This window comes from Nocardia sp. NPDC050408 (assembly GCF_044458905.1).
Lineage (GTDB): Bacteria > Actinomycetota > Actinomycetes > Mycobacteriales > Mycobacteriaceae > Nocardia.
Genome location: NZ_JBITIL010000003.1, coordinates 113,722 through 169,756 on the forward strand (window position 1 = coordinate 113,722; position 56,035 = coordinate 169,756).

Genomic DNA, 56,035 nt, shown 5'->3' on the forward strand with positions numbered 1-56,035 from the left:
GCCGACGCCGAGGGCAGTGTGCTGGCAATCCGAAAGGTGGAGTAGCGGTGTCGTTCGCCGCCGAACTCATCGCCGGTCGGCCCCTTAAATCCCAGACCAACCCGAGCTAGCCTCAGGTTATGTGCCGAAATATCACTGCCCTGCGTGGGCTCGAGCCCGCCGCCACGCCGGAAGAAGTGCATGCTGCCGCATTGCAGTACGTCCGTAAGGTCGGCGGATTGTCGAGCATCTCCGCAGCTACGCGCCCTGCGGTCGACGCCGCAGTCGAGGAGATCGCCGCCGCGACCATGCGGTTGCTCGAACAATTGCCTGAGCGGAAGGTGCCGCCGAAGAACGTGCCGCTGCTGCGGCGGCCCGAGGTGCAGGCGCGCATTCATGCGCATTCGCACGACTGACGCTGCTGTGAGCAGATCTGCTGAGGGCAGCGTGGCGAGATTTTTCCGGTAGGCGCGCGGCACGGTGGAGTCATGGCTCACGATGACAAGACACCGTTGTTCAGTTGGCGCGCCAGGGAGCAGTTGCTCAGCAGGCGGATTCTGGTGCTGGACGGTCCGCTCGACGACGATAACGGCACGCTGCTGATGACACAGCTGCTCACCTTGGCGGCCGAGGATGCCGATGCGGGGATCTCATTGTGGATCCACTCCCCGGGCGGTTCGGTTCCGGCAATGCTGGCCATTCGCGATGTGATGCGGTTGGTGCCGTGCGAAGTCTCCACCTTGGCGCTCGGATTGGCTTGCAGTGCAGGGCAATTCCTGTTGTCCGCGGGTACACCTGGGCGGCGGTTCGCCCTTCCGCACGCCAGGGTGTTGATGCATCAGGGCTCGGCCGGAATCGGCGGTAGTGCGGTCGACGTCGAGGTGCAGGCCGATGACCTGCGCTACACCGTGGAGACGGTGCTCGGCATTATCGCGGGCGACACCGGCCAGCCGTACGACCGAATTTATGAGGATTCGCTGCACGACCGCTGGTTCAGCGCGGTGCAGGCCAAGGAGTACGGCTTCATCGACCACATTGTCGGCTCGTTCGGGCAGATCGTGCCGCAGCGCCAGCGGATCGGAATTTCGGCATGACTTACACCATTCCCAATGTGATCGCCCAGCATCCGCGCGGCGGCGAGCGGATCACCGATATCTACTCGCACCTGCTCGCCGAGCGGATTGTCTACCTCGGCACTCCGATCGATTCCGGTGTGGCAAACGCACTCATCGCGCAACTCTTGCACCTGGAGTCGGAGAGTCCGGAGCAGGAGATCAGCCTGTACATCAATTGCGAGGGCGGCGATCTGTCCGCAATGCTCGCGGTCTACGACACCATGCAATTCATCAAGGCTCCGGTGGCGACCACCTGCGTGGGCCAAGCCATCGCTGTCGGTGCGGTACTGCTGGCCGGAGGCGAACCCGGTCGCCGCTCCCTGCTGCCGCACGCCCGGGTGGTCCTGCACCAGCCAGCCGCCCGCGGTCAGGGCGCGATTCCCGATCTGATCCTCCAGGCCGACGAACTGGTGCGGATGCGCGCCGAAATCGAGTCGATTCTGTCGCGGCACACCGGGCAACCCGCCGAGCGGCTACGTCACGACACCGACCGCGACCGCGTCTTCACCGCACACGCGGCCGTCGACTACGGCCTGGTCGACAACGTGCTGGGTGCCCGCGCCATCTGATCAGCGTCTGCCGCGCGCGGGCTTGCGCCGCGCGCAGGTCGAATGGTGGTTGGACTTCGAGCCGCCATCCGACTCACCTCGGCGGCCGCGGGGCCAGCGTCCGGTTGGCCGCTGCTTGGGCGGCGAGTTCGGCCCACGGCCCGTGGCGAGTGGCCGGTGCGGCGGAGTGTGGCGACGGGCAACCCTGACTCAGGCGGCGAGTGCCATGAGCGTGGGCCGGGCCTTGGTGCGCGGCATAGACTGGCGGGCGAAGGTGAGCCGACGATGAGCCCGTAATTCGTCGGCCACCTGCTCGGTCAGACCGAACAGGGTGGTGCCGAGCGCACCGGCCAGCGCCGCGATCATCTCGCTCGACGGTTCCTTGCGGCCGCGCTCCACCTCGGATAGGTACTGCGGCGAAATACCCGCGCGACCGGCGGTCTCGACCAAGGTCTCGCGCTGCTCCTGCCGCAACGTGCGCAGCCGTTCCCCGAGCACCTCGCGCCACAGTGGTTCCTCGGTGTGCCGAGGTCGGTCTTCGCGTCCACCTTGGATCGAGTGCAGCTCGGTCATAGGCAGAGCCTACGACCGCGGCCGCCGATCCGGCCGGGGATTACGCTGTGGGCGGACAAACCGGCGAAGGCCCCATGTTCAACGGACACAGGGCCTTTCGCATCGCATCGGGTCGGGATCAGGGCAGCGGAATCCACTGGCCGAAGAACCAGAAGCCGTGGCTCTGTGGCTGCTGATCATGCCGCTGCTGGTCCTGGCGCTGGTCCGACCGCTGATCGTGGCCCTGCTGTTGCTGCTCGATACCTGGACGCTGACCCTGTCCCGGATCGGCGCTCGCCACACCCGCACCAACGCCCAGCAGCCCGACCAGCACACCGCCCGCGATCGCACCCTTCGCCAGCTTCGACTTGATCTTCATCCACGTTCCTCCTGTTGTCGGGTCTCCGTCCGAGACCGTCGACCCGTCCGATCCGGACCGACAAGACAATCTTGGAATCGCGATATTTGCGCACCCTAGCCCGTGGCTGTGAGTTAGCTGGGACCGATCCGCGCGCACCGCGCGAGCTGTTCGCAGACGCGATAGGTAGTCATGATGTTGCGGCGATGCATCGCCGCGGTGGTGCCCGACCAGCGATGATCTCCCTCGACGACACCGATGACATCCCGGGGCGGACTTCTGCCCCGCGGAGGAAGGAGATAGCAATGACCATTCGCAAGGTGACCGTTCTCGGAACCGGGGTGCTGGGATCGCAGATCGCATTCCAGACCGCATTCCACGGATTCGATGTCACCGCCTACGACATCAGCGAGGAGGCCATCGCCGGTGCCCGCGACCGCTTCGCCAAGCTTGCGGCGACCTATCGCATCGAAGTGCCCGGCGGTGATAGCAAGGCCGAGAAGACGGAGGCGGGCATCGTCTCGACGACGGATCTCGCTGCGGCCGTGCAGGATGCCGACCTTGTGATCGAGGCGGTGCCGGAGGTGCTGACCATCAAGGAGCAGACCTACCGGCAACTGGGCGAACTCGCGCCGGCGAAGACGATCTTCGCCACCAATTCGTCCACCCTGCTGCCCAGCGATATGAAGGACTACACCGGACGTCCCGACAAATTCCTCGCGCTGCACTTCGCGAATCTGGTGTGGCGGTACAACACCGCCGAGGTAATGGGCACAGCCGAGACCGATCCGCAGGTCTTTCGGGCGGTCGTCGAGTTCGCCACCGCGATCGGTATGGAACCGATCGAACTGCACAAGGAAAAGGCGGGCTACGTCCTCAATTCGCTGCTGGTACCGCTGCTCAATGCGGCCATGGCCCTCGGTGCGGGCGGATTCGCCGAACCGGAGGCGGTCGACAAGACCTGGCGGATCGGTACGGGCGCACCGGTCGGGCCATTCCAGATGCTCGACATCATCGGCCTGACCACCCCCTACAACATCCTGGTCAACAGCGAGGACGGACAGGAGCTCGCGGCCTGGCTCAAGACCAACTACATCGATAAGGGCAAGCTCGGCATCGCCACCGGAGAGGGTTTCTACAAGTACTCCGCATAGCTCGTTTACGGCACGACCACCGGATGCATTTCGAGGCCGATGCCGAGGCGGGTGAGCATTTCGCGGAATTCGCTCGCCGGGTAGTGCTCGTTCTCGGTCACCAGGCCGAGAACAGCGCCGCTCCCGGGTGTGGACAGCGGGCGGATCCGGTCGACCACGTCCTCGATCGGATCGAATAGCCGCAGCTCAGGGTGGGCCCGCTCGAAATAGTCACGCAGCCAAGGGAGATGGGTGCTCGACAGTGTCGCCGCGTTGATGCCGGGATGCGCGGCGAGTAGGTCGTCCAAGAATGCGCCGACTTGCCGCGCCGTGTGTTCGCGGTTGAACAGGAACTCGCCGCTCTCCACCAGTTCGACCAGCGGCGAGGCATTCACGGCATGGACACGGTCGGCGGCGGAACCCGCTTGCACACTGAGGAATTCGCGCATTTCCGGACTCTGTACCAGCGAGCGCACACCTAGCACCGCCACCTCATCGGCAACCGCGAGCGCCTCCCGAACCGGCGGCCGCACACCGAAAATCGGCACTGGACTGCGCAGCTCGTCCAGGATGGTCACCGAGGGCGCATTGGAGGCCAACAGAATTGCGCTCGGCTCGTATCCGGCAAGAAATTCCACCGCCCGCGAAACCACCGACAGCAGCTGCGCCCGCTCCTTCGCCCCATACGGAAAACTGGCTCGATCGGCCAGATAGACAATGTCGCGATCGGGCAGCCTGCGATGCAACAACTCCACCGCCGAATAACTCCCGAGCCCCGCATCGAACACCGCGATCGGCCGCCGCAACACGATCACGCCCGCCCACTCAGATCGCTGCCGCAGAGCCAGTGACTATCCCGCATAGGCCAAGACCCTATTCGGGACAACCCATTGGCGCTGCGGCAGCCGTTTCGCAGATGGGCGAGGGCGTCGGGGTGCGGCTGCCCGTCGCACTGACCGATTTCGCTACTCCGGGGCGGGCTCGGGCTCGGGGGATTCGTCAGGTGGTGCGGTGACGACGTCGATCTGTTCGCCGAGGTAGCGGGCTATCACGGCGATCACGGCCGCTACCGGCACCGCGAGGAAGGCGCCGATGATGCCGTAGAGGGAGCCGCCCGCGGTGATCGAGACCAGGACCACCACGGCATGCAATTTCATGCTGCGGCCCTGCAGAACCGGTTGCAGCACATTGCCTTCCAATTGCTGGACGGCGATGATTATGCCGAGCACGATCAGCGCTGTGGTCACGCTATTGCCGACCAGTGCCACTAGCACCGCCAGCGCCCCGGCGACGAATGCGCCGACCATCGGCACGAAACCGCCCATGAAGGTGATTACCGCGAGCACGAATGCCAGGGGGACGTGCATGATCACCAGCCCGGCGCCGATGAATACCGCGTCGATCAGACTCACCAGCGCCTGGACGCGGATGAATCCGCCGAGGGTGGACCAGATCCGGTTCAGCACCTCCTCGAGGTGCCTGCCGCCGCGGCTACCGAGTACGGCGTGCAGCCACGGCAGCAGCCGTGGACCGTCTTTGATGAAGAAGAACGCCAGTACCAGCACCAGGAACAGCGTCACCAGCGTGGAGGTCGCGGTGGTCACGCCGGTGAAGACGCCGGAGGCGATCTGTTCCGAACTGGACTTCAGCCGCTGCGTGATCGCCTCCACCGCGGCTTGCAACTGCTCGTCGCGGATGCGCAGCGGCGGACCGTGCAGCCAGTCACGCACCTTATTGACGCCCTCAGTGGATTTATCGGCCAGTTCCGGGGCTTGGTCCACGACCGACGGGACGATCAGCGCGATGACACCGGCGAGGACTCCGATGAATCCGAGCAGGGTGACCGATGCCGCGGCGCCAGGCCGAAAGCCGTGCGCTGTTAGCCAGCGGGTCGGCGGCCACAGTATTGTCGCTACGATCAGCGCCAGCGCGAGCGGCAGCAGTACCACCCAGAGGGCGGCGACGACGGTCCCGAGCACCCACGCGCCCGCCGCGATCGCGACAATGCACAGCGACCATTTCGCCAGCCAGATGAGTCCGGCGCCGATCGCGTCGCCGCGATCGCGGGTCGGTGGGCGGGTCTTCTCGGTGCCGTCCTGCTCACTCACGCCGTCAGTCTGGCACGGGAGACGGCACAGAGCGGGGATTGCGCGAAAAGGCGATTTCATCAGTGCTGGCGCGCAATGGGTTTCGGGTCCGCAGCGGGCGGCGGCACCGTCGCCTACCGGACGGCGCGATGACCGGCACGCTGCGCACAAATCAGCGGTTCAGTACCTTTTCGGCCTTTTCCGAGGCGTCCGAGAGCTCCTGCGCGAACCAGGTCCGGTAGAAGGTGAACGCCAGCGCGGCGAATACGCCGAGGATCGCGACCCCGAACGGGAACGGGTAACTCGCCATCGGTAGCGCGAGGAAACGTACGCACAGCAGCACCCCTGCGAACATCGCGATACCGAAGGCGACGACCTGCACTCGACCGCGGTCCCAACCCCGGTCCGGATCACGCAGGACGGATTCGACGGTCAGGCAAAGCGCCGCGCCCGCTACGAGGTCGACGCCATAGTGAGCACCGAGGCCGAGCGTCGCGACGAGGGTGCAGACCAGCCAGAACGCACCACCCCAGCGTAACCAGAGCGGCCCGCGCCGAGAATGGATGAACAGCGACAGCGCCCACGCCGTATGCAGTGACGGCATGCAGTTACGCGGTGTGATGCCGTCGAATTGCATCGAATCGACCGAGGACGGCAGTGCCGGAACGATATTCGGCCAGACATCGGCGAGCTCGAAACCCTGCCCCTGCGGGCCGAATGCGAGCACCGGCCCAACCACGGGGAAGACCACATAGAACAGCGGGCCGACCACGCCGAGCGTCAGGAATGTGCGCACCAGATAGTGCCGCGGCCACACACCCGCGGTCACGCCCCGCAGCTGCCACGCGGCGACCACGATGGCCGCGACCGGCAGTTCGAAATACACCCAGCGCACCACACCCAGCGGCACCGGTCCCGCCGCGTCGAGCGCCTGTCCGATGAGCCACGACGGATTGCCGAGCGCGTGATCGGCAAGTTCGGCATAGGGATCGAGCACAGTCGGGCAGGCCCATGCGGTGATGTCCAGCCAGATCTCGCCGACCTTGGTCGCCAGGATCAGCAGTGCACCGAGAGCGATTGTGCGCAGCGCGGTTTCGCGCCGAGCACCGGTCCAGCGCACGGCCGCGATCACCGCAAGCGCGGTGAGCACAATGGTCGGACCGTTGCCGACCGTGAACAGCCGCCCCTCGATTGCCCGAATGATCACGAAGACCACATCGATGCCGACCGCCGCGGCCAGCGCACGCACCCGCACATTCCAGGAGACGCCGATCAGCGCCAACAGAAACCCGGCCCACGGCGTCGTCGCCGACTTGGGTCGTCCGACATAGTCCCAAGAAAGACTGGTCAACGGGCCGAGCGCATTGATATGCACGGCCATCAACTGCCCCGCGACCAGCACCACAACCGCGCCGACGAAACTGCCCCAGATCAACCGAGATCGCCACGGACGCGCCGTCCCCACTTCCCCCGCAGGTGCGACCGATCTCTCCTGCGCGTCCTGAATCAGCATCCCGACATCGTAAACAGGATGTGAACATCACCGTGCGCCCCGATTAACGCACCCTGGGAACTCGCCGCGCGCGCTTGCGGCGGACGGGGTCAGCGCCGAGCTTGCTTCGGACCAGGTGAGTACCGCGCTCTACTGCGGGCGGACGACCATGACCGGGCAGTGCGCGGTCTGCACCAGCTCATCGGTGGTGGAGCCGAGCAACAGTCCGCGGAATCCACCGCGCCCTCGGCTGCCGACGACGAGCAGCTGCGCCGAACGCGACCATTCGCGCAGTGCCTGCCGCGGCCCCGACAGGTACACCTTGCGGATGACCTGCACGTCCGGGTACTTCTCCTGCCAGCCGGTGAGCTGTTCGGTCAGGATCGCCTGTCCGGCGGTCTCGGCGTCGTGATGGCAGACGGCGTAGGGGAGTCCGGTGAAGCGGCCGAAATCCAGGTCGCTCCAAGCGTGGACGGCGACGAGTCGGGTTCTGCGTTCGCTGGCTTCGGCGAAAGCGGCCCCGACGGCACCCGCGTTGACCGGTCCGCCGTCGGCGCCGAGCACGACCGGGCCGACGCGTCGGGTCCGCTGTTCGGCGCCGGTGTCACGCACGACCACGATCGCACCGCGGCCATGGCTTACGACCGCGAGCAGCGTCGATCCGAGATAGCTCAGGGTGCCACCGGAACCCGCCGTGCCGATCGCGACCAGATGCGCCGCCTCGGAGAGCTCGATCAACAGATGTGCCGGATTGGCTTCGGAAAGTTCGGTTTCCACGATCAGATCCGGATCGACCTGATGGGCCATTCGGCAAGCCCTACGCAGCATCTCCGCGCCTTCGCGTCGGATCGCATCGATAACCGGCGGCATGATCACGTCGTAGATCCCGTAGACCGACCCCGCTGCCGCGAGGTCTAGACCGTGCACAATGCGCAGACGTCGACCCCGCTGGGAGGCGGTTTCGGCGGCCCATCGGACGGCGAGATCGGCCGCTTCGGAGCTGTCGGTTCCGACCACTACTTCGGCCGACGCCAGCCGATGTGGATCGTGGTGCTGGGTGGTCATGGTCGGTTTCCCTTCGGGTTTCCGATAGATCGGCTACTCGTAGGTTAGGAATCCGAGGCCCTCGCGCACGCCTGGCGTTGGTCACAAACCACAGGGTCCAAAGACCGCTCATGCGAAGGGTTGAGCCCGGCAAGCCAGCTCAGGGCAGCGGCGCCGACCAGTGCAACACCGTGCCTGCGTCCTCGCCGTTGGTAATGCTGAAGCTGCCGCCCGCCTGCTCTGCGCGGGCCGCCAGATTCGCCAATCCGCTCATGCGCTCGAAGTCGTCGGGTATGCCGACACCGTCGTCGATGATCTCGATGGTGACATCGTCGCGCACCCGCAGCTGGACCGATACCGTCGTCGCCGACGCGTGCCGCACCGCATTGCTCACCGCCTCGCGCAGCACCGCCTCGACGTCCTCGGACAGCGGCGGCTCCAACACCGAGACCGGTCCGGCCAGCCGAACCGTGGTGCGCAACCCGCTTTCTCCGATCATTTCGGCGATGATGCTGTGCAACCGCTTGCGCAGCGTCGGGGCATCCGCGGCGGTGCTGCTGTGCAGATCGAAGATCGAATGCCGGATTTCCTGCACGATCGACTGGATGTCCTGAATGGTCTCGGTGAGCCGAGATTTGACCTCGGGTACCCGGGCCCGCTGGGCGGTGCTCTGCAGCGAGAGACCGACCGCGAAGAGGCGCTGGATCACGTGGTCGTGCAGATCGCGCGCGATCCGGTCGCGGTCGGAGAGCACATCGAGTTCGCGGTTGCGGCGCTGGCTCTGGGCCAGTTGAAGTGCCAGTGCGGCTTGGGCGGAGAAGGCAGCCATCATTGCCTGCCCGGCGGTGTCGAGCGGCCCGGACCCCGGTGGGCGCAGGATCGTGAGCACACCGATGACCGTCTGTTCGGCCCGCAGCGGCAGTACCAGCGCCGGACCGAATTCGGTCGGCTTGCCGAACCGCAGGCTGTATTTCAGCCGGTCGACCGCGAGGACCCGGTTGTCCCGAAATGCGATGCCCGAGTCCGACTCGTTTATCGGAATGCGTTGTCCGGTCAGCTTGTGCGCATCGACACCGGCCGCGGCGACGACGACCAGGTCGGTCACCTCGTCGGGTGGAATATCCGGATCTTCGGGGAGTGCGAGGAAGCTGCACGCCGATTGGGTCAGTTGCAGCGCCCGGTCGGCGACCAGCTCCAGCACCTCATTCGGTTCACCGCCGGCGAGCAGTTCGGTAGCGACATCGCGATTGGCCTCCAGCCATTGCTGGCGGGTCCGGGATTGTTCGTAGAGGCGGGCGTTGGCGATGGCGATACCCGCGGCGGCGGCCAGCGCCTGCACCACGACTTCGTCGTCCTCGGTGAATTCCTGACCACCGGCCTTCTCGGTCAGGTACAGGTTGCCGAAGATCTCGTCGCGCACCTTCACCGGTACGCCGAGGAAGGAATGCATCGGCGGGTGGTGAGCGGGAAAGCCGACCGATGATGGATGCTTCGAAAGATCCAGCAGCCGAATGGGTTTCGGTTGTTCGAAGAGCAGGCCGAGGACACCGTGACCGCGCGGCAGATCGCCGATCATGACCCGAGTCCGGTCGTCGATACCCTCGTAGACGAATTCGGCGAGCTCGTTGCTGGTCTCGTCGGTTTCGCGGACGCCGAGCGCGCCGTATTCGGAGTCGACCAGCTCGATGGCGGTGTGCACGATCGAGCGCAGCGTGTTGTCCAGGTCCAATCCGGCGGTTACCACCAGCATCGCCTCGATCAGACGGTCCATCTGATCGCGGACACCGACAATCTGGGCGATGCGTTCTTGGACCTCGCCGAGCAGTTCACGCAGCCGCAGCTGAGACAAAGTTTCCGTCACCGGCGGCTGGCCGGACACGGTCGATTTGTCTTCCATAATGCGTATTCTGCTCCGGTGGTGTATCCCATGTCACACCGGGCGAAACAGCAGGTCGCGGCAGAGCATCATGCGGCCACCGACGTCGGTCCGGGCACCTGTGTGTCGACCGAACCGCTCGAGATCTCGAGCTGCCGGACAGATCGTCGACGGGGGCCGGCCGGGGCGAGTCCGGCGCGGGCGGCCAGCTTGTAGAGCGCCGGCATGCCCGCGCCGATATCGTCGCCCGCCTGCCCGCCGCGCACCGTCCGGCCGCGGCTCCAGCACGCTGGTGGTATTCGATTCAAGGCTGCATCGTCAGGATGTCGGTGAGCGGGCGGCGCGGTGCCGGTGGGGTTTCGGGTTCGTCGTCGGGTGCGGTGCCGACTCGGATCATTACCTGCGGGATGCCGGGGTGGGCGAGCATGCCGGCGATAATCTTTCGGGCCGAGGGCATTTCGGTGATGTGGGTCATCGAGCAACTTGCCAGTCCGGCGGTCGTGCATTCCAGCAGGAGAGCGGAAAGTGCTTCGCCGGTGTGCAGCCACGCGGTGACCGACTCGCCGGGTGAGCTGAGCACCAACAGTCGCGCCTGGTCCTCGAGATCGCCGCGGCGGGCCGAATGCGGCGCCGCCGGGAAGGCGCGTCCCACACTGACGCGGGCGAATTCGGCATCGGAGACCAAGGATTCGCGCGGGACACCTTCCAGGTCGCCGGAATGTCCAGCCCACCAATGCAATTCGGTTTGGTATTCCGTGTCGTAGCGGCGGACCGCGGTGGCGTGGTCGGAGGCACCTGCCAGTTTCGCGCGGGCACTCTCGTCCAGGACATCGAGTGCGAGGTCGTGCGGTGTCACCAGCATTCTTCCGGTGTGCAGGAGCTGTGACAGGCCGGTCGGCGCGAGCAGCGGCAGTCGGTCGGTACGTCGCCGATCGATGGCGCCGGCACGGGCCAGCACGCCGTCCGGCGGATCGGGCCAGGGCCGGAACTCGATAACCGCGAGGTAGTCGGAGCGCCCGGCATCGGGCAGCCGCGTGGTATCGGTGTGCCACCGCTTGGCGGCAAAGGCGGTACGCACGTGATGCAGCATCGCGCCACAGCTGATCACCAGCTGTCGACCAAGTGGATCTGCTGAGGTCAGCAGGCGGTCGTCGTCGCGATACAGCTGCAGTCGGACCCCGTCGAAGACCCAACGCCACGGCTGGGTGTTGTGCAGCGACGGTGCTCGGCTGGCCAAGCGCATCGCCGCCAGCACTGTCTGGTGGTCCGGCACCGAACGTACGGGAGAAGCGCTGGTATGGGTCATACCATCGAGTGTCTTCGCGTCCTGTGCCGCTCGATATGGGCCTTACGCCCGTTCTCGAAGGTCCATGGTCACCGCTGTATCGCCGCCACGATGCCGACCTCGGACTGATCACACCCCGGACGGATGTGCGGCTACTGCGCGCGCAGCACCATGATGCCCGGGGTCGTGCGCACGTATTCGGCGAAGGGGGAGTCGACCACCTTGTTGTTTGCGGCGAGTGAGGATGCGTTGCGGAAGACCGGGCCGCTCGGTGTCATGACGAAGATTCCGACGTGGGTGACATCGAGTCCCGGCTGGTCGGCGTAGGCGCCGATGTAGTCACCGGTGCGGAGCCCACCGATGACGCCCTCGTCTACTGCGGCACTGGGGATGTAGGTGATATCGCGATCGACCACCGGCACGCCTGGAAGATACATTCCGCCATCGGCTTTCGCGTTGAGGTGTTTGGTGACGGTCACCGCGGTCGGGCTCAGCGTGCCGGTGATATCGGTGGCCGCGATGCGCGCGATATGCGACCAATCGCTGAAGAAGTGCTTACGCTGCTGGAACTCGACGCGGCTGTCGGTGTAGCGGGTCGCGATCAGATTCGCGACGAACTGGTCGCGATCGTTGGACCTGCTGAGCGCCTGGACGTAGTCGAGATAGGTGAAGCAGTCCACCCGCCGCAGGTCGATGACCAACTGTTCGGGCTGGTCCGCCGAGCCGATGAGCATATCCGCGCCATACGGCGTCCCGAGCAGGCGAGCCGACAAGCGTTCGATCAGCTCACCCTTGCTCGAGCCCGGCGAGGCAGTCCGCACTGCCAGCAACTCGTCAATCTTTCCGGCAGTGAAGTCATCGGTGACCGGTGCGCCGAACGCGGCGGGCAAAGTCGGCATGGCGATGCCGAGGAGCGCTGAGATGAGGAGCAATATGCGGGCGATGCTGCGCAAAAAGGCCTCCAGCAGGGTGAGCGGTCATTGCTGCCACGGTAGTCCGAGCCCGGCGCTCTTCGGTTGCCGAACTCGAAAACGGCACTGCGGCTGCATGATCCATCGGGATCCTGTCATGAGCCCTACATTCCGAGTCGAACAGTTCGGACACGGGATGATCACGAAGTTGCCGTTTCGTTATCTTAACAAAGCTTCGGTCGATGGATATTGCCTGGTCGGGAGCGACTCAACCGGACTTACAGATGCACGCGCGCTGCGACGTCCCGCAGGCGCCACGCTCGGCGCGACGATTCCCGGCAAGTGTGGCAGGCTCACTACCGAGGCCGGGGTGCAGAGGTTTCGACTCGCACAACGGTCGGCGTAACCACGGGAGACCCCAGCTACGGCTGGGGTCTTCGTGTGTCTGCCCTCGAAACCGCGCTTGTTGATGTCGATTCCGCATCGATGTGAGCTCAGTAACCAATCCTGTTAAGCGTCAGTTACCGACGTAAAAGTTCGTTACGGCCGACCTGTCGCGTTTGTCGCGCCGGAACCTCCGTGTAACGATAGTTTCAATCGCGAACGAACAAATCATCCCGAAGTGTTCATCCACGGCAGATACGGTCCCCATCGTCGCACCGGATTTGTCTCCTTCGGTGTGTTCGCATGCGGGTTGAATTGCCGGTTGTGGCTGTCTTGCGCATGTCTGCGCGAAAAACGAGGAATGGTGCACGTGAGTGAGTTCTGGAGTCCGAGTACGTCGGCAGCTTTGGTGAGCGTCGGCATCTCACTGTATGGAGTGGTCGCATATCTGGTCGGAATTATGGACGGCGTCACGCGACCGCGGATGGCGTCTTGGGTGGCCTGGTGTACTGCCAATATCGTATTCGCGGTGGTCGCATATCTGGCGGGCGCATATCTTGCGGCCGGCATCAATGCTGCGTCGGCGAGTATGAATGTCGCCGTTATCGCCCTCGGTCTGCGCCGTGGCGTGAGTCTGCGACCCGGGGACAATATCGATTGGGCTTGCTTGCTCTCTTCCATCGCATGTGTACTGGTCACGGTGGAAATATCGGAGAAGACGTTCGGTGCGGTGGTGGCTATCTGCGCCAATCTCATCGCCACCATTCCGACGCTGCGGCACGCCTGGTCGAAGCCTCAGGAAGAAACCTGGCAAATGTTCGCCGCGAATGCCTTCGCTGGTGCGCTCGGTGTACTGGGAGTGCTGCTGGCGAGTGGATATCAATTCGCTACGGTCGCGGGTCCACTGATTACTGCTATCGGCAATATCGCCTTGGTGTCGCTCACCGCCGGCCGTGGTCGGATCGTGCAAGTATCAGCCGTGCCCGTGAGAGTTGGTTAGCCGATAATGCGATCGATAATCTCCAATATCGGCGACTGTTTCACCGATCCGGGTGAATTGACGCCGGGGCAGGCGCGGCGCGCGATGGCCATCCACAATATTTGTTCACCGAGCTGCCGCATCTTGCAGCAGGCAAAACTGACTCTCGATGGCGCACCGGTACGCATGGAAGGATTGACTCCACAATATTCGGGCGTCGAATTGATCGGATACGGCGAAGTTTCCACCGGATATCTACACTGAGCTCTCCAGCAATAATCCGGTTTCCGGGTCGTACCAGCGACAGGCCTGCGCCGGCAGGTGCAGGTTCAGCGCATCGCCCTGGTCGGCCCGGAAGCCGGGCTGCGTCTGAATCTTGACGGTCTGGCCGCTGACATCGGTGGTCAGCAGGGTGGACGAGCCGAGCGGCTCCAGCACCTGGAGTTCGGCGCGCACCGAATCGGTGCCCGCTTCGGCGCCGACGACAATGGCCTCGGGCCGGATGCCGAGGTTGAGCTTCTTACCGTTGAACGATGCGAGCGCGGCGGGCACCGATAGTGCCTGCCCGCCGAGATCGATATGCGGTCCGGCCTCGCCGATGTCGACGATCCCGGTGAGGAAGTTCATCGGGGGGCTGCCGAGGAATCCGCCGACGAATTCGGTCGCCGGTCCGTCGTAAACCGCTGTCGGCGAACCGCATTGGACGATCAGCCCGTCGCGCATGACCGCGACGCGATCGCCGAGCGACAGCGCTTCGACCTGATCATGGGTGACATAGATCGTGGTGGTGCCGAGCTCGCCGACCAACTTCTTCAGCTCGGCCCGAAACGAAAGTCGCAGCAGCGCATCCAGATTGGATAGCGGCTCGTCCATGAGCAGCACATCGGCATCCATGACGATCGCGCGTGCCACCGCGACGCGCTGGCGTTGGCCGCCGGACAACTTCGCCGGGTACCGATCCAGGTACGGCGTGAGCTGCAGCAGATCCGCGGCCCATGCGACCTTGCGTCGGATCTCCTCGGTTGGCACGCCGTGCACCCGCAGACCGAAGCCGATATTGTCGGCGACCTTCTTATTCGGGAAGACGGCGTAGGACTGGAACACCATCGACAGATTGCGCCGCCGCGGTTCGAGGTAGGTGACATCCTTGCCGCCGATCACGATCTGCCCCGAGTCGGGCAGTTCCAGCCCGGCGATCATGCGCAGCAGCGTCGTCTTACCGCAGCCGGAGGGCCCGAGCAGCACCATGAATTCGCCGTCGGCGGTCTCGAGCGAGACCTGGTCGGTGGCGCGCGTCGTGCTGCCGGGGTAGGTCTTCACCAGATCCCGCAGAATCACCTCGGCCATATGCCGTACACCCCTGTCATTCCAACCTCTGTCATCCCAACCTCTGTCATCTCAGCGTCGTCCCCCACATGTTCACCAGGTAGCGCCGCATCACGAAGATGAAGACCAGCGCCGGAATGATCAGCGCGAACCCGCCCGCGAACCGGTACGGCGTCGACGCCTCACCGAGCGTGGTGAGCACCTGCGCGGGCAGCGTGCGATGTCCGAGCGTCACGATGGTCGCGCCGAGGATCTCGTTCCACGACAGCACGAAGGTGAAGATCGACGATGCCGCGAGCCCGGGAAGCGCCAGCGGCACAACGACTTTGCGCGCCGCCTGCCAGCGTGTGCAACCGAATACGCGCGCCGCCTCCTCGAGATCGGCCGGTACCGCGACGAAAATGCTCGCGGTAATGAGCACGGTGGTCGGCAGCGCTAGCGTGGTGTGCACGAGCGTGACCGCGAAGACGGTGTCGTAAACGTCCAGCCGCAGGAACATCGTGGCCAGCGGCACCGAGAGCACTACGATCGGCAGCGCCCGCACGAACAGGATGAATATCTGATAGGTGTCCTTGCCGCGGAAAACATTGCGGGCCAACGCATATCCGGCGGGCGCGCCGATGACCAGCGACCAGAAGACCGTGTAGAGCCCGACGAGCACCGAGTTGCCCAGTGCTGGAACGGTTCCGGTGGCGCGGAAAAATGACTGCAGCGTCTCGGTGGAGAATTCGCTGGGCAGCAATGGTTTCGGGAACTCGTTCAGCGCCTCGCGCGAGGACACCGCGGCGAGTCCGATCAGCACGATCGGCAGCGCCATGAACAGCGTCACCGCGATGCACGCCACCTGCACTCCGATGGCCCGCCACCGGCGTCGGCGCAGCGGTGCGCGATCGATCGGCGGTAGCACCCTGGTCTCGCTCATCGCGACCCCTCCGGCGCCCTGACCGTCCGCAGATAGAACACCGCGGTCCCGAGCGAGATGACCAGCACCACAAGCGAAACCGCGCTCGCCACCGCCGGATTCTGCAGATTCGAGTACCACTCGTAGGTTTCGCCGACCAGCAGCGGAAAGTCGCGCCCGGTGAGAGCCTGCGCCACGGCGAAGGCCTGCAACGCGAGAATGGTGCGCAGGATCAGCGCGACCTGCAGACTCGGTCCGAGCTGGGGCAGCGTCACATGCCGGAGCCGCTGCCAGAAGTTCGCGCCGAACACCTGGGCGGCCTCGTCGTAATCTCGCGGAATCAGCTGCACGCCCGCCACCACGATGACGAAGACCAGCGAGGTCGCCCGCCAGATCTCGGCGATCACCACCGCGAGCAGCATGGTGCCGGTGTGCTGATAGTTCAACCACTGCACGCCGTCCTCGGACAGCCCGAGCCAGACCAGCAGTGAGTTGAGGTATCCGCGACTGCCGAAGATCGACAACCACACCAGTCCGGCGGCCAGTTCGGAGATCGCCAGCGGCACGCACCACAGGTAGAAGTGACCGCTCGCGAACCGCGGCCGCGCCTGCATCAGCAGCGCCATACCAACCGCGAGCACCAACTGGATCGGCACCACGATCACGATCAACAGCAGCGTATTGCGCAGCGAGGTAAGGAAATACGGATCGTCGAACAAGCGCCGCCAGTGCGCGATCGTGAAGCCGTGATCGTCGCTGAACGCGTCGAAGACCGCCCGAACCAATGGCCAACCGAACAACGCCGCAAGCAGCACGATCGAGGGCAGCAGCAGAATCCACGGGGAACCGAGACGCGCTCGCATACCTACCCCACCCCGCAGACGTCGGCGACGGGATCCGGTGCCCAGCACGGCACCTTCAGCTCGTCGAGAATGCCCTGCAGCACCCGCGCCTGTTGATCGAGTGTGGCTCGAATATCGGCGCCGTCCAACACAATCGAGCGGAAGCTGTCCTTGAACACCTTGCTCACCTCACCCTCGCGCTGACCGAGACCGACCGGCGGCAGCGACAGGATCGCGCCCGGTGCCTGCTGCTGCCGGTGCACGGCATCGGCCTCGAGTTCGACCGCCGGGGGCAGATCGTCCGGGATGATGGTGTCGACCGACGGGAAGAAGCCATTGGAGCGCAGCAGTTCGATCTGGGCTTCCGGTTTGGTCAGCGCGCTGATGGTGCGCTGCGCGAGTTCGGCATCGGTGCTGCGCTTGGGAATCGCGAGCCCGGCGACCACGGCCATATAGCCGAGACCGTGTTTGCCCCACGGTGCGGGCAGCATGCGCCAATCCTGCGGGTCGTGTTCGGGCGCGTGCACCAGGCGCACGACGTGGTCCCAGGCCATGCGTACCTCGCCACTGGCCAGCGGCTCCTGCATGAAGTCGTAATTCGTACTCGACTGTGCGCAATTGGCCCACAGTTCGCGGAAGTACTGCCAGGCCGTCACGGCCTCCGCCGAGCGGAAGGTGGTGATCTGACCGGCCGTGAACGACGGCAGCAGATAACCCTGGGTGAAGCGGTGCAGCAGTCCTTTCGGCCCGGCGGGCAGTCCGAGCATCGGTCGGTTGCCATTGGCGCGGCGCGCGGCGATCGCCCAGTCGAGGAACTGGTCGTAGGTCAGGGCCGTGGCATCCACGCCCGACGGCAGGTGTTGCAGTGCGTCGGCGTGCGCGGCAAGTACGTAACTGGCTGTGGCCCAAGGGATGTACCACGTCCGGTCGGTACCGGCGCGCGCCAGTTGCAGGTAGGCGGCGGGCCAGCCGCGGTTGCCGAGATCGGAGAGCAGGCCGGTGAGATCCTCGAGATAGCCGTCGGCCAGCGGTGCGATATCGCCGTGCAACCCGCCGAGCAGACCGACCTGCGTCGAGCCCGCCCCGACCTGGCTGCGCACCTGACTCGCGAACGGACTCTCCTCGATGGTCACATAGCTGACGCCCGGTGCCGTCTTGCCGAGCAGGTTGCGAAACCGCTCGGCCTCGTCGGCGGGGCGGAATTGCGTGGAGAGAAAGAGCATGCCGCCACTTCCCGTGGTGGCGATGCCGGTGCACGCGGCGGTGAGCGCGAGGGTGCCGATACCCGTCGCGCCGAGAAACGACCGGCGCGTCAGGCCGGACGTGGGCATGTGTGGCTCCCGAGGCAGGAATGGACCTTGGCGAGCCGACACCGATCCATCATGCCCAGATACAAACAGATGTGCGCACACAGCCGAACGCGCAACTTCCCGTGACTGAGAACAAAACCCGAGTTGTCTTGCGGCACAAATAAAAAGGAAGCCATCCCTTTCAAAAAAGTTATGAAGATCTTTGGATAACGAATTCTTTACGCACTGCCCCGCCCGGTCGCCGAGACCCCTATGCTCGGGGCTTTCACGAGTGATCGACGTTGCGATAGAAGAAGAAACGGGTAGCCCTATGACCGCCAGGACCGACCTAGAACACGAACTACGCGGGCCGCTGGCGGCAACCGGGCTGATCACCGAACAGGAGGCCGCCGAACTGCTCGAGATGTTCCGCGCGGCTAAGCAACTCGAGACGGCGGCGCTCATCGAGGCCGTCGATGAGATGGTCGGCGCGCTGCCCCGACCGTTCCGTGCGGTGACGAAGAAGATCATGTTCGGGAGCCGGCTCGGCTGATGAGTGATCTGGTAACCGGTGCCCAGATCGTCCTGCTGTCACGGACTTTGCATGCGCCAGTGGAGCGACTCGCGCATCTGGAGCGGTTGGGCAGTGAGAATCTGCACGAACTCCAGGAACGGCTGGCGGGACTGATCTTCGACCAGCACAACGAGACGTTCGAGCGGATCAGCAAACTGGTGCCGATCATTCCGCTGCGCATCTCGATGCCGCTGGTGCAGCGCCTCGTGCCGCCGATGATGACGGGTCGGGCCGCGGGTGCGGTCGGTGTCGATCATCCGAAGAAGGCAGCCGAGACGGTTGCCATGCTGGCGCCCGCGTATGTGGCCGACTGTGCGCCGTATATGGATCCGCGCACTGTCGGCCAGCTCGCCGAGGTGGCACCGCCGGAACCCATCGTGCGGATTCTCAACGAAATGTTGGCCCGCAAGGACTACATCACAGCGGGACCGTTCCTCGACGCCTTCGCCACACCGACCCTGTGTGTGGCCTTCGAACAGGGCGTGCTCGATGACGAGGGCCTGATCTTCTCCGCCGCATACGCCTATTCCGTCACAGGTGTGAGCGCCATCTTTCGTCAACTGCTGGCCGGGCCGCGGCAGCGGGTTCCGCGGATGGTGCACACCGTGCTCACCGGGTCGACGGGACTGCAGTTGGCCGCGCTGTCCACGTTCGCGCGCTGCGAGGCCGATCTGTCCGCGTCGATCGGCGATGTTCTGCTCAGCGTCGGGTCCACCGAAATGATCGGCAATCTCATCGCGACCTATCTCCGGGCCGGTGCGGCACCGGAGCTGCTGACCTTCATCGGACGGCTGAGCAAGTGGGCCCTGGGGGCCCTTGCGGCGAATCCGATCATCGCGAACGACGCGGCGCTGGCCGGACTGGTCGGCAGCCTGGAGGGCCGCATCGAATCCGACCTCTGGCGTGGACTTTTCAGCCTGATGGCACACGCCGACGCCGGCATCCAGCGCCGGATGATAGCGCTGCTCGCGCAGATGAACGATGCGATGGTGTCCGCATTGCCCGGCATCGCCACCGAGGCCCACTACTGGCCGCTGCTGCTGGACCTGATCGCCGCCGCCGACACTCCGGTTCGTGGCCGCTTCGAGACGATGTGGTCCAACCTGCCGCCGGAGCGCCGCATCGATCTGGAGCATCGCATCAGGGAACTCGGCCTGAACATCCGCTTGGCGCCGGTCACCACCACGACGCTCTCGGTGGACGAGGTGTTCTACCGTCGCCGTCAGATGCGCCGCCGCTACGACGCCGCGCCGAGTTGGGACTGAGTGCTCACCGCTTGGCGTAGTCGGCGACACCCTGCCAGTCGAGCATGACGCACGGTTCATCGCCCACGACCCAGGCATCGTGTCCGGGTGCGACGATCATGAAGTCGCCGGGGCCGTATTCCTGTTGTTCGCCGTCGTTCATGGCCACCATCAGTCGGCCCGAGAGGCAGTAGCCCATATGGGCTGCTTCGCAACTGTCGGTCTGGGCGATCGGCTTGACGTGCTGCGACCACCGCCAACCGGGTTCGAAAACCGCTCGGCCGACCGGGCCGCCGTCGAGATTGACCAGATCGAGTTTGCCCTTGCCTTCCTCGAACAAGCGGGTCTCTTCGGGCTTGTCGAAACTCTTTTGCACCAGTCCGGACATGATTGTCCTCCTCGGTATCGTTGCCCCGACCTATAAAATGTGACGCCAATCACATCTTAGCCGCTGTGCTAGCTGCAAGGTAGCTCGCGCTGAGGTGCGCTAACAGCCGGTCGGGGCCGGTTGGATCAGGGACTGACGAAATCCGCTGTCTATCTGACCGATCCGGTCGGGGCTACCGACAAAGGGGCGATTCCGGCGTTCAATTCGAGCACATCGCGCGTCACGCGACCTTTCGAAAACGCCTGGAAGGTAAGACAAATGACCGAGTTCGTGACATTCGAGGAGGGCCGGATAGCCTGTGATGTCGTCGGGGACGGACCGCTGGTGGTGCTCTCGCACGGCATCGGAACCTCCCGGCACGACTATCGCCATCTCGTACCGCGACTGGTCGCCGCGGGCTACCGGGTGGTGAATGCCGACCTGCGCGGGCACGGCGAATCCAGCCCCGGCTGGCCGTCGGTAACCGGCAAGGCGGCCATCAACCGAACCGATGTCGCGGGCGATCTGCTCAGTGTGGTAAGGCATTTCGGCGGCCCGGCGGTAATCGTCGGCCACTCCCTGTCCGGCGGCGCGGCGACCATTGCCGCGGCCGAGGCGCCCGAATTGGTCAGTGCCATCGTCGAGATCAACCCGTTCACCAAGAGGCAGCGACTGGATATCGGTGCTCTGTGGACGGTGCCGCGATACCGGCGCGGTCTGGTGCGGTTGATGGGCACGCTGCTGTTGGGCTCGCCTCGGCTGTGGCGCGGGTACCTCGATATCGCGTATCCGACCAAGCCCGAGGACTTTTCGAGCTACCTCGACGGCGTGCTGACGACCCTGCGCGAACCCGGCCGGTGGCGCGAGTTCCGCAAGGCCGGTAAGACCACTCCGGCCGATGCCGAGGCGGCGCTGTCACAGGTGCACCGGCCCGCGCTGCTGATCATGGGTGCCGAGGATCCCGATTTCCCGGACCCGAAGGCCGAAGCCATGGCGATCGTCGCGGCCATGCCCATGGGCATCGGCAAGGTGGTCGTCATCGAGAACGCCGGGCACTATCCGCACGCGCAGTTCGGTGACCGCGTCGCCGATCTGATCATTCCCTTCCTCGGACGGCATGCCGCCGGTGTGGTCGCGCCGGTCCGGCACGCGGGGTGATCGGACTGCACATTGCCGTGACAGCCCTGGGGGTGTGCGGTGATGATAGGGACGTGTCGACGCCCCGCACGATTGTCCTCGTGGTCTACGACGGCATCCAGCTGATCGAATTGGCCGGTCCCATGGACATTTTCGGTGCGGCCAACGCCATCCTCGGCGCACCTGCCTACCACGTAGTGACGGCATCGCCGCGGGCGGGCACCGTCGCGGTGGAGGGTGGTCTGAGGATGCATGTCGAACATGCCCTGCCCGAGATCGCCACCGGTGACGACGAGATCGACACCATGATCGTGATCGGTGGAAACGGCGCCTTCGTCCCGTCGGTATCCGCCCAGGTGGTGCGCGAGCTTCCGGCCATTGCCCGGCGATCGCGGCGGGTGGCGTCGGTATGCGCCGGTTCGCTCCTGCTGGCCGGTGCCGGATTGCTCGACGGTTATCGTGCGACAACGCATTGGGGCGCGTGTGCGGTGATGGCCGAGCGTTTCCCCCGGGTGCTGGTCGAGCCGGATCGGATCTACGTCAACGATGGCAACCGGTGGACCTCGGCGGGGGTCACCGCGAGCATCGATCTCGCGCTCGCCCTGGTCGAGGCGGATCACGGCACCGAGGTGGCGCAGTTGATTGCCAGATGGTTCGTCGTCTTCACCCGAAGACCCGGCGGCCAAGCGCAATTCAGCGCCCAACTACGTGCGCAGCCCGCGCGCACCCCGGCGATCCGGGCGGTGCAGCAATGGCTGCCCGACCATTTGGACGAAGACTTGAGTGTCGCCGCGTTGGCAGCGAGGGCGGGATTGAGCGAGCGCGCCTTCGCCCGCGCCTTTCGTTCCGAAACCGGCAGTACGCCAGCTGCTTTCGTGGAGAATCTACGTGTCGAGGCGGCCCGGCGACTGCTCGAGACGACAGATCTGACGGTTGTCGCGATCGCCAAAGCGGTCGGCTACAAATACGGTGAGACGCTGCACCGGGTCTTCTCGCGGCAGCTGGCCACTACACCCGACCGATACCGGCAACATTTTGCGATCACCGGTTCGGACACAGCCGTTTTCAGCTTCCGGGAAAGCCGGGCGGCAGCGGCTGGAAATCCGCCTTGAACTTCGGCCCCGGCGGCAGGCCGCGCAGCACCGCGCTGGTCCAGGCCACCGCGGGCGGCCAGCCGGTGACGGCATTGACGATGTGTTCGGGGACCGGAACGGTGTAGAAGCGCAGATCCGCGCCACGCTCCCAATAGCTTTGGACCGTCGGCAGCACTACCGACGGTGGGATCAGTTCATCCCACAGGCCGTGCCACCACAGGATCGGTGTATCCGGAAGGTATCTGCCCAAGCTGTTGTCCTGCAGGACTCGAAGGATCCCCGGCGACGATTCCAGCGACTTGCCGGGCTGGTAGTAGGCACTGATGGGTCGGTAGACACCGGTGAGTGCAATGGTTGCGTAGCAACGACTTCGGACGTCTTTGATGATCTGCTGCCCCTCGGTGGTCAGCAGATCGGCGGGATCGAAGACGTCCGGATACTCCCGGGCCAGACTCGCGAAGCCGAGCCACATGGTGAAGTTGCTCGTACCGGTGAGCCCGGGTTCCGCTTGGGTCGCATACCAGGCCTCTGCCACCAGGTCGCCAGGCGTGCCACCGATGGTGGTGCCGAGCAGCCGCACATCGGGTGCGTAGCTCGCTCGCAGCTCGGCCGCGCGAATGGAACCCGAACCGCCCCCGGAATATCCATACAGCGCGATGCCGGAATCGGTGAGTCCGAGGCCCGGCTCGTTCTTCAGCGCGCGCAGACTGTCGAGGACCATCTTGCCCTCGGCGTAGGTGTTGAAGGTATTGAACTTCCCGTCGAAGTCCGGCAGGTTGATCGCGAAACCCTGTGCCAGCCAGGAGATCACCAGCGCGGACTCCTTCATGGTGCCGGTCTGCAGGGTGTGCGAGGGGTTGCAGGCCGAGTCGGTGGAGTCGATCGCCTCCTGGAAGGACAGCACGGGCCGAGGGCTGCCCTGCCATGGAATGCCGGGCACCACAACGGTTGTCGCGGTGACGATCGGATTGTCGTGCACATCGTTCGAGCGGAACAGCAGCTGTTCGGTGTACACCGGGAAGGGGATGCCGAGCACCCGCGTCTGCACTTCGCGGCTGCGCACTATCTGGCCCGGCTGATACGACGCGAGATCCGCGGGATCGTCGTACCACGGGTCCTGATCCGGCGACGGGATCGGCAATAGATCGTAGATATGCGGCTCGGTCGGCAACTGCGGCAGCTGATTCTGATCCGGCGGAAAATTCGGCGGGAATGCCGGATCGGCGGCCGCCACCCCGAAACTGCCCATCGCCAGACCCGCCGCCACCGCCAGACCTGCCGCCACCGCGAGCACCGTGAGCCGCCGCCGAGATCGCTTCACCACATCCTCCGAATCTCCATTTATCCGCCAGCCGATCATGGGTTCGGCGTGCTGGATTCAGCTCACCGCAATTGACGGCGCGGGGCTATTGGCATGATGCAGAGCCTCGACCTCGGCTTTTGTGCATCTGCACGAACCGGTTGGCCGGTAGTCTCGGATGTGATCGGACCCGCTAGGGTACCCGTTGAAACTTCAAACAAACTCATTGAATGTACCGCTAAATAACGGTACATTCTTCCGCGACATGACTTCCCGCACTGGAAGGCCTGGTCGTGATCGCAGTTCGGGGACCAGTTGAATTATCGGCGCTCGCAGATGCGCTGCATGCCGAGGATGTCGGTTATCGCAGATCGCTGCGCGCGCGCCAAGTGCAGATGATCGCGATCGGCGGGGTGATCGGCACCGGGCTATTTCTCGGTGCCGGTGGGCGACTGGCCAGCGCCGGACCGGGATTGTTCCTGGTGTACGCCGTATGCGGCGTATTCGTCTTCTTCATCCTGCGCGCGCTCGGCGAATTGGTGCTGCATCGGCCCTCCGCTGGATCGTTCGTCTCCTATGCGCGCGAGTTCTATGGGGAGAAGCTGGCTTTCGCGGTCGGGTGGACCTACTTCTTCCACTGGTGCATGACCGGGATCGTCGATATCACCGCCATCGCCACCTATGTGCACTATTGGGGCGCGTTCGAGGGCGTCCCGCACTGGGTGATCGCGCTCGTCGCGCTGATCGCGGTTGTGAGTACCAATCTGATCTCGGTGCGCTGGTTCGGCGAACTGGAGTTCTGGGTCGCGCTGATCAAAGTCCTGGCCCTGGTGGGCTTCCTGATCGTCGGTACCATCTTCCTGGCCGGCCGCTTCACAATTCAGGGGGCGCCGACCGGTGTAGGGGAGATCACCCAGCACGGCGGGTTGTTCCCGACCGGCCTGCTGCCGCTGGTCACGGTGACCACGGGCGTCGTATTCGCCTATGCCGCAGTCGAATTGGTCGGCATTGCGGCTGGCGAGGCCGAGCATCCGGAGACGATCATGCCGCGGTCGATCAACTCCGTCATCGCCCGTATCGGACTATTCTACGTCGGCTCGCTGGTACTGCTCGGACTACTATTGCCTTATACGGTCTTTCGGGCCGGGGAAAGTCCATTCGTCACGTTCTTCGCGAAAATCGGTGTGCCAGCGGCCGGTTCGATCATGAATCTGATCGTGCTCACCGCTGCCTTCTCCAGTCTCAACGCCGGGTTGTACTCGACCGGCCGGATTCTGCGTTCGATGTCGATGAACGGCAGCGCACCCGGTGTGGCGTCGCGCATGTCGCGGACGGGCGTACCCTACGTCGGCATCCTCGCGACCGGCGCGATCGCCCTGGTCGGGGTCGGGCTCGATGCGGTGGTGCCCGACCAGGCCTTCGAGATCGTATTGAACGTATCGGCGCTCGGCACCATTGTGTCGTGGACCGCGGTCGTGCTCTGTCATCTGCGACTGTGGCGCGAGTGGCGGCGCGGTTTGGCCTGGCGTCCAGCCTCCCGGCTACCCGGCGCGCCCTACACCGATGTCGCGACCCTGCTCTTCCTTGCCGCCGTGGTAATCCTGATGGCCTCCAGCGGCGATATGGTTCAGCGCAGCGCCGTACTCGCCATGATCGTCATCCTGGGCCCGGCCTTGGTCGGTGGCTGGTTCCTCGCTCGCCGAAAAGTATTGCGAATAGCCCGCATCCGCGAACACCATACGGGCCAGTTCGCGGTAGTCGCCGAGCGTCCGCCGCTCGGCCCCTCCGCTGAACCGGAAGTGATCATCGAGCCGCCGAAATCCGGCTACGTCAACCCGGATCCGCTGTAGGGTCGGTATTCATCGGGAGATCCGATGATTTTCGCGATGCTGCACGCTCGCGGTCACAGCGATAGACGGGCAATCGTCGCTATTCCTCGATCGAACTAGCGGTCCAAGCCGGGACAGACCGGTAGATTAGGTCGCTATTCTGGAAAATGCTGGGCTACAGCCGCTTCAGTCGGCATGCACGCTCAGTCGAGCAGCACCATAGGCACCGCTACGGCGGCATCCGCGCCTGATGATGCGTCGCCAGCGCGAATATTCCGCGACCTGGCGGGGCGAACAAACAGTGAACAGCTCCGGTCGCGATGAAAACGAAAACCCAACGGGCTCTGTTGATTTCGCTGTGCGCTGTTCACTGAGTGGAGGGGGGTCGTTCACGGCGCGTGGTTAGCGTTCGGGTGGTCGTTTCCGGAGACTGTTGAGCAGCTCCGAGGGTTTGTCCGCTTCGATGCTCGTCTGGCCATGCCGTGCCTGCGATTCGGGTGCGCGGAAACGAATCAGGTTGTAGCGGTGAACAACTGGAGATCGGATTACTGGGATCCGGATCGTTGGCAGTTGCCCGCGGTGCTGCTGCGGTGTCGTAGGTGGATCCGCGCTACGCGCCGGCGCCGCTGGACGGTCGGGGTCCTGCTCACTGTCTTCGTTCTGGTCGTCTTCCCCGGTCTGCTCGGCGCCACGGCCTCGGCCGCGGCCGAGAGCGGCACCCGCACCGCCGGATCGTCGGTGGGCAGTGCACTCGGCTGGACTCACGTCTCCGATTCCTCGGGCGTCGAGGCTGCCAGCTATGTCTTCGCCACCGATCACGGCGGCGTACTGAGTCCGGGAAATACCGCGATATCCCTGGTGATCGGCCTGGAGTTCGCGGGCTGGAAAATCATTGTGATCACGGCAATCTGGCTGATCGGCTACGCCCTGAGTTTCCAGTGGCTGAACATCTTCTCCAAGGCATTGCTCGGGGTAGCGCACAGCCTGACCGGCCAGATCGCGACGCCGATCATGTTGGTGACCGCGGCGACGCTCGGTGCGTTCTTCGTCGCGTGGTTCGTCGTGCGCGGCTTGTACTCCAAGGCCACTCTCCAAATGGGGACCATGCTCATGGTCGCCGTGCTGGGGCCGATATTCCTGGCCGAGCCACTGGCCGATGTGCTCGCATCGGACGGTCTGCTGGCGCAGGGCCGCGATCTCGGCATTTCGGTGGCGGCCGGGTTGAACGGCGATAGCAATGTCGATCCGTCGCGCATGGTGGCGACCATGCAGGGCACCTTGACCGATAACTTCGCCCGTCGTCCGCTGCAGGTCTGGAACTTCGGGCATGTGGTCGATGATCAGCCCGCATGTCGTGCGGCATGGTCGGCCGGTGTCACGGCGCGCAGCGAAGATCGGGTGAAAAAGGGCATCGGCGCTTGCGGGGACGGCGCGGCCGAGGAGTCGATGGACAATCCGAATTTCGAGCAGATCGGCACCGGCCTATTGCTGCTGCTGGCCGGGGCGATCCTGCTCGCCTTCGGGGCGGTGCTGGCGATCAAGGTGATCCGTGCCGCACTCGACACCATCTACCACGGCTTGATGTCGATCTTCGGTTTCGCCGCAGGCGGATTCATCTACGGACCCACCCAGACGTTCCTGATCCGCAATGTCGTCGACGGCTTCGTAGCCGCGGCGCGCATGACCGCCTACACCATCTTTCTCGGCGTCTACGTACTGATCCTGCGAGACCTGTTCACGCTGGCCCGCGATCAGGTCATGGTGGTGTTCATCATCGGCGCGATCGTCGAGATTGTCGCGATCCTGCAGCTCAAAAGGCTCAGCGCGGGTCTGGACCGGGGCAACGAGTGGATCGCCAATCGGTTCGCGCTGGCGGCGCAAGGCAGTGGCGCACGGGGTTCGGGTGGTAGCGCGACCGCACTCGGTATGGGCACGGTCGGGGCTGGACATTCCATGCGGGCGGGGATGCTGCCTGTGCTTGCCGCTTTCAGCACGGTCAGCGGTTCGCCAGCGACCGAATGGCTCTGGGGAAAGACCCGTTCACCGCTGCGGCCGTTCGCCCGGATGGAGCGCGAGGCGCAATTGGGCCAATGGGGATTCTGGGGCGCGCCAGGTGTGGGTGGACCCACGGGTTCCTATGCACAGGCATACGTGCACCGGCCCGTATTCGCGCGGGCTGCCCGGGAGGCCGCGCTTGCCGCGCCGAATGGCGGCATCAATACCGTGCGCGGCGCGGCCGCGGCGCTGCAGGGTCTGGTGGATATCGGCGGGAAGATCACCGATGCGCCTGCGGCATTGCTCGCCGCCGGATTCACCGACGAGGACATCATGTTCAACGCCATTCGCTCGTGGTCGATCGTCGATGACAACTCCAAGGGCTGGACGCTCGCCAATAACCATCTCGGTCGCGCGGTGGCCGCGGTCCAACGCGTCCAGGACTCATCGCTTCGACTCATCGACGGTGGCAGTTCTCCCGGCGAAGTCGCGGCGGATCTCGCCACCTTGCAGGCCGCCGCATTCCGGTATCGGCGCTCGGCGCCCGCAGGTGTCACCCTTACCGCGGGCGAGGAGCAATTCGTCAATGCATACCTGGGCACACCCACAGAGGACGCGGCCCGGGCTCTCCAAACAGTCGCCGGCGGCGGCACTGTCACGTCGGGCCCACTGGCTGGTGGTCCATTCGCGAACGACGCCCTCGCCGCCAGGCGCATGTTGGGCGAGATCGGCAGCAGGCAGGCGGACCTTGTCTTGACCAGCGTCAACAATGTATTGCGTAATCCAGCGGATCAAGAGTTGCTCCGCGTGGCTCGTGGGCACATCTCCGATACGGTTCTCACCGACCAAGCATTGAGCGGGGCCAAACGAACAGCGACGAACACGCCGACGCCGCCGAGGCAAGGCAGTCCGCAGCGGCCCCGCTGGGCCCCGCCGATGGCCAGGGTAGGCGCTCGGCTGAATTGAGTTGGTGCGCTATCCGCGCAGCGCGTCGCGGATCATCGGCCACGATTTGTGCAGGTCTTCCTGCCAATAGCCCCACGAATGGGTGCCGGTGGGGCGCAGGTCGAAGGTGGCGGGGATGTTCAGTTGTTGGAGGCGCTCGCGCAGTGCGTGCGCGCACTGGTTGGTGATGGCCTCCAGCACGCCGCCGTTGACGAGCTGGCCGACGAGTTTGCCCGCGTTGTCCCGGATTCCCGGGCCGTCGAGGGTGTCCAGCGGTCCGGGAACGCCGGTGCCGGTCGAGACGTAAACGGCTGTGCCGCGCAGCATTTCGGCATGCACATAGGGGTCGTTGGCGGCCCAGGCCGGATCGTTCGGCGGCCCCCACATATTGCTCGGATTGCCGCGCCAGCGCAGTACGACCGCGTCGATCATGGCTTGGCCCAGTGGGTCACTGGTCTGCACGCAACCGCTGTAGGAGCCGATGGCCCGGTAGCGCCCGGGTGCCGCGAGTGCGAGCTGGAATACCGACGTCGCGGCCATGGAGATCCCCGCGATCGCGTTGGCGCCGCTGCCGTTGAAGGCCGAGTCGATGATCGGCGGCAGTTCCCGAGTCAGAAAGGTTGTCCAGCGTTGGCGGCCCAGGATTGGATCGTCGTCGCGCCAATCGGTGAAGTAGCTGCCGTTGCCGCCCATCGGGGTGACAACCGTGACCTGCTTGTCGCGGAAGAACTCGACGATATCGGTTTGCTCGGGCCAACTACTGGCGTCCGCGCCACCGCTGGCACCGTTGAGTAGGTACAGCGTGGGGGCGGGCGCCGAACTATCCGGCGCCCGAAGCACTTTGACGAGGATATCGGTGTCCATTGCGGCCGAGTGGACGCGCAGGTCGAGCATGCCGTCCGCATTCTCGACCAGGCCCGCGAGAGCGGAACCATCGGCGGCCGGGCGTGCGGCGGCGGTGGCCGCGGCGACCGTGATCTGTCCGCTGGGTTCCGATCGTGCGGTCACGGGTACGGCGGCCAGACCCACTGCGCAGATGAGCGTCATGAGCCCTGTCGCAGTTCGCACTCGCTCATCCTTCCCACGATCTATTGCGTGGCCACGATAGTCGGCGATTACCAGCGCAGATAAGGCTATTTGGACGATCTTTCGGCGAAATCCATTGGTTCTGGGGAACATCACAAAGTTCGCGCCCGGCCATGGTCGATCGGCAATACATGCCGTTGACTGACATTCTCCTGGCTTCACGAATCGAGGGCATCCATTGGTCAATTTCGGTTTCTTCGATGAATGGCATCCCGAGCGCGGTCGGCTCACCACATGGATGGCGTCACCGAGTTCGCGGGCGGCGGTGCGGACGGCCCCGATACACCCGACAATGCCCTCTTACCAGCAGGAGGCATATCTGCGGACCGCGCATCGCAATGCCGATGCGGGCGTTCGGGCATCGCGATTGTGCATGATTGCCTTCGATATTCCCGGCGCTCCGGTCCGCGAAGCGCTGACCCGGACATTCAACGCATTCCTGCGTCGCCACGACACGTTTTCGAGCTGGTTTTCGTTTACCGCCGAGGGTCGGGTCGTGCGGCATGTGGTGCGGCCGGATGATATCGAATTCGTCGCGACGGACCACGAAGAATTCCTTGACAGCGATGCGATTCGCGAGCGGGTGCAGGCCGAAACATCGGGTCCGTTCGAATGGGATTGCTTCAGTTTCGGCGTGATCGATCACGGTGATTCATTTACGGTGTACGCCGCCGTGGATCATCTGCATACCGACGGGCTCGCGCAGGCATTGTCCTGCGTCGATCTGCTGATGCTGTACGGCAATGAATTGTCCGGCGGCCGAGTCCCTTCCGCGCCGGTCGACGGCCACCTCGCATACTGTGCGCGTGAACGCCGGCTCAATGAACAACTCACGCTGGAATCACCGCAGATCCGGCACTGGGTCGAGCTGCTACAGCTCAATGACGGTGATATGCCGTCGTTTCCACTGGACCTCGGACTGGCCGACGGCGGCATCCGTGGCGCGCAGGTGACGCTGCCGCTGATGAGCGAGGCCGACGCCGTGCGATTCGAACAGGTCTGCCAGGATCACGGTGGCCGATTCATCGGCGGACTGTTTACCGCGCTGGCCATGGCGGAGCTCGAATTGACCGGTCGGGATTGGTATTTCGGCCTCGCCCCGGCCAATACTCGCGCCACCCCCGGCGAGGCGACCTCGGTGGGCTGGTACACCAACCTCATTCCGGTCACCGCGGCGATCCGGCCCGATGACACCTTCACTTCGCTCGTTGCCTCGGTCCAGGATGCGGCCGAGCGTGCCAAGGATCTGACCGATATTTCACCGCATCGGGTGCTCGAGCTGGTCACCCCGGAGCTGGGCATCCGGACCAAGCCGGGCTGGACCGCGCCGATGCTGTCATATGTCGATGTCCGCAGGATGGCGGGTGCGGAAATGTTCGATCGGATCAACGGCGGTCTGTACGGCAATCGGGCCAGCGCGAGCGAGGTGTACCTCTGGATAAATCGGTTCAACGAGGTGACCACCCTGACCCTGATGTTTCCCGACACCCCCCAGGCGCACGCGTCGATCGATCGGTACGCGAAGGCGCTGACCGCCGTCGTTACCGCTGTGGTCGCGGACGGTGACTATGCCGTGCGGGTCGACGTCTTGTCATGACCGTCCGGGTTTGCGATGCGACGACCCGCACGGCCTGGGGGGTCGTGTCGAGGAGGCGCTTGTGACGACTTCCGCTGCCACACGGCACGCCGAACTGCGAAATACCTTGCCGCCGTTCGCATTGCGACCGGTAGCCGCGATTACCGGGCTCGTCTCGGTTGTCCTGGTCGCGCGGGCGGACCGATACGACTACTTCGGTGACGAACTGTACTTCTTATCGGCCGGTGCTCGGCTCGCCTTCGGCTACGTCGACCAGGGGCCATTGCTACCACTTCTCGCTCGATGCGTGGACTGGATAGCGCCGGGTTCGCTTGTCGCACTGCGCATTCCGTCGATCGTGGCCGCTGTGCTGGCAATCGTGACCGCCGCCGCCTCCGCCCGCGAATTCGGCGGCGGGCGTATCGCGCAGGTACTCGCGGCTCTTGCCTACGCGTGCTGTCCGTTCGCGATCACCCAGTCGGCCACGCTGTCGACCTTCGCTCTCGATGCCACGCTGGTTGCGGTCTTGATCTGGCTGATAGTGCGCTGGATTCGGATCCGTGACGATCGGCTTCTGATTGCCGCCACCGTGGTCGTCGCGCTGGATCTACAGGTGAAACTATTGGCTCCGGTGTTGGGCGCCGGAATCGCTATCGGCGTCATGATTTTCGGTCCGCGAGATCTGCTCCGGCGGCCGGCCTTGTGGTTCGGTGCCGCATTCTCGCTAGCGACGGTCCTACCGGGACTGGGTTGGCAGGCGCGGCATGGGTGGCCGCAACTGGCCATGGGCGCGACGATACGAGCCGAACAGCAGGCCGCGACCGGCGGCATCGCGGGACTGCCGATGCAGTTGGCGATGCTGACCGGTATCGGTGGATTCCTTGCCGTGGTGGGCATTTGGGCGCTGGTCCGGCATTCCGCACTGCGGCCTTATCGGTTCATCGTCGTCGCCGTTGTCGTCCAATCCGGGTTCGTGCTGGTGACCGGGACGCGCGCGTACTACGTCGCGGGGCTGCTTCCGGTTCTGTTCGCCGCAGGCGCGGTGTGGGCACAGGCCCGTGAGTTCAGCCGGTGGGAGAAGGCGACGGGGATCACCATGGCTGCGCTCGCCGCGACAATCGCTGTCGCCATGGTGTTTCTGTTACCGGTATCGTCGGGTGCCCTGGACCGGCCGACGAATACGCAAAGCGAATTGTCCACCCGAATGCGTGTATTCGGCTCCAGCGGCTGGTCGGAACTGACGGCGTCCGTCGATGCCGCCTACCGCACAATAGATCTCGGCGCCCGCGCCCACACGGTCATTGTCACGCAAACCTATTGGGCAGCGAGCGTGCTGGACCGACTCGGCAGCCCGGACCTGCCTCCGATCTACAGCCCCAATCGTGGATTCGCCTATTTCGGTAAGCCTTCGGAGACCGATACCACTGTGCTGTATGTCGCCGCCGACGCAGCGGAACCGCTATTGCGACAGACGTTTTGGGATGTCCGTCCATTGAAGCGCCTCGATGATCGCCTCGGATTTCCCGGTATCAACCGCAACATCGTCATCTGGCGCTGCGACCGCAGCATCCGTCCATGGGCCGAAACCTGGCCGCATCTGATCACCAACGTGCTCGACCCGGGCATCTGACACTAGGCAATTACCGATGACAGTTCCGAGCACTGGATCCGCGATTCGTACCGGCCTTGTCGGCCCCGCTGTTGCTCCCCGAGCAATTGGAGCCGGTCACGGGTCTTTATCGTCGACGCCTGGCCACCGATCCATTCGGCGACCCGGACGGTGGCGGGCGCGTCACCTAATTGGTGGCGCGTCCATTGCTGGCCGCATGCGAACACTCGCTCTGCGCTTGGTAGATGACGCACGCCGATCAGGAGCGCTCGTGATCGGTTCCATCGACAGCACCCAGCCTGCTCGAATCCGCTTGCTCTGTGTTGCAACGGTTCTCGGCGTCTTCGGCGCACCTGTCGCCGTGGTGCACGCCCAGCCGCCGCCGAAACCGATAGCGGTGTCGGCCGACGGATCGCGCCTGGACCGCATCCGGCAACGAAACGACCGCCTGATCGAGATATCGGTGTATTCGGCCGCGATGAACACCATCTTCCCCGTGCAGGTGTTGCGCGCCCGCGACGAGCACACCGCAGCACCCACGCTGTACCTGCTCAACGGCGCCAATGGCGGTGTCGGTGGCAGTTGGTACGACGAAACCGATGTCGCTGACTTCTTCCGTGATAAACCGGTCAATGTCGTAATCCCCATCGGCGGTGCGGGCAGCTATTTCACCGACTGGAAATCCGACGATCCGCTGCTCGGGCGGCAACGCTGGACGACCTTTCTGACCGAGGAATTGCCGCCGCTCATCGACCAGGCATTCAATGGCAACGGTGCCAACGCCATTGCCGGGCTTTCGATGTCCGCGACCTCGGTCTTCCAACTCGCTTTGGCCGCACCCGGTCGCTATCGGGCGATCGGCTCCTACAGCGGTTGTGTCCGAACCAGCGACCCGCAGGGACAGGCGTTCGTCACCGGGGTCGTCGCGCGGTGGCGCGGCAATGCACTGAATATGTGGGGCCCGCCCTCGGATCCGACATGGGCCGCAAACGATCCCTACCTGCACGCCGATCGGCTGCGCGGCACCGCCATCTACGTTTCCGCGGGCACAGGGGCACTCGGACCGTTGGACACCCCCGAAGGCACGCGAGGCGACCTGATCCAGCTCGTGTGGCAGGTGATGTTCGGAGTGCCGCTGGAAGCGGTCATGAACATGTGCACCCACCAACTGCACGACCGACTCCAATCCCTCGGCATTCCCGCCACCTTCGATTTCCGATCGAACGGCACGCATTCGTGGGGCTATTGGCAGGAGGATCTGCACAAGTCCTGGCCGATATTCGAAGCAGCACTGATCAAGTGAGCCACTCGGTAAGCGTCATCGAAATCCGGCGAATTTTTTGTGTCGCTTCACCATCGGCTGCCAGGTGCGTATCGCACGCCGATAATCTGTCGTAGCGTGACCGACCGACGGTAGCGTCGATTTTCGGCAGGGAGCACGATGGCTGGTGAATTCTCGCCGACCATGCCGCGCCCGGCCTGCCGGTCAGTGCGAATCTCAGGGGAAATGCCATGACGGTCACGAATGATTCTTTCGAGCCGAATTACTCGGCATTGTCGCGCAAGATCGTGAACCGTCTCGAAAGCGCATCGGTCGAAGGCCTCGGTGGTGCCGTTCAGGGCGACCTGATCACGGTCGCACGCTGCGGTTTGGAAGGCCTCACGGCCGCGATCCGCACGGGCAGGCCGGTACCAGAGCGAGCCGTGGCGCGGCTCGAGACCATCGCGGCCAGAATGGCGGATCGGGAGTTGCCGATCGCACTGATCCAGCACGTCATGCACGCCGGAATCAAAGCCGGTTTCGAACTCGTTGCCGCCGATCGGCCGCAGTCGGTTCGGCAGGAGATTTACACCGACGGCGCGCGCCTGATCCAAGCGACACAGGAGCTTTCGACCGCGGTATTGCGCGGGTACGTCGGCGAAGTGCGTGCCATGACCGGTGATCGCAGAGTCACCGCGCAGACACTGGCATCGGCGCTGCTGGCCGGAAAAGCGGATCCGACGACGGTGCACCGATGCGGCGCCGAACTTTCGTCGTCCTACTTTGTGATCGCGGTCGCGCTGGGGCCGCATCCCGACGAGAACGATGCTCGACTCGATTCCAGGGTGGTCGCGCGCCGCAAACTTCGCCGCGTCCAAGCCGAATTGGCGACCACTGGCGAATGCCGGGTGCTATCGCTGCTCAGTGTCGATGGCGGAACCATCCTGGTCCCAACGGAATTCGCGGCCATTACTGAAGAATGGCTGGTCGACCTGGTCGCCCGGCTGATGCGCGCCGCTGCCGCCCCGGTCACCGCGACATTCACGGCGTCGCCGCGTGGCCGGATTCCCCCTGCGGCCGACCGCGTGCACCAACTGCTCGATCTCGCCCTGCGCCTGGATCGTGGACCCGGTTTGCACCGGTTCGAAGATCTGGCACATGAGTACCAACTGATCCAGCCTGGTCCCGGCTACCAGCATCTGCGGGCGATCCTCGATCCGCTGCGGACCGAGCCCGGACTACTCGACACCCTGCGCACCTACTTCGTCGCGCAGGGCAAGCGCGCGCCGACCGCCCGCCGGCTCGGCGTCTCGACCAGCGCTGTGCGCCGCCGCCTCATCCGAATTGCCGAATTGACCGGACTCGATCCCGAAAACGTCACCGACGCCTGGTATCTGAGATCGAGCCTGGTCGCCTGCACCTTCGCGGACTTTCCGTCGAGGCAAGCACCGGGCGCGGCGTTATGCCTGGTCGAGTCCTGAGTCGTCGGTATCCGGCGGTGCGGCCGGTAATCCTTCGCTCGCCCGGAGTTTTTCCGCCATGGTGGCGAGCAGATTCTGCGATTCCTCGGAAAGGTCGAAAGCTCTGCTCGATAGTCGGCGCAGGTGATAGCCCTGAAGTTGAGACAGCAGTTCCAGATCGTGGTCGATTTTGGCGGCGTAGACGTCATTGAAGAAGTAGTCCGGTTTGACCTTGAAGAATTTGGCGAGGGCGGTCATGGTCTCGTTGGAGGGGTTGGCGCGCTGCCCCGACCGTAGTTGGGACAGATAGGGTTTCGAGATCGGGTACCCGGAGTTCGTCAACGCGTCCGCGACTTCGGCATTGGTATGCGAGCGGCGGCCCGGGGGATGCACGGTTTCGAACAGCTTGTTCAACCGCTCGGCGAAATCAGCCATCTGAGGTGCCCATCTTCTTCGCTGTCCTGGTGAACCGATCATCGGTTCGATTTGCGCTGTCGACGAAAACCGCTCCAGCCCATCGGGTCCGAAGTCGAATCGCAAGTGTGTTCGGTTGATTACCCGTGACTGCCTGGTAGGAAACGGATCGAAACATCGGCCTCGCAGGTTACCGTGCCCGCTCACGGACCACGCGGGCGACGTCTGGCTGTCCGGTGCGGGTAAGGTCCTAACATCGCACCGACGGAGGAGGATGATGGCGGCCTCAGCCCGCTCGACACCATCGGACTCGGTCGACGAGGTCACCGACGCATTGCTGACCGCGTCCCGCCTGCTCATGGCCATCTCGGCCCGCTCGATCGCGCACGTCGACGATACGATCACGCTGCCGCAGTTCCGCACGCTGGTGATCCTCGCGACTCAGGGCCCGAGCAATCTGGCCACCTTGGCCCAGCAATTGGATGTGCAGCCATCGACCGCGACCAGGATGGTCGAGCGGCTCGTATCCGCGGAATTGCTTACCCGCCAACCCAATCCGCAGTCCCGGCGCGAACAGATCGTCGATCTCACCGAGCACGGGCGACGCGTCGTCGCCGAGGTGACCGCGCGCCGTCGCGCCGAAATCGCCCGCGTAGTGCAGACCATGCCCGCTGCCCAGCGCCAGGGGCTGGTGCGAGCGCTGACCGCGTTCACCACGGCGGGGGAGGAATGCGGTGCCGCCAAGGGACTGCAGGCGTACCCGCTGTAGGGCCTGACGTGCGACTACCAGGTCCGCTTCGTGCTCACGTTCGTCAGGCATCGGCACGTCGGGCGCGACGTCCGAGAGTTGATGCCTGGGCCGGATATGGGCGTACTGCAATGCGGCGAGTCCGGCAAGTGCCGCCGCAATGCTGATCTTCCACCCGGGTGGCCGCCAGGTGAGGAGCAATTCCGCATTGTCGGTGTGCGGTGGGATATCGATGGCGATGAACGTGCCTGCCACGGTGGTGAACGGAATTTCGTTGCCGTTGAGCGTAACTCGATAACCGGGCCAGCCGAGGCGTGCGAAAACGATGCGTCCGCCGCCGGTTGAGGTGGCCCGGATTCGGCTGGTAACGCTGTCACGCGATACCGAACTAGCTTGCACGCCTTCGGTATCGACGATCAGACCGTTACGGGTCGAAAGCGGGCCGTCGACGCGTTCGAGTACCCAGATGTAGCGTTCGTGCCCCGGATAGTCGACCCACTTCCAGCCCGGCGGGGCCGGATGGTCGGGGGCGTCGGGGAATTGGGCCCGCTGCAGGACGACCCGATCGACCTTCATCAGATCGACAATCGTTTTGCCAGTGGATGATTCGGGCGCGAACGCGCGCCGGTACGCGTCTGGACAGGTGCTGCCGTCCCAACCCATGCACAGCAGCGCGCTGAAGGCAGCGTATCCGATCGGGGTATATGCGTTGACGTAATCCAAGCGCAGGTTCTTGGCGTAGTTGCCGAAGGCGAGGGAGCCGTACGCGCCCGCGAGGCTCATATCGCTCGGCTGCAGAAGTGCGCGATCGGCGAGTTGCAGTGTGACACCGGGGAAATCGGCGAAGGCCGCCCGCATGTCCGAGCGCCGTTCCGGAAAGTTGTACGACATCGGCGTCGGCGGTGCGCCGTGCACCTGGGAGTAGGCGATCGGGAACATCGCCACAATGCTCAGCAGGCAGGCCACCGCGACCCCTCGGGTGCGGATCACCCACAGCACCGCGGCCCCGAGCGCGGTCACCGCGACGACCGCGACCAGATGCCACACCAGCTGTGCGGGCGCTGCCGAGAACGACCGCAGCAACAGCAATCCGATGAGCACCCCCGCAGCCGCCCCACGGCGCCGCCATTGCTGATGCCACGAGTTCGAGACACTACCTGACAGGGGCGGTATGCAACAGTTGCTGTCTGCATCAGTTGCGGTTCGCGGCCGCTGCCCATGGAACGGTTCAGCAACTGGGACTATGCCAACAAACCGGGGGTCCGGATCCGTTCGTGGAATAGAGCGGCCGAAACCAGCAGTTGCAGGGATATGGAGATCACCGAGTTCCCTGGATACGAGTGGACGACCGTCGCGGATTCACCTGTGCGAGAGCTGTTCCCGGGCATTCGCTCGCGGGCGCTGTGGCACGGGGCGAACGGCGCGAAAGCGTACCTACTGGAAATGGATCCGGGCACCTCGTGGGAGGGCATCGATCTGCACGAGCCCGGACCGGAGGAGGTTTTCGTAGTATCCGGCACATTCAACGACGGATTCCGCGACTATCCGGCCGGATCGTTCATCCACGCTCCGGCCGGATCGTCACACATTCCGCAGTCGACGACCGGCTGCACACTGTTCGTCTTCTACCCCGAGGGCTGAAAGCCGTCGGGTGCCGCGCTAGTCCTGGTTGAACCGCTCCCGCACCGCGTCCATTCGCGCGTGCAACTCCTCCGGGACGATCCATCCACGATCCATCAGCGTGTGCGCCGTGACGACGACCGATCGGGTGTGTACGGGAAAGTCGTGGTAGATCGTCTCTCCGAGCGCATCCTCGGCATGGCGGCGTTCCAGATTGTCCAATGCGCCACGCCAGGACAGGCATTCGCACGTCGCCTGCATGCTCGACTCCCATGGGTCGGGCTTGCGATCGAGTTCGGGAAGCGCGTTCTCTCGTCGCGACTCGGGATCCAGGGTCCGCAGAAGAACGTCGTAGGGACTGCTCGTCACTGCCCACCCCTTCCCGAGGCCGCCTCGACCTGATCCGGCGGTGCCTGCGCGGTCCAATCGACCTGCGGCACGGCAACGCCGATCATCGTGTCCCGGGTGACGATGGCCGCCAGCTGCTCCTCCGTCCAGCCCTCGGTGCCCGCCGGGCGCATCGGCATCACCATGAAACGGGACTTCTGATTCGAATCGTGCACCCGGACCTCGACCTCGGGCGGAATGTGCAGGCCGAATTCGGCGAGCACCTCACGGGGCCAACGCACCAGGCGCCGACGGTAATTGGGAGTGCGGTACCAGTCCGGTGACATGCCGAGAACCGGCCGCGGATAGCACGAACACAGCGTGCAGACGATCACGTTGTGCACCTCGGGCGTGTTCTCCAGCACGTAGAAGAAGGTGTAGTCGCTCGGCGTGCCGGATCCGGTCGGGTCACGCCAGTCGATGCCGACTTCCTTGCACGTCTCGGTGCCGTCGGCGAGCAGACGCGCCTTGAAATCGGGATCCGTCCACGCCTTCGCGACCAGTTTCGACCCACCGTGCGGACCGACCGATTCGGCCCATTCGGAGAACCGTCGATGGTCTTCTTGCGAAAAGAGGCCCTTTTCGATGGCGAGCTCGCGAACCGCCGTCTCCAGAATCTCGAACTCGCTGATCTGTGAGCTCGTCTGGATCGGCGCGTGCGCCCCGTGATCGTGGGTCTGACTCACTTGGCATCCTCCTCTGCGGGCTCGAGCCAGCGCTCGGAGACCTCCGTCTCCAGGGTGTCGACCTCGAAGCCGGTGTATTTGGGCCAAAGATCTGTCTGGCGGAACCGCACGACGTAGAACGGTTCGAAGCGACCGTCCGCACGTCCCCACGCCTCGTCCTCGGGAATCACCCATTCTGGCCGGTATTCGACGACGACACCTGTGCGGCCACGGGTGTATGCCTGGGTGCGGGTGTGGAACATCGACGTCGCGTTTCGCACACGGACGCGATCGCCGATCTCGTACTTCCTGGTCATTGCCCCGTCTCCAACCGTGCGCGTACATCGTCCAATTTCGCGGACAGTTCGTCCGGGGTGATCAAACCCTTGTTGATCAGCACCTTCGCCGCGACGGTCGCCCAGCGCGCGTAGTAGGGCAGACCGAAATACAGCGTCGCGCCGAGATCGTTCTCGGCCCTTCGGCGTTCCTCGGAATTCCACACGCCACGCCAGCCGAGGCATTCGCAGGTGACGTAGGTATTCATCTCCCAGGGTTCTTCGGCCTTTTCCCGGTACTCGATCGGCACATCCGGCTGTCCGCCCACGTCGTGCAGGACGTGTCGGAGTGCGGCAAATAATTCGTTGGAGATCTCGTACGGCGAGTCCAGCGGTTTGCGGAACACGGGAGCGAGATCTGCTACGCGAGTTTGAACTTCGTCGAATCGATTCGGTGAACTCATGAGGTCTCCGTAGTGACGGATCCGATGTTCCCCCCGGCAGGGTGATCGCATACTGCGCACACCCGGCTGCGGGGCCGTGAGCCCTATTCAAATTGCGTTGATCCGACTGCCAAGGCTACACGTCAAGATCGTTCGATTGAAGATTTCGCCGCCCGATCAAGGATTGCTGACCATTGCAGCGTTTATGAGGAAATCATCAGTTGATGTGGTACCGTGCCGCTGTTGTGCGTGATCGCTCTGCTGATGTGTCAATTGGTGTCTCGGTGAGAGGACCCGTATGTCCCGGTATCTATTCGCGCTCGGTCAGGCCGTAGCACGTCGCCGCTGGTGGGTGCTGGCACTATGGATCGTCGTGCTGGTCGGCGCGATCGTGTTCGCCGGCGGAACCGGTGGTAAGACCAACGACAACTTCACCGTCCCCGGCACCGAGTCGCAGGATGCCGTGTCATTGCTGCAGCAGCGAATGCCCGCGTTCAGTGGCGCGCAGATGCAGGTTGTTTTCCAAACCCCCGGCATGGCCAAGGTGACCGACCAGCAGGCGAGCGCACAGATCGAGCAGGTAATGGCGGGGTTGAAGGGACTGCCGCAGGTCGCGGCGGTCATCGACCCGTTTCAGGCGCAGGTGGTATCGCCGAATCAACGCGTGGCACTGGGTAGCGTGCAGTTCTCGGTGCCGGCGGGGGAGGTCGGCGAGGACACCCTCGACGAGGTGAATCGCATCGCCGACTCGGCTCGCGATGCCGGTCTCACGGTGGAATTCTCCGGTGCGGTGTATCCGGGTTTCACGGCCGAGATCCCTCATACCCCAGAGATTCTCGGCATCGTCGCGGCATTCATCGTGCTGCTGATCACCTTCGGCGCGGTGGTCGCCGCCGGACTGCCCATCATCACAGCCTTGGTGGGTGTGGGTATCGGGCTCACCGGGATTCTGGGCGTGGCCGCCTTCGTCGACGTGGCCTCGGCGGCGACATCGCTGGCTCTGATGCTCGGTCTGTCCTGTGGCATCGACTACGCGCTGTTCATCCTTTCGCGGCATCGGCACCAGATCGTGCTGGGAATGGCTGCGGCCGAGTCGATTCCGCTGGCGGTCGGGACCGCGGGAAGTTCGGTGGTGTTCGCGGCGGTCACCGTGATCATCGCATTGTGCGGTCTGGCGGTTGCGGGCATTCCGTTCCTCACCGTGATGGGACTGACGGCGGCGGGTGCGGTACTGGTCGCCATGCTGGTCGCGCTGACACTGCTGCCCGCGCTGCTGGGCTTCGCCGGTGACATGGTCGCCAAGTTCATCTCGCCGCCGCTGCATCCGGGCAAGCCGGAGCAGGTCGCGCGCATCGCCGCCTATGAACCCGAACGCACATTCGGGCACGCATGGGGACGATTCGTCACCCGTTTCCGGATCCCGATGCTGGTTGTCGGAATCGCGATTCTCGTCGTCCTGGCCATCCCGGCCACGCGCATGGACCTCGGATTGCCCAGCGGTGAAACGCAGTCGGAGTCGAGCACCGCCCGCAAGGCATACGGCATCGTCAGTGATTCGTTCGGCCCCGGTTTCAACGGGCCCCTGCTGGTTGTGACCGACCTGTCGGCCGCCACCAGCCCCGACGCCGGACAAACACTGATGGGCCGACTGCGGCAGGAGTCCGACGTCGCCGCCGTGCAGCCCGCGGGCTCTGGCAACGGGTTGCTGCTGATCCAGGTGATCCCGAAGACCGGTCCCAACGACTCGGCGACGACCGATCTGGTGAACCGGTTGCGCGACGATCGCGACCGCATCGAAAGCGGCACCGGCGCAACATATCTGGTCGGCGGTACCACCGCCGCGAATATCGACACCTCGAACCAGTTGGCCAAGGCGCTACCCATCTTCCTCGCGGTCGTCGTGGGCTTGGCGCTGGTATTGCTCACGATCGCGTTCCGCACGATCCTCGTGCCGTTGTCCTCGATCGTCGGGTTCATCCTGTCGGTCTTCGCCGCCCTCGGCGCGCAGGTCGCGGTATTCCAATGGGGCTGGGGTGCAAGTCTTTTCGACGTCACCAAGGCGCAGACGCTGAGCTTCCTGCCGATCATCACGTTGGCCATCATCTTCGGCCTGTCCAGTGACTATCAGATCTTCGTCGTCTCCCGGATCAAGGAGGAGTACACACGCACCGGTGAGGCGATCAATTCGGTGCGCAACGGCGTCGCCCACTCCGCGCGCGTCGTCACCGCGGCGGCACTGATCATGTTCGCGGTATTCGTCGCGTTCACCACCACCGATAACCCGATCGTCAAGCCCTTGGCCTTCACCCTGGCGATCGGTGTTCTGCTCGATGCGTTCATCGTCCGACTGACCCTGGTCCCCGCCGTCATGGCCATTGTCGGAAACCGCATGTGGTACCACCCGCGCTGGTTCGCGCGCTACGTCCCCGACCTCGACATCGAGGGAGCCGAACTCGAACGCCGATTCGGCCATCACACCGAAGCCGAAGTGCCGCAGGACATTACCGGAGCATCATGACGCCTGCCAGAGGCCCCAGCGATCGACGGGTTCGCTGCCGCCGACGCCGGTGGCGAATTCCCGCATGCCGGCGGATCGGCCGCAGCGGGCGCCCGTGCGCACCAGCGCATCGGTCACTGCGATACCGCGAGAGTCCCGGGTGTGGGTAGTCGATAGTCGCGTTCGAGGTCGCGCAGGAGCATGGGCCGGCGCCGACCGCCGCCGCGCGGCTCGACTTCCGCGTACGGAACCGGACTGTGCCTTATCGCCTTGACCTCGACAGGCGCGGCCTGCTCGGCCGTGGCGGCGGGTACGAGGAGGGTTCCTGGACAGATCATCATGCTTTCCGCCTTTCCGGCTGAATGCACTCTGGTTGGGTCAGTCGGTCGTACCCGGCGTCGGTACGAGCAAACCGACGCTATATGTGAAAGCACTCCACCGCCGAACGCGAATAGCTCGTGATGCTGCCGAACCGCATGTCTTCTGACACCGCTACCCGGCCCGGAATAACGCGGTCACTGGCGACAATTGTCCTCCGGTGACAATGCCCGCGGCGAATTTCGTTCACGCACGACGGTGTCCGGCGACGGCGTGATTCCTATCGTTGTCGTCATTCCCCGCACCCACCCCTTAGGACCGCCTATGAATCTTTCGACTCTGCCGGACCTTCGTGCGGCCGCCGCACCGGACGCAGCCGCCGTCGCCGACGACAGCACCGACCTGAACAACGCAGGATTCCTCGACGCCGTGCGGCGCGCCGCCACTACCCTGCGCGCCGCCGGAGTATCGAGCGGCGACGTGGTTGCGATCATGTTGCCCAACACTGCCGCCTTTGTCGTATCCCTGTTCGCGACCTGGCGTGTGGGTGCCACGGTCATGCCTATCGACCCGTCGCTGAGCGCCGCGGAAGCCGACTGCCAGTTGACCGACACGGGCGCCAAGGTCCTGATCACCGCGCAGCGGACCAGCACCGACGCACCGGTGCGCGCCGTCATCCCCGCCGAGGATCTCACCACCGCCGACCACGATGTCGCCGAACCCGCACGCCCCCGCAACGACGCACTGGCGCTGCTCTTCTGTACCAACGGCACCACAGGCAAACCCAACAGCGTGACGGTCGACCACGCCAACCTCAACGCCATGTGCGCAATGGTGATCGAGGCGTTCGAACTCACCGGAGCCGACCACAGCCTGTTGAACCTGCCGCTGTTCCACGTCAACAGCATCGTGGTCGGCACCTTGTCGCCGCTGCTCGCCGGTGGCCGCGCCACCGTGGCCTTCAGCCCGAAGACGTTCTTCGACCGGATCGAGCGCAGCCGCGCCACCTACATCTCCGCAGTCCCGACCATGTACGCCCTGCTATCGGATCTGCCCGACCGAATCCGGCCGAACGCCGCATCGGTACGATTCGCCATCTGCGGCGCGGCGCCGGCCGACGTCGAACTGCTGACCAAATTCGAACGCCGCTACGGAGTACCGATCATCGACGGCTACGTCTCCGAAGTTCCCGCGCGATGGACACCGTCGGAGTACTCCTGCCGGGCGAGCTGATCAGAGCGCAACCCAGCAATTTCCCGCACGGCAACCGTCGAGTAACTACCGTTGGGGGGTGACGAGTTTTCGTCGCGACGGTGATGTCGATGTGAGCGGCCTTGTCGCGGGGATCGCCGCCCGTATGAATGAGCGGGTGACGGATATCAGCGCGATCCTGCGGCGCGGTCTCGAGGACGATATCCCCGAATTGCGGGATGATCCCCGCACCATCGAACTGCTCGGCGCCAGCGTGGAAGGCAATGTCGACACCCTCCTGCACGCGCTGCAGCACGACATACCACTGGCTCGGATCAACGCTCCCACGGCGGCCATCGAATACGCCAGACGTCTTGCCCAGCATGGAGTTCCGCTCAATGCCCTGGTGCGCGCCTATCGGGTCGGCCAGCGTCGGATGACAGAGTTGGTCTTCGCCGAAGTACGGGCGACAGGTATCGCGCCAGCGGATCGGATCACGGTGGTGGAGGCGATCACGACGACGTTGTTCGAATACATCGACTGGATTACCCAGCAGGTCGTCGCGGTGTATGAGACCGAGCGCGAGCAGTGGCTGGAGAGCCGCAACAGCGCTCGGGCCGTGCGCGTGCGTGAGGTGCTGGCCGGGGGGAAGCCGGTCGATGTTGATGCCGCGACCGAATCCATCCGCTACCCGCTGCGGTGGCACCACTTGGCGCTGATCCTCTGGTATCCCGACACCGGTGCGAGTAGTGACGAGCTGAGTCGGTTGCAACGCTTCGTTCGTGAGCTGGCCGAGGCGGTCGGCACTGCGGCGGCGCCGCTGTTCGGGGCCGCTGACCGGATGAGCGCTTGGGCTTGGCTGCCTTATCGGTCCGAGCAGTCCGATGCGGTGGCCAGGGTCTGTGATTTCGCGAGTAAGCGTCCGGACGCACCACGGCTGGCGATCGGCATCATGGGCCAGGGGGTGTCGGGCTTCCGTCGGTCCCATCGGCATGCGCTGCGCGCACGCTCGGTTGCGCTCGCGCGCGGCGGCGTGGAACTGAGGATCATCGCGGCGAGCGAGCCGGGGTTGTCGGCCGCGGCGTTGCTCGGCGGCGGCGCGGAGGTCGGCGAATGGGTGGGCGGGGTGCTGGGCGAATTGGCTGCCGATACCGATAACGATGCCCGGTTGCGCGAGACGTTGCGGGTGTTCCTGCGCACCGGATCCAGTTACAAGGCGGCTGCCGCGGAGCTGGATCTACATTTCAACTCGGTGAAATACCGGGTTGGGCGGGCGGTTTCGCGGCGCGGGCGGGTGATCACCGACGACCGGTTGGACGTCGAGCTTGCGCTGCTGATCTGCCACTGGTACGGCACAGCGGTGCTGCGGCCGAATACGGACTGACCGCGGAGACGGCACGGCGAGTCGATTCTCAGTCGAACAAGTCGACGAGCATCGGGTCTCAGTCGAACAAGTCGATGAACATCGGGGCCCGATAAGAATTCGTCGGTGGATACTTCGGGCTCGAGCCTGTCGACTCAGGTCGGCGCCTGCAGGGTGTGCAGGACCCAATGCCCTTTTTCGTTTGTTTTCGCGTAGTAGAGGCTGGCGTCGGCCGCGTCGAGCAGGGATTCGGCATTGGCGCCGGCGATCGGTGTGATCACGGCACCGATGCTGGCCGCTATTCGCAGCTGCTGGCCGTCGATGGTGATGGGGTCGGGAAATACCGACAATAGTTGGTTCGCGATGCCTGTTATTTGGTCAGTGGTGGCTGGTGGCGGGATCAGCACCACGAACTCGTCGCCGCCGAGGCGGGAAATGAGGCAATCGTATCCGCGCAGTTTGTCATGCAAGCGGGTGGCCACCGCGACCAGGACTTTATCGCCGGTTCCGTGTCCGAAGCGGTCGTTGACATGTTTGAAGTGATCTAGATCGGCGAAACACAGTCCAGCCCGGTCGCTTTCGTCGGCGGCCGTGATGAGTTCTTCGATCCGCTCGAGCAGGTAGCGTCGGTTCGGGAGGCCGGTGAGGGGATCATGTCGGGCCTGCCGACGAAGTTCGAGTTGGAGCCGGTGTTCCTCGGTGATGTCGGCTCCGATGGCCAGCAGGTAGTCGGGCTGTCCGTCGATGCCTTTGACATAGGAGATGGCGAATGACATCCAACCGACGCTGCCGTCAGCACGCACCAGTCGACGCTCGAGTCTGACCGTGCCTTCCTCGGATGGAACCAGTTTGTCGTAGAGCAGGGCGCGGATATCGTCTCGGTCGTCGGGATGGGCGAAGTCGTACACCGATATCCCGCGCAGCGCCTCGACCGGTACGCCGATCATGTCGGCCAAGCCCCGATTGGCTTCCAGCAGTGTGCCATTGGTGTCGCCGATGGCGATCGCGACGGTCGTATTGTCGAACAGGATGCGATATCTCGCGTCCTGTTCGTCGCGGTTGTTGTTTTCGGTCGAGTGATGGTGCGCACGAGACTGATCCAGGTGTGCCTGATGGCCTTGTCCGAGAGCGGCCAGCAGTCCGGCGAGTCGTTGTCCGGCATCGGGCCGAGCGGTGTAGTCGGCCAGCCGGCACAACACCTGTGCCGACACCGTGGGCACTCGGCCATCGGCCAAGTGCGCAGCCGATAGTGCCGCCCCGACTCGGGCGCCCACGGTCACGTCGAAGGGTTCGGCATCGAGGGCTGTGGAAAGTTCAACGATCAGGTCGGATAACTGTTGGTATCCGAAGTCATCGGGCATACGCATGCCGTCGACGGCGGCAAGTGTTTGCCACCAGGTTCGAGCCAGTGCCGCACACTGGGAGTCGTCCACCACAACCCTTCGATACCTCGCGCCGCTCGTCAACCCCTGACCGAGAGCGGCGTTGTGTTCAACGAACGATAGACGGTGGATACCGTTTCGTGTGGAAATTTCCGGCTAGAACAAGATTCACGAGCGATGGTTTTCGCCGAAGATCGACGTCCCTTTATATCTGAGGGTTGTGTTCTGCCATACCCAGGTGGCTTGCACACACCCGAGCAGGTCCTCGACATGGGCTGATACCGGCTCAGCGACGTAGCTGTCGGTGATTTCCGCGCACCGACAATCGATCCTGGCCCGAATCTTGCGGAATTCGCTCAGCCGGTCGCGCACGAGTCGTGCGGCGTCGTGCACGGCGTCGGCAAGGCTGGCGCCCGGAGTGTTCAACAGGCAGACCGGGATCAAATTGAAATCAGCGCCGTCGTGGATGCATTCCTTTTCGAAGGAGAACATGTCGTTCATCAACGCTCCGATCTCCACGGTCGCGCGCCGTAACTGCCGCAGATCGGCGTCGAGACCGACGGCGCGAATCCCATCCCACGGCAGATATGCGTCGCGACTGAACTCGCACAGCGCGATCGCCGGATACATACCCGACACCTGCGCACGCAGGTCGATGTAGTCCGCCACGGTGAGCAGCTCGCCGCGGGCGCGGGCGTTCTGATCCCGGATCGCCGGACGCAGATGGTCGATGGTCGAATCCAGGAACCGAGTCAGCCAGTCCGGGTCCGCCCGAGGCCCGACCCGCTCCAGGAATTCCAGTGTCGCGGCCGCTACGGGGGTGGGATTCGTTGCGGCACAACGTGTATCGAGCAGCTGACACAGCTGATCCACTGTCGCGCGTGCCTGCTGTTTTTCGGGATCGGTCAGATGGGCGAACTTCTCCCGGCCGACAGTATCGTTGAGCCAGAACAGGATCGCGTTGTAGATCCCGATAGTCGTCATCCGCTCCGCGGTGACAGCATGCGGATGCAGGTACGGAGTCATGCTGTTGTAGTGCGCGCCCCCGGCGTCCAACCAAATCCCGTACCGGCGGCAGAGTTGTTCCACCTCCGCACATGCCTGCTCCCCGAACCGATTCGGCGCGAAACCCGCACAGAAGTCGACGATGTCGCGGTCGGAAGTGCTGAACAGCTCGCGCAGCGACCACCTCCGCCGCGCGCGCACCAACTCCGCATACTCTGCCTGCATCGTGGCGAGCCGCGCCTCGACCACCGGCGTGTACTCGCCAACCACGAAACTCCCTCCCCGACCACACCGCGCCTCGACAGAGTGCCGGACCGAATCCGGCAGTGGCCGCACCAGGCAATCAAATGATAAACGATCGTAAGCCAGATAGCTTCACTCGATTATCTGGTGAAAGGTCTTGCCGGAGAACGGGTGTACTCGAGGTGGTCCGGGCAGGGCAGCCCAGCGTCTGAGATGTGCCAGGGCGTATCGCCGGCCAGTGCCGCACCGGGAGTTCACCGGTGCAGTTGGCCCACGTCACACGACGGTGCCGCCCGGACGCCCGGCCTGGACGGCGGTTCTGATTCCCCGAGCCGGACTACAGGCTTGGGTCCTGCTGGGCGAGGACGAAGGTGCCCTGGCCGTTCGGGTCCAATTCGGTGTCGAGGATCTTGTCGTCGAGGAAGGCGGCGGCCTGCTCGTCCAGGAAGATCCGCGACCCTTCCGCAGTCAAGACCTGGTCCTGTTCGGCCGGTTCCGCGGCGATCGCGAGGGACATCGTCTCGGCGCCATCCGTCGTGGAGATCCGCAGCCCGGCATCGGTCGGCGTGCCCTCTGCGGAGGTGATGGTGCGAACTGCCTCGATGGCATTAGGGGTGAGCATCAGCATCTGTCTGGTTCCTTCCGCTGTCATTACAGTCGGCCGAGGTGGGCAAACCGCATTTCTCGCAGGCCGGTCTCCAGCCCTGATCGTCAGCCGGTGGCCCCATCGGCACCGGCATCCACCTAGCAGTAGCCATGAACTGGCTCGCGCAAACAACCTTTTCGCCGACCTGCGCGAGTCGATGGAGGACGGGCACGACCGAACGTCTCGCCGACCTGTCCGCAAGCGTCACCCGCTGACCGGGTCCTCCACGCCGTCGGATTGCCGGGTGTGGCGGATGCCTCGCCAGCCCAGTGGCAGTTGCACGCGGCCTGCCCGGATATCGCCGATGAGGTGCGCATAGCCGTCACGGACCTCGCCGAGATGGACCCATGCCGAGTGTCGAAGCTCCTCGCAGTCGGTGTGCAGCACCGTCCACCACGCCTCGGCGTAGGTCTTCGCGACATGACTGATCACCTCACCGAAGGTGTGGGTGTAGCGGCGGGCGCATCGGCTGTGGCGGACGTAGGAGGCCGCCCAAGAGTTGATCTTGTCGATGACCTTCGCGATATCCGCATGCAGGGCTGTCTCGGTGACCTCGGGCGGATGTCGCTGCGGATTCAAAACCGCCGAAATCAGGGCAGCGTGCAGATCGCCGAGTTCTCTCGCCCACGCGATCATTGGGAACGGCTCGGTGAGGCGCCCGGCGATCGCGGCCAACAGTTGGTCCGGCGACAGCACCGATGCCGCATCGATCGTGCCATCACCCTGCGCCGCTATACCCGCATCCATGGGGAGCACATGTCCTTCCGGCAGCGAGTGCTCACGGCGCTGTGGACCACCATCTGCGGCCGGCGCCGAGGTAGCGGTCGCCGCCTCGGGCGATGCCGTCGAGATGTTGGCGGTGCTGGCAGAGAGGCTGGTCATGCGAAGTATTCGCAGGCTCGATGTTCCGCCTCGGCGGTATGGGCGTACTGATTCATAGGTCGTGCTCGACTATTTCGAGATGAATGGTTGATGCGACGAGCGCGTCGCTGCGGCTCGGCGCATAATGCTAATACTGACTGCGCACTCAGTCAACGACTGGCTGGGCAGTCAGTGAGTGCTAGAGTCTCCGGAAATTCGGCCGAGGAGGGGTGGGTCAGTGGGTGAGCGTGCGACGGGACCGGGCAAGTCGGGCGCGATTCTCGATATTTTCACGCGCCATGTCGCCGAGAAGGGGTACGACGGGACCAGTTTCAGCGGAGTCGCAAGCGAGCTGGGCATCTCACAGGGCTTGATCGTGCATCACTACGGCACAAAGGCGCGGTTATTGGAGGCCCTGCATGTTTCCTATATGCGGCGCCGCCTCGATGAGGCACAGCGCATCGTGTCCGAGTTCGCTACGTCGACCGAGCAGCTTGCCGGGCTGTTGCACGCGGCCATGCTCTATCAGGTGCACGATCGAAATCGGACCGTCGCCTTCCAGCGTGAGGTCGCACGGCTCGCGCAGGAGGATGAGAATTCCGAGGGGCGCAAGCTGCGCAGGAGTTACCTCGGAATCCTGCACGGCGTGGTCGATGCCGGCGTTGCGTCGGGTGAGTTCCGCGCCGTCGATACCAGTATCCGGAGCCTGCTCATCTTCGGTGCCGCCCAATGGGCGTGGACGTGGTTCGAGCCGGAAGGGCGACGATCTGCCGCGCAGGTCGGTGCCGAATTGGTAGATCTCACTCTCGGATCACTGTTGGTGAATCGCAGATCGTTACCGCGCCTCAAGGATCCCGACGGCCGCCTGGTCGCAGCAGTGATCAAAATAATCACCGCACCGGGTTCGCCCGAACGAGACGAGTCCGCCGCAAGCCTTCGAGACCACGATAAGAACGGCTGATCAGCGAGAATCAGGCTTTTGCGAGACCACCCGCTCGAGCGCGCGCAGGTCTGCATCCAGCTTGCGGAACAACCAATAAGCCGCGACGAACGCGAGCCCGGAGGCCGCGCACAACCCCAGAACCGAATCGCGTACGAGCGGAAGCTCCTCGGGTTCGAGGGCGGTGAATCCAGCCAGCACTCCGACCAGCGGCACCGACGCCGTCACCGCGAGATAGGCCGTGATCCTGCGACGCAGCGCCCGCAAATAGGCGGCGTCGTGCGCCGATGTGCGGCCGTGGCGCAGGTAGACGGGATAGACACAGCGCACGACGTAGAACGTGGAAAGGAAGAATGTGTAGGCAACGGAGATGGTGCCCGCCACCAGAACGGTCGCCGCAGCATGGACCATTAGCCGCGCCGGTAGGTCGGTGAACCAGCGAAGCAACATCACCCCCGTCACGGTCGCGCAAACCGCGAACAGCAGGGTGTTCATCGCACACAGGTCGCCCCAGAACAGCGTTCGCGACCGCACCCGCGCGAGCATTGCCTCGTCGTAGCGTCTGCCGGCGCGCAAGCCACGAGGAACCGCGATCAAATCGCGCGACATGTATGCGTAGATGAGGATGGCCGGCGGCGAGGCGCACAGGACGAAAATGATGACACCCTCGTCGAGCTGCGCGTTGGTGGCATCGGAGAGCCGCTCTCTGATCAGTTCCTGGACGTGCACGGCCATGTAGACCGTAGCGAGGGTGACGCCGACCAGCGAAGATAACCACAGGACGGGGGTTGGCCATCGTGAAAGTCGTGCCCGCCAACTGTTCGGCGGCGGATAAACAAGGTCGCGCGCTCGTTCCTCGAGGCACAGGTCGAACTGCTGGGCCAATTCCGAACCGCAGGAGTAGCGGTCTTCGCGCTCGGGCGAAAGACACTTCAACAGCACCCGGCGCAACGCCACGGGGCAATCCGGGGGTAGCTCCGCTAAGAACGTCGACTCGACGGGTCGGCGTCGCAGTTCGAGCATGCGGGCCAGCGATGTCTGCGACTCGCCGGCCGAGGTTTCGTCCGCGAATGGTCGGTGTCCCGTGAGCAACTCCCACAGCATGACACCCAGCGCGTAGATGTCGCTTCGGGTATCGAGGTCGGCGGCGGTCGCCGGGAAGTCCGGATGGCAGGCTTCGAGCTGTTCAGGCGACATGTATGCCAGTGATCCGCCGAAGTACGCCAGGGGACTTGTCCCCCCGAGGTGTTTGCTGGAGCTGACATTGAAGTCGGCCAACTTCGGGATTCCCTCGGCGCTCAGCAGTACGTTCGCGGGTTTGATGTCTCGATGCAATACCCCTCGGTCGGACGCGTGCTGCAGCGCGTCCGCGAGTCGGCGGCCCAGCCAGGCGACGGTCTCCGGCCATGTCAGTGCGGCGAGCTGTGTCCGAACAGCTGATTCCGTGGGTCGAACCTCGCCCTTATCGGCAAGTACCTTGTCGATGGCATCGAGCAGCAGTTGCCCGCTGCGGTATTCCGGATGCGTCGAGCGCTGTAGGCGCAGCACGTCGAGCAGCGTGCCCCCAGGGAGGTACTGCATGTACAGCAGCTTCAGCTCGCCGTCGGCGATGAGTCGCTGGTCGAAGATGCGCACGATGTATTCGTGGTCCAATTGCGCGAGGGTCTGCGGCTCGTTGCCGTGGTTATGGGAAATCTTGACCGCGACCAGTCGCTGCATTGATTGTTGTCGAGCGAGATAGACCTGGGCGAAGGCGCCCGCCCCGATCCGCATCAGGAGATCGAAATCGTCGATCCGGTGGCCGACATCGATGGCGTCGAGAACCACTTGGGCACTTGGACGAGCAATCATCGTGCTGCGGTAGTCGCTGGTGAGCTGTGCGAGCTCAGGGCCGGCCGCCGTGGCGGTGGCCTCGGCGAGCATGCCGGCCGCATCGACTGCGTGTGAACCGCGGCGCAGGGCGTGGAACTCCTCGTAGACCAGCTCGGCCGGAAGCGGACCACCTTGCAGCTCTGCGAATTCCGCACGATATTCGATCAGTCGTTTGGGAAAGTCATAACGAAGCCAGCGGTATTCGAGATCGATCTTGATCAGTTCGATCAGTACCGTGCGCCGCTCAGCCTGCGCACGCGGCAGGTACGCCGCCAGGTCTGGTGGGGACTCGGACGCCCAAGCCTTGGAAAACCGCGCCACCGCAGCGGCAAGCGCTGTGCGGGTTCGCGCAGCTGGATCGACCAGATCGGTCGGCTCGTACATCGGTCGCTCGGAGATCAGCGCCGGACGATCAGCTGGCGGCTACGCGTGATGCGGTCCATGTCGCAGTTGCCCGACATTATTTCCTTTCCGCCAAACCTCCCTGCCTAAGGGTATCGCCCCGATACGAGCGCATGGTCGCCGAATTCGCCGAACCGAGCATGGTGTGCGCGAGCATGGTGGTGCGATATTGGAGGTGAAGCGACACAGTCCCTACTGATCTGGAGGGCAGTGCGAATGCCGTCGAAAACTTGGAACATCGCCATCGCCATCGAAGAACTCGACCGCCTGACCAAAGTAAAAGCCCAGCTGATCGGCCGCGGAGATGAGCCGTTGGTCGCCGCCGGGTCAGCTCACACCAATCCCGCCGACGAGAACATTCCTGCCATCGGTGATGAGCTCGCTTGTGCCCGTGCACTGCAAGATCTGGCCCACCAACTGCTGCACGCGGCGATTACGGATATCGAAGCCCACACGCACAAGCCGGTTCAGGGCTTGCAAGCCTGACATCCGACCAGGCCGGGCTCGGGTCCGACAGTGCTGGGGTCCGACGGTGCTGGGGTCCGTGCTGGCCTGACCGGTTCCGAAGTCGAAGGCGTCACAGCGCTGCCAGTGCAACCGCGGCAACCCACAGCTCTCGATCGATCGGATCGTCCGGTACACCGTTTTCGGCCGACCGGAACGTTTCCACGACATCGGCTCCTGGGTCGCCCCGGGATGCCGTCCAGAGGTTGCCCCGCGCGTCGGCGGTCCGCATCAGGACCGCTTCCGAGTGAAATCCGAACCCCCACAGCGTCTGTCGGGGCGCCTGCGAGAACACCAGCGTCGCCAAATCCTGGAACGGCGGGTCAGCGGACGTCGGCTGTGTCAGTACGCCGATCTGATCCGGCCCCGCCAGGGTGAGGCCGAAAAACAGGGGAGTCGAGTCCCACTGCTCGTTGGCTCCGAGCAGGGTGGCGGTCACGGTTCGGATCAACTCGTCTGATGGGTACAGGATCGTTCTCGACATGCATGCCTTCCCAGGATGGGTCACGCTTCCCCGCAACGGTAATGGGTGCTGCGCAGACATGGGCTCGGCCACGGCGGAATAGACCTGCACTTCGGTCCGACGAGGTCTCCGGACCAGTCAGGGGGTGATGCCGGTGAGGGAGAGGAACTCCTGGCGGGAGCGGGCGTCTTCGCGGAGGGAGCCGAGGAGGGTGGAGGTGACGGTGGTGGTTCCGGCTGCTTGTACGCCGCGCAGGGTCATGCAGGTGTGTTCGGCTTCGATGACAACGCCGACGCCTTTGGGCTGAAGCTGTTCGGCGAGCCAGTCGGCGATCTGCTTGGTGAGTCGTTCCTGGACTTGGGGGCGGCGGGAGAAATGCTCGACGATGCGGGCGAGTTTGGACAGCCCGAGGATGCGGTCACCAGGGAGGTAGCCGACGTGTGCGACGCCGACGAAAGGTAACAGGTGGTGTTCGCAGACCGACCGCAGCGGGATGCGGCGGGCGAGCACCAGTTCGTCATAGCCTTCGTCGTTGGGGAAGGTGGTCAGATCGAACGGGCGTGGGGTGAACAGTTCGGCGTAGGCGCGGGCCATCCGACCGGGGGTGGCGTGCAGGTGTTCGTCGTCGAGGCCGACGCCGAGCGCTGTCAGGAAGTTCCGGGCGGCGAGCTCGGCGGCGGCCAAGTCGATGGTGCTGGCGGGGTCGTGGACTACTCGCAGCGCGGGATGGGACACGATGATCAGCTCCCACCGACGCCGAGCGCGGTCAGCAATACAAGGACCACGGTGGTGACGGCAAGGACGCCGTGGCCGCCGACGACGGCCACCGGGAAGTGTTTCTCGGCCGGTTCGGGGTTTGCGGTCGCTGCGGTTTCGGTGCGTGCGCGGTAGACGGGCAGCCAACGCAGCAGCATGACGAATCCCAGCAGTGCCACCGGGATCAGCAGTGCGAATGCGATCCAGGCAAGGGCGTCGTTGTCGAGGACGAGGTAGACGATCCACACGACCAGCCCGGCGACGGCGAGCGCGAAATGTCCGAATAAGACCGGTACGGGAAGGTGGCTGGCACTCGGTTGGCGTGCACCGCCTTTGGCGATCCAGGTGCCGAGTAGGACGAACCCACCTACGGCGGTGAGCAGCCAGAGGATTAATGCTGCGATACCCATGATGCCTCCTGACTAGTTACACCAAAGATTATTGGTGTAATTGCTTGGATCGGTCAAGTTACCTCGCCGGTCGGGTACCCAGCATGTTTCGGCCAACACCGGTCGGCGTTATTGTGGTCGTGTGACCAGTGAATCGGCGATCGGCGCGGTGGCCGCGCTGGAGGACGAGCTGCGCCGAGGCATGTACTGGTTCATCCGCGCTGCCGGGCGCCCGGTCACCCGCGACGAAGCCGCCGAGGAGGTCGGAATCTCACGGAAGCTGGCCGCATTCCACCTCGATAAGCTCGTCGACGCCGGACTGCTGCAGGCCCGTTACGAACAAGTCGACGGGGTCCGGCGGGTCGGGCGGGCACCGAAGGTGTACGAGCCGACCGATACTGAGGTCCGGGTGAATATCCCCGAGCGCCGCCACGAGGTACTGGCCGACATCCTGATCGGCGCGGTACTCACCGAGACTTCCGACGAGACCGCTCGAGCCGCGGCGCAACGGGTGGCCGTCGAGCGTGGTGTGGGCATCGGAGCGGCCATGCGGGAGCGGTTGCGGCCCGGTCGGCTCGGTGCGGAACGCGCCCTCACCCTGCTCCACGGGTTGCTCGCTGAGCACGGATTCGAACCCGCCCGCGCCGCGCCGAACTGCATCCGGCTTCGCAATTGCCCGTTCCATCCCTTGGCCGCGCAGGCGCCCGAACTGGTGTGTGGACTCAACCACGCCTATCTCACCGGCGTGCTCACCGGCCTGCGGGCCGACACCGTGACCGCGGAGCTGGCACCGAAAGCCGGCGAATGCTGCGTCCAACTCCGTCCCGTCACGTCGGACACGGCTCGCTCTGCGCCCGCATGACCTGACTGTCACGACCGAGCGTGACCGTCTTAGTTGTGCACAAATCCGGAAGGACGCCTTCCTTTACGACGTACCATCGATTAATGTGTCGTTATATAGCGGTACGTTAATTGAGGGGAAGAAGCTGATGGAGATCGCGACGAAGTTCTGGACGGTGCGTCGTGTGGTTGTCGCGACGCTGTTCGCCATCGCGTTGGTGATGCTGACGGTC

Annotated in this window: 56 protein-coding genes and 1 pseudogene (1 of these 57 cut by a window edge); 25 read left to right on the forward strand and 32 right to left on the reverse strand. The window is 64.4% G+C overall.

Annotation, left to right across the window (positions count from 1 at the left end; genetic code table 11):
- The 4 genes from ACIBJI_RS10245 to ACIBJI_RS10260 all read left to right on the forward strand — a co-directional run.
- Positions 1 to 45 carry the final stretch of an SMP-30/gluconolactonase/LRE family protein gene (locus ACIBJI_RS10245; RefSeq protein WP_364350373.1) on the forward strand. Its footprint begins 1,551 nt before the window's first position, so 45 of the gene's 1,596 nt are visible here — the last part of the coding sequence; the start codon falls outside the window, past its left edge; it ends in the stop codon at positions 43 to 45.
- A 74-nt stretch (positions 46 to 119) separates the two neighbouring features.
- Positions 120 to 395: a DUF2277 domain-containing protein gene (locus tag ACIBJI_RS10250; RefSeq protein WP_397083809.1), complete on the forward strand. Its 276-nt coding sequence runs from the start codon at positions 120 to 122 to the stop codon at positions 393 to 395.
- A gap of 72 nt (positions 396 to 467) precedes the next feature.
- Complete coding sequence (locus ACIBJI_RS10255; RefSeq protein ID WP_364350367.1) at positions 468 to 1,073, forward strand: ATP-dependent Clp protease proteolytic subunit; 606 nt, start codon at positions 468 to 470, stop codon at positions 1,071 to 1,073.
- Positions 1,070 to 1,663 (forward strand): ATP-dependent Clp protease proteolytic subunit, encoded by a 594-nt coding sequence (locus ACIBJI_RS10260; RefSeq protein ID WP_364350364.1) that lies wholly within the window; start codon positions 1,070 to 1,072, stop codon positions 1,661 to 1,663. Before ACIBJI_RS10255 ends, ACIBJI_RS10260 begins: the two co-directional genes overlap by 4 nt.
- Before the next feature lie 189 nt (positions 1,664 to 1,852).
- Here the strand turns inward: ACIBJI_RS10260 and ACIBJI_RS10265 are convergent, their stop codons facing one another.
- Positions 1,853 to 2,215: a helix-turn-helix transcriptional regulator gene (locus ACIBJI_RS10265; protein ID WP_364350361.1), complete on the reverse strand. Its 363-nt coding sequence runs from the start codon at positions 2,213 to 2,215 to the stop codon at positions 1,853 to 1,855.
- Positions 2,216 to 2,333: 118 nt separating this feature from the next.
- Positions 2,334 to 2,573, reverse strand: coding sequence for a hypothetical protein (locus tag ACIBJI_RS10270; RefSeq protein WP_396955659.1), 240 nt, complete (start codon positions 2,571 to 2,573; stop codon positions 2,334 to 2,336).
- A gap of 284 nt (positions 2,574 to 2,857) precedes the next feature.
- Here ACIBJI_RS10270 and ACIBJI_RS10275 point away from each other — a divergent pair, with 284 nt between their 5' ends.
- Positions 2,858 to 3,706 (forward strand): 3-hydroxyacyl-CoA dehydrogenase, encoded by an 849-nt coding sequence (locus tag ACIBJI_RS10275; RefSeq protein WP_396955660.1) that lies wholly within the window; start codon positions 2,858 to 2,860, stop codon positions 3,704 to 3,706.
- A 5-nt stretch (positions 3,707 to 3,711) separates the two neighbouring features.
- Here ACIBJI_RS10275 and ACIBJI_RS10280 read toward each other — a convergent pair whose 3' ends face one another.
- The 8 genes from ACIBJI_RS10280 to ACIBJI_RS10315 all read right to left on the reverse strand — a co-directional run bounded on the left by ACIBJI_RS10280 (position 3,712) and on the right by ACIBJI_RS10315 (position 12,422).
- Complete coding sequence (locus ACIBJI_RS10280; protein WP_396955661.1) at positions 3,712 to 4,500, reverse strand: glutamate racemase; 789 nt, start codon at positions 4,498 to 4,500, stop codon at positions 3,712 to 3,714.
- 150 nt (positions 4,501 to 4,650) lie between these two features.
- A complete protein-coding gene (locus ACIBJI_RS10285; protein ID WP_364350349.1) occupies positions 4,651 to 5,793 on the reverse strand; it encodes an AI-2E family transporter in 1,143 nt (380 codons plus the stop codon).
- Between the two features lie 151 nt (positions 5,794 to 5,944).
- Positions 5,945 to 7,285 carry a DUF5933 domain-containing protein gene (locus tag ACIBJI_RS10290; RefSeq protein WP_364350346.1) on the reverse strand — a complete coding sequence of 447 codons (1,341 nt, stop codon included), beginning with the start codon at positions 7,283 to 7,285 and terminating at the stop codon, positions 5,945 to 5,947.
- Positions 7,286 to 7,414: 129 nt separating this feature from the next.
- A complete protein-coding gene (locus ACIBJI_RS10295) occupies positions 7,415 to 8,329 on the reverse strand; it encodes a universal stress protein (protein WP_364350343.1) in 915 nt (304 codons plus the stop codon).
- Between the two features lie 139 nt (positions 8,330 to 8,468).
- The gene (locus tag ACIBJI_RS10300; RefSeq protein ID WP_364350340.1) at positions 8,469 to 10,205 is read right to left on the reverse strand and encodes a GAF domain-containing sensor histidine kinase; all 1,737 of its coding nucleotides are present in this window, start codon (positions 10,203 to 10,205) and stop codon (positions 8,469 to 8,471) included.
- A gap of 68 nt (positions 10,206 to 10,273) precedes the next feature.
- Positions 10,274 to 10,492, reverse strand: a complete 219-nt coding sequence (locus ACIBJI_RS10305; protein ID WP_397083812.1) for a hypothetical protein — start codon at positions 10,490 to 10,492, stop codon at positions 10,274 to 10,276.
- Complete coding sequence (locus ACIBJI_RS10310; RefSeq protein ID WP_364350334.1) at positions 10,489 to 11,490, reverse strand: Acg family FMN-binding oxidoreductase; 1,002 nt, start codon at positions 11,488 to 11,490, stop codon at positions 10,489 to 10,491. The genes ACIBJI_RS10305 and ACIBJI_RS10310 overlap by 4 nt, the downstream gene beginning before the upstream one ends.
- A gap of 131 nt (positions 11,491 to 11,621) precedes the next feature.
- Positions 11,622 to 12,422, reverse strand: coding sequence for a DUF1460 domain-containing protein (locus ACIBJI_RS10315; protein ID WP_364350331.1), 801 nt, complete (start codon positions 12,420 to 12,422; stop codon positions 11,622 to 11,624).
- A 712-nt stretch (positions 12,423 to 13,134) separates the two neighbouring features.
- Between ACIBJI_RS10315 and ACIBJI_RS10320 the strand changes: the two genes are divergently transcribed.
- On the forward strand, positions 13,135 to 13,764 hold the full coding sequence (locus ACIBJI_RS10320) for a hypothetical protein (protein ID WP_364350328.1): 630 nt from the start codon (positions 13,135 to 13,137) through the stop codon (positions 13,762 to 13,764).
- Positions 13,765 to 13,770: 6 nt separating this feature from the next.
- Entirely contained in the window at positions 13,771 to 14,007 is a 237-nt protein-coding gene (locus ACIBJI_RS10325; RefSeq protein ID WP_364350325.1) for a hypothetical protein, read from the forward strand.
- On the opposite strand, the gene ACIBJI_RS10330 is transcribed toward ACIBJI_RS10325, so the two are convergent.
- The 4 genes from ACIBJI_RS10330 to ACIBJI_RS10345 are packed head-to-tail and all read right to left on the reverse strand — an operon-like array spanning position 13,999 to position 18,143.
- A complete protein-coding gene (locus ACIBJI_RS10330) occupies positions 13,999 to 15,090 on the reverse strand; it encodes an ABC transporter ATP-binding protein (protein WP_364350322.1) in 1,092 nt (363 codons plus the stop codon). The genes ACIBJI_RS10325 and ACIBJI_RS10330 overlap by 9 nt on opposite strands.
- A gap of 46 nt (positions 15,091 to 15,136) precedes the next feature.
- Positions 15,137 to 15,991 carry a carbohydrate ABC transporter permease gene (locus tag ACIBJI_RS10335; protein ID WP_364350319.1) on the reverse strand — a complete coding sequence of 285 codons (855 nt, stop codon included), beginning with the start codon at positions 15,989 to 15,991 and terminating at the stop codon, positions 15,137 to 15,139.
- Positions 15,988 to 16,833: a sugar ABC transporter permease gene (locus ACIBJI_RS10340; RefSeq protein ID WP_364350316.1), complete on the reverse strand. Its 846-nt coding sequence runs from the start codon at positions 16,831 to 16,833 to the stop codon at positions 15,988 to 15,990. The genes ACIBJI_RS10335 and ACIBJI_RS10340 overlap by 4 nt, the downstream gene beginning before the upstream one ends.
- Before the next feature lie 2 nt (positions 16,834 to 16,835).
- Positions 16,836 to 18,143, reverse strand: coding sequence for an ABC transporter substrate-binding protein (locus ACIBJI_RS10345; RefSeq protein ID WP_364350313.1), 1,308 nt, complete (start codon positions 18,141 to 18,143; stop codon positions 16,836 to 16,838).
- 289 nt (positions 18,144 to 18,432) lie between these two features.
- Between ACIBJI_RS10345 and ACIBJI_RS10350 the strand changes: the two genes are divergently transcribed.
- Together ACIBJI_RS10350 and ACIBJI_RS10355 are read left to right on the forward strand one after the other, a co-directional pair.
- Positions 18,433 to 18,654, forward strand: a complete 222-nt coding sequence (locus ACIBJI_RS10350; protein WP_364350310.1) for a hypothetical protein — start codon at positions 18,433 to 18,435, stop codon at positions 18,652 to 18,654.
- Complete coding sequence (locus tag ACIBJI_RS10355; RefSeq protein WP_364350307.1) at positions 18,654 to 19,940, forward strand: hypothetical protein; 1,287 nt, start codon at positions 18,654 to 18,656, stop codon at positions 19,938 to 19,940. The genes ACIBJI_RS10350 and ACIBJI_RS10355 overlap by 1 nt, the downstream gene beginning before the upstream one ends.
- A gap of 4 nt (positions 19,941 to 19,944) precedes the next feature.
- On the opposite strand, the gene ACIBJI_RS10360 is transcribed toward ACIBJI_RS10355, so the two are convergent.
- Positions 19,945 to 20,307 carry a cupin domain-containing protein gene (locus tag ACIBJI_RS10360; RefSeq protein WP_364350304.1) on the reverse strand — a complete coding sequence of 121 codons (363 nt, stop codon included), beginning with the start codon at positions 20,305 to 20,307 and terminating at the stop codon, positions 19,945 to 19,947.
- Positions 20,308 to 20,565: 258 nt separating this feature from the next.
- Here ACIBJI_RS10360 and ACIBJI_RS10365 point away from each other — a divergent pair, with 258 nt between their 5' ends.
- Positions 20,566 to 21,444, forward strand: a complete 879-nt coding sequence (locus tag ACIBJI_RS10365; RefSeq protein WP_364350301.1) for an alpha/beta hydrolase — start codon at positions 20,566 to 20,568, stop codon at positions 21,442 to 21,444.
- 53 nt (positions 21,445 to 21,497) lie between these two features.
- Entirely contained in the window at positions 21,498 to 22,535 is a 1,038-nt protein-coding gene (locus ACIBJI_RS10370; protein ID WP_364350298.1) for a DJ-1/PfpI family protein, read from the forward strand.
- Here ACIBJI_RS10370 and ACIBJI_RS10375 read toward each other — a convergent pair.
- Positions 22,489 to 23,766, reverse strand: a complete 1,278-nt coding sequence (locus ACIBJI_RS10375) for a lipase family protein (protein ID WP_364350678.1) — start codon at positions 23,764 to 23,766, stop codon at positions 22,489 to 22,491. The two genes, ACIBJI_RS10370 and ACIBJI_RS10375, sit on opposite strands and share 47 nt — an antisense overlap.
- 344 nt (positions 23,767 to 24,110) lie before the next feature.
- Between ACIBJI_RS10375 and ACIBJI_RS10380 the strand changes: the two genes are divergently transcribed.
- Both ACIBJI_RS10380 and ACIBJI_RS10385 read left to right on the forward strand, forming a co-directional pair.
- Positions 24,111 to 25,667, forward strand: a complete 1,557-nt coding sequence (locus ACIBJI_RS10380; protein ID WP_364350295.1) for an amino acid permease — start codon at positions 24,111 to 24,113, stop codon at positions 25,665 to 25,667.
- A gap of 504 nt (positions 25,668 to 26,171) precedes the next feature.
- Positions 26,172 to 28,607 (forward strand): hypothetical protein, encoded by a 2,436-nt coding sequence (locus ACIBJI_RS10385; RefSeq protein ID WP_364350292.1) that lies wholly within the window; start codon positions 26,172 to 26,174, stop codon positions 28,605 to 28,607.
- Between the two features lie 9 nt (positions 28,608 to 28,616).
- On the opposite strand, the gene ACIBJI_RS10390 is transcribed toward ACIBJI_RS10385, so the two are convergent.
- A complete protein-coding gene (locus tag ACIBJI_RS10390; protein ID WP_396955977.1) occupies positions 28,617 to 29,633 on the reverse strand; it encodes an alpha/beta hydrolase in 1,017 nt (338 codons plus the stop codon).
- Between the two features lie 331 nt (positions 29,634 to 29,964).
- On the opposite strand from ACIBJI_RS10390, the gene ACIBJI_RS10395 reads away from it, so the two are divergent.
- The 4 genes from ACIBJI_RS10395 to ACIBJI_RS10410 all read left to right on the forward strand — a co-directional run bounded on the left by ACIBJI_RS10395 (position 29,965) and on the right by ACIBJI_RS10410 (position 35,599).
- The gene (locus ACIBJI_RS10395; protein WP_396955670.1) at positions 29,965 to 31,269 is read left to right on the forward strand and encodes a condensation domain-containing protein; all 1,305 of its coding nucleotides are present in this window, start codon (positions 29,965 to 29,967) and stop codon (positions 31,267 to 31,269) included.
- 61 nt (positions 31,270 to 31,330) lie between these two features.
- Complete coding sequence (locus tag ACIBJI_RS10400) at positions 31,331 to 32,878, forward strand: glycosyltransferase family 39 protein (RefSeq protein ID WP_397083817.1); 1,548 nt, start codon at positions 31,331 to 31,333, stop codon at positions 32,876 to 32,878.
- A 250-nt stretch (positions 32,879 to 33,128) separates the two neighbouring features.
- A complete protein-coding gene (locus tag ACIBJI_RS10405) occupies positions 33,129 to 34,160 on the forward strand; it encodes an alpha/beta hydrolase (RefSeq protein WP_397083819.1) in 1,032 nt (343 codons plus the stop codon).
- A 209-nt stretch (positions 34,161 to 34,369) separates the two neighbouring features.
- A complete protein-coding gene (locus ACIBJI_RS10410) occupies positions 34,370 to 35,599 on the forward strand; it encodes a helix-turn-helix domain-containing protein (protein ID WP_397083821.1) in 1,230 nt (409 codons plus the stop codon).
- On the opposite strand, the gene ACIBJI_RS10415 is transcribed toward ACIBJI_RS10410, so the two are convergent.
- Positions 35,579 to 36,013: a helix-turn-helix domain-containing protein gene (locus ACIBJI_RS10415; RefSeq protein WP_397083823.1), complete on the reverse strand. Its 435-nt coding sequence runs from the start codon at positions 36,011 to 36,013 to the stop codon at positions 35,579 to 35,581. The genes ACIBJI_RS10410 and ACIBJI_RS10415 overlap by 21 nt on opposite strands.
- Positions 36,014 to 36,266: 253 nt before the next feature.
- On the opposite strand from ACIBJI_RS10415, the gene ACIBJI_RS10420 reads away from it, so the two are divergent.
- Complete coding sequence (locus tag ACIBJI_RS10420; protein ID WP_397083825.1) at positions 36,267 to 36,761, forward strand: MarR family winged helix-turn-helix transcriptional regulator; 495 nt, start codon at positions 36,267 to 36,269, stop codon at positions 36,759 to 36,761.
- Between the two features lie 42 nt (positions 36,762 to 36,803).
- Here ACIBJI_RS10420 and ACIBJI_RS10425 read toward each other — a convergent pair.
- Positions 36,804 to 37,868, reverse strand: a pseudogene (locus ACIBJI_RS10425) (hypothetical protein); the annotation flags it as partial.
- A gap of 183 nt (positions 37,869 to 38,051) precedes the next feature.
- On the opposite strand from ACIBJI_RS10425, the gene ACIBJI_RS10430 reads away from it, so the two are divergent.
- Positions 38,052 to 38,381, forward strand: a complete 330-nt coding sequence (locus ACIBJI_RS10430; protein WP_397083827.1) for a cupin domain-containing protein — start codon at positions 38,052 to 38,054, stop codon at positions 38,379 to 38,381.
- Positions 38,382 to 38,399: 18 nt separating this feature from the next.
- On the opposite strand, the gene ACIBJI_RS10435 is transcribed toward ACIBJI_RS10430, so the two are convergent.
- From ACIBJI_RS10435 to ACIBJI_RS10450, 4 genes are read right to left on the reverse strand one after another with little or no spacing between them, the layout of a single operon-like run.
- A complete protein-coding gene (locus ACIBJI_RS10435; RefSeq protein WP_364350268.1) occupies positions 38,400 to 38,729 on the reverse strand; it encodes a ScnB in 330 nt (109 codons plus the stop codon).
- Positions 38,726 to 39,433, reverse strand: a complete 708-nt coding sequence (gene scnC, locus ACIBJI_RS10440) for a thiocyanate hydrolase subunit gamma (RefSeq protein ID WP_364350265.1) — start codon at positions 39,431 to 39,433, stop codon at positions 38,726 to 38,728. Before scnC ends, ACIBJI_RS10435 begins: the two co-directional genes overlap by 4 nt.
- Entirely contained in the window at positions 39,430 to 39,729 is a 300-nt protein-coding gene (locus ACIBJI_RS10445; RefSeq protein ID WP_364350262.1) for an SH3-like domain-containing protein, read from the reverse strand. The genes scnC and ACIBJI_RS10445 overlap by 4 nt, the downstream gene beginning before the upstream one ends.
- Positions 39,726 to 40,151 carry a hypothetical protein gene (locus ACIBJI_RS10450; protein ID WP_397083829.1) on the reverse strand — a complete coding sequence of 142 codons (426 nt, stop codon included), beginning with the start codon at positions 40,149 to 40,151 and terminating at the stop codon, positions 39,726 to 39,728. The genes ACIBJI_RS10445 and ACIBJI_RS10450 overlap by 4 nt, the downstream gene beginning before the upstream one ends.
- A 277-nt stretch (positions 40,152 to 40,428) precedes the next feature.
- Here ACIBJI_RS10450 and ACIBJI_RS10455 point away from each other — a divergent pair, with 277 nt between their 5' ends.
- The gene (locus ACIBJI_RS10455) at positions 40,429 to 42,648 is read left to right on the forward strand and encodes an MMPL family transporter (protein WP_397083832.1); all 2,220 of its coding nucleotides are present in this window, start codon (positions 40,429 to 40,431) and stop codon (positions 42,646 to 42,648) included.
- 113 nt (positions 42,649 to 42,761) lie between these two features.
- On the opposite strand, the gene ACIBJI_RS10460 is transcribed toward ACIBJI_RS10455, so the two are convergent.
- The gene (locus ACIBJI_RS10460) at positions 42,762 to 42,968 is read right to left on the reverse strand and encodes a hypothetical protein (RefSeq protein WP_364350253.1); all 207 of its coding nucleotides are present in this window, start codon (positions 42,966 to 42,968) and stop codon (positions 42,762 to 42,764) included.
- A gap of 301 nt (positions 42,969 to 43,269) precedes the next feature.
- Here ACIBJI_RS10460 and ACIBJI_RS10465 point away from each other — a divergent pair, with 301 nt between their 5' ends.
- Together ACIBJI_RS10465 and ACIBJI_RS10470 are read left to right on the forward strand one after the other, a co-directional pair.
- The gene (locus ACIBJI_RS10465; protein ID WP_364350250.1) at positions 43,270 to 44,178 is read left to right on the forward strand and encodes an AMP-binding protein; all 909 of its coding nucleotides are present in this window, start codon (positions 43,270 to 43,272) and stop codon (positions 44,176 to 44,178) included.
- A gap of 58 nt (positions 44,179 to 44,236) precedes the next feature.
- Positions 44,237 to 45,520: a helix-turn-helix domain-containing protein gene (locus ACIBJI_RS10470; RefSeq protein ID WP_364350247.1), complete on the forward strand. Its 1,284-nt coding sequence runs from the start codon at positions 44,237 to 44,239 to the stop codon at positions 45,518 to 45,520.
- 134 nt (positions 45,521 to 45,654) lie between these two features.
- Here the strand turns inward: ACIBJI_RS10470 and ACIBJI_RS10475 are convergent, their stop codons facing one another.
- The 4 genes from ACIBJI_RS10475 to ACIBJI_RS10490 form a co-directional block, all read right to left on the reverse strand.
- Positions 45,655 to 46,932 carry a sensor domain-containing diguanylate cyclase gene (locus ACIBJI_RS10475; RefSeq protein WP_364350244.1) on the reverse strand — a complete coding sequence of 426 codons (1,278 nt, stop codon included), beginning with the start codon at positions 46,930 to 46,932 and terminating at the stop codon, positions 45,655 to 45,657.
- A 117-nt stretch (positions 46,933 to 47,049) separates the two neighbouring features.
- Positions 47,050 to 48,156: a terpene synthase family protein gene (locus tag ACIBJI_RS10480; RefSeq protein ID WP_397083835.1), complete on the reverse strand. Its 1,107-nt coding sequence runs from the start codon at positions 48,154 to 48,156 to the stop codon at positions 47,050 to 47,052.
- 310 nt (positions 48,157 to 48,466) lie between these two features.
- The gene (locus ACIBJI_RS10485; protein WP_364350238.1) at positions 48,467 to 48,757 is read right to left on the reverse strand and encodes a hypothetical protein; all 291 of its coding nucleotides are present in this window, start codon (positions 48,755 to 48,757) and stop codon (positions 48,467 to 48,469) included.
- Between the two features lie 222 nt (positions 48,758 to 48,979).
- On the reverse strand, positions 48,980 to 49,657 hold the full coding sequence (locus ACIBJI_RS10490; RefSeq protein ID WP_364350235.1) for a hypothetical protein: 678 nt from the start codon (positions 49,655 to 49,657) through the stop codon (positions 48,980 to 48,982).
- 217 nt (positions 49,658 to 49,874) lie between these two features.
- On the opposite strand from ACIBJI_RS10490, the gene ACIBJI_RS10495 reads away from it, so the two are divergent.
- Positions 49,875 to 50,597 (forward strand): TetR/AcrR family transcriptional regulator, encoded by a 723-nt coding sequence (locus ACIBJI_RS10495; protein ID WP_364350232.1) that lies wholly within the window; start codon positions 49,875 to 49,877, stop codon positions 50,595 to 50,597.
- On the opposite strand, the gene ACIBJI_RS10500 is transcribed toward ACIBJI_RS10495, so the two are convergent.
- Entirely contained in the window at positions 50,598 to 52,832 is a 2,235-nt protein-coding gene (locus ACIBJI_RS10500) for a serine/threonine-protein kinase (RefSeq protein WP_364350229.1), read from the reverse strand.
- A gap of 234 nt (positions 52,833 to 53,066) precedes the next feature.
- Here ACIBJI_RS10500 and ACIBJI_RS10505 point away from each other — a divergent pair, with 234 nt between their 5' ends.
- Positions 53,067 to 53,336: a DUF1876 domain-containing protein gene (locus ACIBJI_RS10505; RefSeq protein ID WP_364350672.1), complete on the forward strand. Its 270-nt coding sequence runs from the start codon at positions 53,067 to 53,069 to the stop codon at positions 53,334 to 53,336.
- A 91-nt stretch (positions 53,337 to 53,427) separates the two neighbouring features.
- Here ACIBJI_RS10505 and ACIBJI_RS10510 read toward each other — a convergent pair whose 3' ends face one another.
- The 3 genes from ACIBJI_RS10510 to ACIBJI_RS10520 all read right to left on the reverse strand — a co-directional run bounded on the left by ACIBJI_RS10510 (position 53,428) and on the right by ACIBJI_RS10520 (position 54,983).
- A complete protein-coding gene (locus ACIBJI_RS10510; protein WP_364350226.1) occupies positions 53,428 to 53,838 on the reverse strand; it encodes a hypothetical protein in 411 nt (136 codons plus the stop codon).
- 117 nt (positions 53,839 to 53,955) lie between these two features.
- Positions 53,956 to 54,552, reverse strand: coding sequence for a GTP cyclohydrolase I FolE (gene folE / locus ACIBJI_RS10515; protein ID WP_364350223.1), 597 nt, complete (start codon positions 54,550 to 54,552; stop codon positions 53,956 to 53,958).
- 5 nt (positions 54,553 to 54,557) lie between these two features.
- Positions 54,558 to 54,983 carry a hypothetical protein gene (locus tag ACIBJI_RS10520; protein WP_364350220.1) on the reverse strand — a complete coding sequence of 142 codons (426 nt, stop codon included), beginning with the start codon at positions 54,981 to 54,983 and terminating at the stop codon, positions 54,558 to 54,560.
- Between the two features lie 121 nt (positions 54,984 to 55,104).
- Here ACIBJI_RS10520 and ACIBJI_RS10525 point away from each other — a divergent pair, with 121 nt between their 5' ends.
- Positions 55,105 to 55,824 (forward strand): helix-turn-helix domain-containing protein, encoded by a 720-nt coding sequence (locus ACIBJI_RS10525; protein WP_364350217.1) that lies wholly within the window; start codon positions 55,105 to 55,107, stop codon positions 55,822 to 55,824.
- Positions 55,825 to 56,035 lie beyond the last annotated feature (211 nt).

Excerpts from the sequence above, each read along its gene's own strand:
- ACIBJI_RS10250 (WP_397083809.1), top strand. The coding sequence starts at position 120 with ATGTGCCGAAATATCACTGCCCTGCGTGGGCTCGAGCCCGCCGCCACG.
- ACIBJI_RS10255 (WP_364350367.1), top strand. The coding sequence starts at position 468 with ATGGCTCACGATGACAAGACACCGTTGTTCAGTTGGCGCGCCAGGGAG.
- ACIBJI_RS10260 (WP_364350364.1), top strand. The coding sequence starts at position 1,070 with ATGACTTACACCATTCCCAATGTGATCGCCCAGCATCCGCGCGGCGGC.
- ACIBJI_RS10265 (WP_364350361.1), bottom strand. The coding sequence starts at position 2,215 with ATGACCGAGCTGCACTCGATCCAAGGTGGACGCGAAGACCGACCTCGG.
- ACIBJI_RS10270 (WP_396955659.1), bottom strand. The coding sequence starts at position 2,573 with ATGAAGATCAAGTCGAAGCTGGCGAAGGGTGCGATCGCGGGCGGTGTG.
- ACIBJI_RS10275 (WP_396955660.1), top strand. The coding sequence starts at position 2,858 with ATGACCATTCGCAAGGTGACCGTTCTCGGAACCGGGGTGCTGGGATCG.
- ACIBJI_RS10290 (WP_364350346.1), bottom strand. The coding sequence starts at position 7,285 with ATGCTGATTCAGGACGCGCAGGAGAGATCGGTCGCACCTGCGGGGGAA.
- ACIBJI_RS10295 (WP_364350343.1), bottom strand. The coding sequence starts at position 8,329 with ATGACCACCCAGCACCACGATCCACATCGGCTGGCGTCGGCCGAAGTA.
- ACIBJI_RS10300 (WP_364350340.1), bottom strand. The coding sequence starts at position 10,205 with ATGGAAGACAAATCGACCGTGTCCGGCCAGCCGCCGGTGACGGAAACT.
- ACIBJI_RS10310 (WP_364350334.1), bottom strand. The coding sequence starts at position 11,490 with ATGACCCATACCAGCGCTTCTCCCGTACGTTCGGTGCCGGACCACCAG.
- ACIBJI_RS10325 (WP_364350325.1), top strand. The coding sequence starts at position 13,771 with ATGCGATCGATAATCTCCAATATCGGCGACTGTTTCACCGATCCGGGT.
- ACIBJI_RS10330 (WP_364350322.1), bottom strand. The coding sequence starts at position 15,090 with ATGGCCGAGGTGATTCTGCGGGATCTGGTGAAGACCTACCCCGGCAGC.
- ACIBJI_RS10335 (WP_364350319.1), bottom strand. The coding sequence starts at position 15,991 with ATGAGCGAGACCAGGGTGCTACCGCCGATCGATCGCGCACCGCTGCGC.
- ACIBJI_RS10340 (WP_364350316.1), bottom strand. The coding sequence starts at position 16,833 with ATGCGAGCGCGTCTCGGTTCCCCGTGGATTCTGCTGCTGCCCTCGATC.
- ACIBJI_RS10345 (WP_364350313.1), bottom strand. The coding sequence starts at position 18,143 with ATGCCCACGTCCGGCCTGACGCGCCGGTCGTTTCTCGGCGCGACGGGT.
- ACIBJI_RS10350 (WP_364350310.1), top strand. The coding sequence starts at position 18,433 with ATGACCGCCAGGACCGACCTAGAACACGAACTACGCGGGCCGCTGGCG.
- ACIBJI_RS10355 (WP_364350307.1), top strand. The coding sequence starts at position 18,654 with ATGAGTGATCTGGTAACCGGTGCCCAGATCGTCCTGCTGTCACGGACT.
- ACIBJI_RS10360 (WP_364350304.1), bottom strand. The coding sequence starts at position 20,307 with ATGTCCGGACTGGTGCAAAAGAGTTTCGACAAGCCCGAAGAGACCCGC.
- ACIBJI_RS10365 (WP_364350301.1), top strand. The coding sequence starts at position 20,566 with ATGACCGAGTTCGTGACATTCGAGGAGGGCCGGATAGCCTGTGATGTC.
- ACIBJI_RS10375 (WP_364350678.1), bottom strand. The coding sequence starts at position 23,766 with ATGGGCAGTTTCGGGGTGGCGGCCGCCGATCCGGCATTCCCGCCGAAT.
- ACIBJI_RS10390 (WP_396955977.1), bottom strand. The coding sequence starts at position 29,633 with ATGACGCTCATCTGCGCAGTGGGTCTGGCCGCCGTACCCGTGACCGCA.
- ACIBJI_RS10395 (WP_396955670.1), top strand. The coding sequence starts at position 29,965 with ATGCCCTCTTACCAGCAGGAGGCATATCTGCGGACCGCGCATCGCAAT.
- ACIBJI_RS10410 (WP_397083821.1), top strand. The coding sequence starts at position 34,370 with ATGACGGTCACGAATGATTCTTTCGAGCCGAATTACTCGGCATTGTCG.
- ACIBJI_RS10415 (WP_397083823.1), bottom strand. The coding sequence starts at position 36,013 with ATGGCTGATTTCGCCGAGCGGTTGAACAAGCTGTTCGAAACCGTGCAT.
- ACIBJI_RS10420 (WP_397083825.1), top strand. The coding sequence starts at position 36,267 with ATGATGGCGGCCTCAGCCCGCTCGACACCATCGGACTCGGTCGACGAG.
- ACIBJI_RS10430 (WP_397083827.1), top strand. The coding sequence starts at position 38,052 with ATGGAGATCACCGAGTTCCCTGGATACGAGTGGACGACCGTCGCGGAT.
- ACIBJI_RS10445 (WP_364350262.1), bottom strand. The coding sequence starts at position 39,729 with ATGACCAGGAAGTACGAGATCGGCGATCGCGTCCGTGTGCGAAACGCG.
- ACIBJI_RS10450 (WP_397083829.1), bottom strand. The coding sequence starts at position 40,151 with ATGAGTTCACCGAATCGATTCGACGAAGTTCAAACTCGCGTAGCAGAT.
- ACIBJI_RS10455 (WP_397083832.1), top strand. The coding sequence starts at position 40,429 with ATGTCCCGGTATCTATTCGCGCTCGGTCAGGCCGTAGCACGTCGCCGC.
- ACIBJI_RS10460 (WP_364350253.1), bottom strand. The coding sequence starts at position 42,968 with ATGATGATCTGTCCAGGAACCCTCCTCGTACCCGCCGCCACGGCCGAG.
- ACIBJI_RS10465 (WP_364350250.1), top strand. The coding sequence starts at position 43,270 with ATGAATCTTTCGACTCTGCCGGACCTTCGTGCGGCCGCCGCACCGGAC.
- ACIBJI_RS10485 (WP_364350238.1), bottom strand. The coding sequence starts at position 48,757 with ATGCTGATGCTCACCCCTAATGCCATCGAGGCAGTTCGCACCATCACC.
- ACIBJI_RS10490 (WP_364350235.1), bottom strand. The coding sequence starts at position 49,657 with ATGACCAGCCTCTCTGCCAGCACCGCCAACATCTCGACGGCATCGCCC.
- ACIBJI_RS10500 (WP_364350229.1), bottom strand. The coding sequence starts at position 52,832 with ATGTACGAGCCGACCGATCTGGTCGATCCAGCTGCGCGAACCCGCACA.
- ACIBJI_RS10505 (WP_364350672.1), top strand. The coding sequence starts at position 53,067 with ATGCCGTCGAAAACTTGGAACATCGCCATCGCCATCGAAGAACTCGAC.
- ACIBJI_RS10510 (WP_364350226.1), bottom strand. The coding sequence starts at position 53,838 with ATGTCGAGAACGATCCTGTACCCATCAGACGAGTTGATCCGAACCGTG.
- ACIBJI_RS10520 (WP_364350220.1), bottom strand. The coding sequence starts at position 54,983 with ATGGGTATCGCAGCATTAATCCTCTGGCTGCTCACCGCCGTAGGTGGG.